Annotated in this window: 60 protein-coding genes (2 of these 60 running past the window's edge); 40 read left to right on the forward strand and 20 right to left on the reverse strand. The window is 38.2% G+C overall.

Annotated features, from left to right (window positions below):
- The 4 genes from ACE1TG_RS08870 to treR form a co-directional block, all read left to right on the forward strand.
- A protein-coding gene (locus tag ACE1TG_RS08870; RefSeq protein ID WP_375052018.1) for a PQQ-dependent sugar dehydrogenase crosses the window boundary here: on the forward strand, positions 1-709 show its 3' portion. 353 nt of this gene lie to the left of the window's left edge; the window shows 709 of its 1062 coding nt (coding positions 354-1062); its start codon lies off the left edge, out of view; the stop codon is at positions 707-709.
- Between the two features lie 193 nt (positions 710-902).
- Positions 903-2810: a PTS system trehalose-specific EIIBC component gene (gene treP / locus ACE1TG_RS08875; protein ID WP_375052019.1), complete on the forward strand. Its 1908-nt coding sequence runs from the start codon at positions 903-905 to the stop codon at positions 2808-2810.
- A gap of 27 nt (positions 2811-2837) precedes the next feature.
- Entirely contained in the window at positions 2838-4496 is a 1659-nt protein-coding gene (treC, locus tag ACE1TG_RS08880; protein ID WP_375052020.1) for an alpha,alpha-phosphotrehalase, read from the forward strand.
- A 12-nt stretch (positions 4497-4508) separates the two neighbouring features.
- On the forward strand, positions 4509-5219 hold the full coding sequence (gene treR / locus ACE1TG_RS08885; RefSeq protein ID WP_375052021.1) for a trehalose operon repressor: 711 nt from the start codon (positions 4509-4511) through the stop codon (positions 5217-5219).
- Positions 5220-5244: 25 nt separating this feature from the next.
- Here treR and ACE1TG_RS08890 read toward each other — a convergent pair whose 3' ends face one another.
- Positions 5245-6108, reverse strand: coding sequence for a manganese catalase (locus ACE1TG_RS08890; protein WP_375052022.1), 864 nt, complete (start codon positions 6106-6108; stop codon positions 5245-5247).
- 83 nt (positions 6109-6191) lie between these two features.
- On the opposite strand from ACE1TG_RS08890, the gene ACE1TG_RS08895 reads away from it, so the two are divergent.
- Positions 6192-6470, forward strand: a complete 279-nt coding sequence (locus ACE1TG_RS08895; RefSeq protein WP_375052023.1) for a YkvA family protein — start codon at positions 6192-6194, stop codon at positions 6468-6470.
- Positions 6471-6720: 250 nt separating this feature from the next.
- On the opposite strand, the gene ACE1TG_RS08900 is transcribed toward ACE1TG_RS08895, so the two are convergent.
- From ACE1TG_RS08900 to ACE1TG_RS08915, 4 genes are all read right to left on the reverse strand, one after another.
- Positions 6721-6903: a hypothetical protein gene (locus ACE1TG_RS08900; protein WP_375052024.1), complete on the reverse strand. Its 183-nt coding sequence runs from the start codon at positions 6901-6903 to the stop codon at positions 6721-6723.
- Positions 6904-7023: 120 nt separating this feature from the next.
- Positions 7024-7989: an ABC transporter permease gene (locus ACE1TG_RS08905; RefSeq protein WP_375052025.1), complete on the reverse strand. Its 966-nt coding sequence runs from the start codon at positions 7987-7989 to the stop codon at positions 7024-7026.
- Positions 7982-8902: an ABC transporter ATP-binding protein gene (locus ACE1TG_RS08910; RefSeq protein WP_375052026.1), complete on the reverse strand. Its 921-nt coding sequence runs from the start codon at positions 8900-8902 to the stop codon at positions 7982-7984. The genes ACE1TG_RS08905 and ACE1TG_RS08910 overlap by 8 nt, the downstream gene beginning before the upstream one ends.
- A gap of 154 nt (positions 8903-9056) precedes the next feature.
- Entirely contained in the window at positions 9057-9215 is a 159-nt protein-coding gene (locus ACE1TG_RS08915) for a YfhE family protein (protein WP_375052027.1), read from the reverse strand.
- Between the two features lie 252 nt (positions 9216-9467).
- Here ACE1TG_RS08915 and ACE1TG_RS08920 point away from each other — a divergent pair, with 252 nt between their 5' ends.
- Together ACE1TG_RS08920 and ACE1TG_RS08925 are read left to right on the forward strand one after the other, a co-directional pair.
- Entirely contained in the window at positions 9468-10616 is a 1149-nt protein-coding gene (locus ACE1TG_RS08920; RefSeq protein WP_375052029.1) for a thiolase family protein, read from the forward strand.
- A gap of 111 nt (positions 10617-10727) precedes the next feature.
- The gene (locus ACE1TG_RS08925) at positions 10728-11906 is read left to right on the forward strand and encodes a CapA family protein (RefSeq protein WP_375052030.1); all 1179 of its coding nucleotides are present in this window, start codon (positions 10728-10730) and stop codon (positions 11904-11906) included.
- Positions 11907-11927: 21 nt separating this feature from the next.
- On the opposite strand, the gene ACE1TG_RS08930 is transcribed toward ACE1TG_RS08925, so the two are convergent.
- Positions 11928-12629 (reverse strand): DUF1129 family protein, encoded by a 702-nt coding sequence (locus ACE1TG_RS08930; protein WP_375052031.1) that lies wholly within the window; start codon positions 12627-12629, stop codon positions 11928-11930.
- A 1-nt stretch (position 12630) separates the two neighbouring features.
- The gene (locus ACE1TG_RS08935; RefSeq protein ID WP_375052032.1) at positions 12631-12960 is read right to left on the reverse strand and encodes a PadR family transcriptional regulator; all 330 of its coding nucleotides are present in this window, start codon (positions 12958-12960) and stop codon (positions 12631-12633) included.
- 171 nt (positions 12961-13131) lie between these two features.
- Between ACE1TG_RS08935 and ACE1TG_RS08940 the strand changes: the two genes are divergently transcribed.
- The 3 genes from ACE1TG_RS08940 (at position 13132) to ACE1TG_RS08950 (ending at position 14969) form a co-directional block, all read left to right on the forward strand.
- Positions 13132-13947: a DUF368 domain-containing protein gene (locus ACE1TG_RS08940; protein ID WP_375052033.1), complete on the forward strand. Its 816-nt coding sequence runs from the start codon at positions 13132-13134 to the stop codon at positions 13945-13947.
- 71 nt (positions 13948-14018) lie between these two features.
- Positions 14019-14339 (forward strand): thioredoxin family protein, encoded by a 321-nt coding sequence (locus ACE1TG_RS08945; protein WP_209482136.1) that lies wholly within the window; start codon positions 14019-14021, stop codon positions 14337-14339.
- A 381-nt stretch (positions 14340-14720) separates the two neighbouring features.
- A complete protein-coding gene (locus tag ACE1TG_RS08950) occupies positions 14721-14969 on the forward strand; it encodes a hypothetical protein (protein ID WP_375052034.1) in 249 nt (82 codons plus the stop codon).
- Positions 14970-14992: 23 nt separating this feature from the next.
- On the opposite strand, the gene ACE1TG_RS08955 is transcribed toward ACE1TG_RS08950, so the two are convergent.
- From ACE1TG_RS08955 to ACE1TG_RS08965, 3 genes are all read right to left on the reverse strand, one after another.
- Positions 14993-17074, reverse strand: coding sequence for a heavy metal translocating P-type ATPase (locus ACE1TG_RS08955; RefSeq protein WP_375052035.1), 2082 nt, complete (start codon positions 17072-17074; stop codon positions 14993-14995).
- Entirely contained in the window at positions 17064-17432 is a 369-nt protein-coding gene (locus tag ACE1TG_RS08960; RefSeq protein WP_375052036.1) for an ArsR/SmtB family transcription factor, read from the reverse strand. The genes ACE1TG_RS08955 and ACE1TG_RS08960 overlap by 11 nt, the downstream gene beginning before the upstream one ends.
- 76 nt (positions 17433-17508) lie before the next feature.
- Entirely contained in the window at positions 17509-18120 is a 612-nt protein-coding gene (locus tag ACE1TG_RS08965) for a VOC family protein (protein ID WP_375052037.1), read from the reverse strand.
- 91 nt (positions 18121-18211) lie between these two features.
- Between ACE1TG_RS08965 and ACE1TG_RS08970 the strand changes: the two genes are divergently transcribed.
- The 5 genes from ACE1TG_RS08970 to ACE1TG_RS08990 all read left to right on the forward strand — a co-directional run bounded on the left by ACE1TG_RS08970 (position 18212) and on the right by ACE1TG_RS08990 (position 23123).
- Entirely contained in the window at positions 18212-18775 is a 564-nt protein-coding gene (locus tag ACE1TG_RS08970) for a GNAT family N-acetyltransferase (RefSeq protein ID WP_375052038.1), read from the forward strand.
- A gap of 122 nt (positions 18776-18897) precedes the next feature.
- Positions 18898-19590: a response regulator transcription factor gene (locus ACE1TG_RS08975; RefSeq protein WP_375052039.1), complete on the forward strand. Its 693-nt coding sequence runs from the start codon at positions 18898-18900 to the stop codon at positions 19588-19590.
- 38 nt (positions 19591-19628) lie between these two features.
- Entirely contained in the window at positions 19629-20933 is a 1305-nt protein-coding gene (locus ACE1TG_RS08980) for a HAMP domain-containing sensor histidine kinase (RefSeq protein ID WP_375052040.1), read from the forward strand.
- A 97-nt stretch (positions 20934-21030) separates the two neighbouring features.
- A complete protein-coding gene (locus ACE1TG_RS08985) occupies positions 21031-21822 on the forward strand; it encodes a PepSY domain-containing protein (protein ID WP_375052041.1) in 792 nt (263 codons plus the stop codon).
- A 323-nt stretch (positions 21823-22145) separates the two neighbouring features.
- Entirely contained in the window at positions 22146-23123 is a 978-nt protein-coding gene (locus ACE1TG_RS08990) for a nuclease-related domain-containing protein (protein ID WP_375052042.1), read from the forward strand.
- A gap of 160 nt (positions 23124-23283) precedes the next feature.
- Here the strand turns inward: ACE1TG_RS08990 and ACE1TG_RS08995 are convergent, their stop codons facing one another.
- The 6 genes from ACE1TG_RS08995 to ACE1TG_RS09020 all read right to left on the reverse strand — a co-directional run bounded on the left by ACE1TG_RS08995 (position 23284) and on the right by ACE1TG_RS09020 (position 30615).
- Positions 23284-24858, reverse strand: coding sequence for a bifunctional metallophosphatase/5'-nucleotidase (locus ACE1TG_RS08995; protein ID WP_375052043.1), 1575 nt, complete (start codon positions 24856-24858; stop codon positions 23284-23286).
- A gap of 715 nt (positions 24859-25573) precedes the next feature.
- Positions 25574-26851, reverse strand: a complete 1278-nt coding sequence (locus ACE1TG_RS09000) for an IS110 family RNA-guided transposase (protein ID WP_375052044.1) — start codon at positions 26849-26851, stop codon at positions 25574-25576.
- A gap of 351 nt (positions 26852-27202) precedes the next feature.
- A complete protein-coding gene (gene phnE, locus ACE1TG_RS09005) occupies positions 27203-28003 on the reverse strand; it encodes a phosphonate ABC transporter, permease protein PhnE (protein ID WP_375052045.1) in 801 nt (266 codons plus the stop codon).
- On the reverse strand, positions 28003-28785 hold the full coding sequence (gene phnE, locus ACE1TG_RS09010; RefSeq protein ID WP_375052076.1) for a phosphonate ABC transporter, permease protein PhnE: 783 nt from the start codon (positions 28783-28785) through the stop codon (positions 28003-28005). The genes phnE (ACE1TG_RS09005) and phnE (ACE1TG_RS09010) overlap by 1 nt, the downstream gene beginning before the upstream one ends.
- 29 nt (positions 28786-28814) lie before the next feature.
- Complete coding sequence (gene phnC / locus ACE1TG_RS09015; RefSeq protein WP_375052046.1) at positions 28815-29591, reverse strand: phosphonate ABC transporter ATP-binding protein; 777 nt, start codon at positions 29589-29591, stop codon at positions 28815-28817.
- Between the two features lie 103 nt (positions 29592-29694).
- Positions 29695-30615 (reverse strand): phosphate/phosphite/phosphonate ABC transporter substrate-binding protein, encoded by a 921-nt coding sequence (locus ACE1TG_RS09020; protein WP_375052047.1) that lies wholly within the window; start codon positions 30613-30615, stop codon positions 29695-29697.
- Between the two features lie 225 nt (positions 30616-30840).
- On the opposite strand from ACE1TG_RS09020, the gene ACE1TG_RS09025 reads away from it, so the two are divergent.
- The 6 genes from ACE1TG_RS09025 to ACE1TG_RS09050 all read left to right on the forward strand — a co-directional run bounded on the left by ACE1TG_RS09025 (position 30841) and on the right by ACE1TG_RS09050 (position 35438).
- Positions 30841-31737 (forward strand): YegS/Rv2252/BmrU family lipid kinase, encoded by an 897-nt coding sequence (locus tag ACE1TG_RS09025; protein ID WP_375052048.1) that lies wholly within the window; start codon positions 30841-30843, stop codon positions 31735-31737.
- A 68-nt stretch (positions 31738-31805) separates the two neighbouring features.
- Positions 31806-32396, forward strand: coding sequence for a DedA family protein (locus ACE1TG_RS09030; protein ID WP_375052049.1), 591 nt, complete (start codon positions 31806-31808; stop codon positions 32394-32396).
- A gap of 438 nt (positions 32397-32834) precedes the next feature.
- Positions 32835-33464, forward strand: a complete 630-nt coding sequence (locus ACE1TG_RS09035) for an SDR family oxidoreductase (RefSeq protein WP_375052050.1) — start codon at positions 32835-32837, stop codon at positions 33462-33464.
- A gap of 323 nt (positions 33465-33787) precedes the next feature.
- The gene (locus ACE1TG_RS09040; RefSeq protein ID WP_375052051.1) at positions 33788-34048 is read left to right on the forward strand and encodes a glutaredoxin family protein; all 261 of its coding nucleotides are present in this window, start codon (positions 33788-33790) and stop codon (positions 34046-34048) included.
- Between the two features lie 89 nt (positions 34049-34137).
- A complete protein-coding gene (locus ACE1TG_RS09045; RefSeq protein ID WP_375052052.1) occupies positions 34138-34503 on the forward strand; it encodes a YppG family protein in 366 nt (121 codons plus the stop codon).
- A gap of 233 nt (positions 34504-34736) precedes the next feature.
- Complete coding sequence (locus ACE1TG_RS09050) at positions 34737-35438, forward strand: alpha/beta hydrolase (RefSeq protein WP_375052077.1); 702 nt, start codon at positions 34737-34739, stop codon at positions 35436-35438.
- 41 nt (positions 35439-35479) lie between these two features.
- On the opposite strand, the gene ACE1TG_RS09055 is transcribed toward ACE1TG_RS09050, so the two are convergent.
- The gene (locus tag ACE1TG_RS09055; protein WP_375052053.1) at positions 35480-36343 is read right to left on the reverse strand and encodes a DegV family protein; all 864 of its coding nucleotides are present in this window, start codon (positions 36341-36343) and stop codon (positions 35480-35482) included.
- A gap of 69 nt (positions 36344-36412) precedes the next feature.
- Positions 36413-37318 carry a DMT family transporter gene (locus ACE1TG_RS09060; protein ID WP_375052054.1) on the reverse strand — a complete coding sequence of 302 codons (906 nt, stop codon included), beginning with the start codon at positions 37316-37318 and terminating at the stop codon, positions 36413-36415.
- 411 nt (positions 37319-37729) lie between these two features.
- Here ACE1TG_RS09060 and cshA point away from each other — a divergent pair, with 411 nt between their 5' ends.
- From cshA to ACE1TG_RS09075, 3 genes are all read left to right on the forward strand, one after another.
- Positions 37730-39196, forward strand: a complete 1467-nt coding sequence (gene cshA / locus ACE1TG_RS09065) for a degradosome RNA helicase CshA (protein ID WP_375052055.1) — start codon at positions 37730-37732, stop codon at positions 39194-39196.
- A 337-nt stretch (positions 39197-39533) separates the two neighbouring features.
- Positions 39534-40013: a PH domain-containing protein gene (locus ACE1TG_RS09070; RefSeq protein ID WP_375052056.1), complete on the forward strand. Its 480-nt coding sequence runs from the start codon at positions 39534-39536 to the stop codon at positions 40011-40013.
- On the forward strand, positions 40003-41430 hold the full coding sequence (locus ACE1TG_RS09075) for a PH domain-containing protein (RefSeq protein ID WP_375052057.1): 1428 nt from the start codon (positions 40003-40005) through the stop codon (positions 41428-41430). Before ACE1TG_RS09070 ends, ACE1TG_RS09075 begins: the two co-directional genes overlap by 11 nt.
- Before the next feature lie 626 nt (positions 41431-42056).
- On the opposite strand, the gene ACE1TG_RS09080 is transcribed toward ACE1TG_RS09075, so the two are convergent.
- Positions 42057-42818 carry a rhomboid family intramembrane serine protease gene (locus tag ACE1TG_RS09080; RefSeq protein ID WP_375052058.1) on the reverse strand — a complete coding sequence of 254 codons (762 nt, stop codon included), beginning with the start codon at positions 42816-42818 and terminating at the stop codon, positions 42057-42059.
- A gap of 157 nt (positions 42819-42975) precedes the next feature.
- Here ACE1TG_RS09080 and acpS point away from each other — a divergent pair, with 157 nt between their 5' ends.
- The 15 genes from acpS (at position 42976) to ACE1TG_RS09155 (ending at position 55636) form a co-directional block, all read left to right on the forward strand.
- Positions 42976-43338 (forward strand): holo-ACP synthase, encoded by a 363-nt coding sequence (gene acpS / locus ACE1TG_RS09085; protein ID WP_375052078.1) that lies wholly within the window; start codon positions 42976-42978, stop codon positions 43336-43338.
- 64 nt (positions 43339-43402) lie between these two features.
- Positions 43403-44923 carry an NAD(P)H-hydrate dehydratase gene (locus ACE1TG_RS09090; RefSeq protein ID WP_375052059.1) on the forward strand — a complete coding sequence of 507 codons (1521 nt, stop codon included), beginning with the start codon at positions 43403-43405 and terminating at the stop codon, positions 44921-44923.
- Between the two features lie 75 nt (positions 44924-44998).
- Complete coding sequence (locus tag ACE1TG_RS09095; RefSeq protein ID WP_375052060.1) at positions 44999-46015, forward strand: LolA family protein; 1017 nt, start codon at positions 44999-45001, stop codon at positions 46013-46015.
- A 108-nt stretch (positions 46016-46123) separates the two neighbouring features.
- A complete protein-coding gene (gene alr, locus ACE1TG_RS09100; protein ID WP_375052061.1) occupies positions 46124-47245 on the forward strand; it encodes an alanine racemase in 1122 nt (373 codons plus the stop codon).
- 289 nt (positions 47246-47534) lie between these two features.
- Entirely contained in the window at positions 47535-47822 is a 288-nt protein-coding gene (locus ACE1TG_RS09105) for a CopG family ribbon-helix-helix protein (RefSeq protein WP_092494227.1), read from the forward strand.
- Between the two features lie 4 nt (positions 47823-47826).
- Positions 47827-48189: a type II toxin-antitoxin system PemK/MazF family toxin gene (locus ACE1TG_RS09110; RefSeq protein ID WP_092494228.1), complete on the forward strand. Its 363-nt coding sequence runs from the start codon at positions 47827-47829 to the stop codon at positions 48187-48189.
- 232 nt (positions 48190-48421) lie between these two features.
- Entirely contained in the window at positions 48422-49291 is an 870-nt protein-coding gene (locus ACE1TG_RS09115) for an RsbT co-antagonist protein RsbRA (protein ID WP_375052062.1), read from the forward strand.
- Positions 49292-49295: 4 nt separating this feature from the next.
- Positions 49296-49652 carry an STAS domain-containing protein gene (locus ACE1TG_RS09120; RefSeq protein ID WP_375052063.1) on the forward strand — a complete coding sequence of 119 codons (357 nt, stop codon included), beginning with the start codon at positions 49296-49298 and terminating at the stop codon, positions 49650-49652.
- A 2-nt stretch (positions 49653-49654) separates the two neighbouring features.
- A complete protein-coding gene (locus tag ACE1TG_RS09125) occupies positions 49655-50056 on the forward strand; it encodes an anti-sigma regulatory factor (RefSeq protein WP_375052079.1) in 402 nt (133 codons plus the stop codon).
- Positions 50057-50134: 78 nt separating this feature from the next.
- Complete coding sequence (locus ACE1TG_RS09130) at positions 50135-51145, forward strand: PP2C family protein-serine/threonine phosphatase (protein WP_375052064.1); 1011 nt, start codon at positions 50135-50137, stop codon at positions 51143-51145.
- 81 nt (positions 51146-51226) lie between these two features.
- Positions 51227-51571, forward strand: coding sequence for an STAS domain-containing protein (locus ACE1TG_RS09135; protein WP_375052065.1), 345 nt, complete (start codon positions 51227-51229; stop codon positions 51569-51571).
- Positions 51558-52034 carry an anti-sigma B factor RsbW gene (gene rsbW / locus ACE1TG_RS09140; RefSeq protein WP_375052066.1) on the forward strand — a complete coding sequence of 159 codons (477 nt, stop codon included), beginning with the start codon at positions 51558-51560 and terminating at the stop codon, positions 52032-52034. The genes ACE1TG_RS09135 and rsbW overlap by 14 nt, the downstream gene beginning before the upstream one ends.
- Entirely contained in the window at positions 52006-52797 is a 792-nt protein-coding gene (sigB, locus tag ACE1TG_RS09145; RefSeq protein WP_375052067.1) for an RNA polymerase sigma factor SigB, read from the forward strand. Before rsbW ends, sigB begins: the two co-directional genes overlap by 29 nt.
- 2 nt (positions 52798-52799) lie before the next feature.
- On the forward strand, positions 52800-53396 hold the full coding sequence (locus ACE1TG_RS09150; protein ID WP_375052081.1) for a SpoIIE family protein phosphatase: 597 nt from the start codon (positions 52800-52802) through the stop codon (positions 53394-53396).
- Between the two features lie 50 nt (positions 53397-53446).
- The gene (locus ACE1TG_RS09155) at positions 53447-55636 is read left to right on the forward strand and encodes a Tex family protein (protein ID WP_375052068.1); all 2190 of its coding nucleotides are present in this window, start codon (positions 53447-53449) and stop codon (positions 55634-55636) included.
- A 51-nt stretch (positions 55637-55687) separates the two neighbouring features.
- Here ACE1TG_RS09155 and ACE1TG_RS09160 read toward each other — a convergent pair whose 3' ends face one another.
- Positions 55688-57127: a catalase gene (locus ACE1TG_RS09160; RefSeq protein WP_375052082.1), complete on the reverse strand. Its 1440-nt coding sequence runs from the start codon at positions 57125-57127 to the stop codon at positions 55688-55690.
- Positions 57128-57302: 175 nt separating this feature from the next.
- Here ACE1TG_RS09160 and ACE1TG_RS09165 point away from each other — a divergent pair, with 175 nt between their 5' ends.
- On the forward strand, positions 57303-57671 hold the 5' portion of the coding sequence (locus tag ACE1TG_RS09165; protein WP_375052069.1) for a SprT family protein. 102 nt of this gene lie beyond the right edge of the window; 369 of the gene's 471 nt are visible here — the first part of the coding sequence; its start codon is at positions 57303-57305; its stop codon lies off the right edge, out of view.

The raw sequence follows: 57671 nt of genomic DNA on the forward strand, positions 1-57671 counted from the left end.
GTATTATCAAAGAGTAGTCACAATAGAAGAGTCAAAAGAGCAATGGACAGAAACTGCTGTATTAATAGATGAAATTCCAGGAGGACAGTTCCATCAAGGTGGCCGAATTGAAATTGGCCCGGATAATAAACTGTATATTACAACCGGTGATGCAACACAACCCAAGTTAGCACAAGACGTAGACAGTTTAGCCGGAAAAATTTTACGGATGAACCTTGACGGGTCTATTCCTGCTGATAATCCATTTGAAGATTCCTATGTATTTACGTATGGACATCGTAATCCTCAGGGAATGGCGTGGAATGAAGCAAATGAAATGTTTGCAACGGAACATGGCTCAAGTGCACATGATGAAATTAACCGAATTATTAAAGGGCGTAATTATGGCTGGCCGGAGATTCAGGGTGATGAAACAGCTGCTAATATGGAGAGTCCGATTATTCATTCTGGTGAAAATACCTGGGCACCTTCTGGAATGACGTATCATAATGGTTTCTTCTACTTTGCTTCATTAAGAGGTGAGGGGCTACGCCGGTTTGATCCAGCAAACAAGACCCAGGAACTAATCGTTTCGAATGTAGGGCGAGTTCGTGATGCTTTCGCCACTAACGAAGGAATCTATTTCCTGACAAATAATACGGATGGTCGTGGAGATCCGGCAGCAAATGATGACAGGTTGCTATTTTTACCATATAACGATTTAGACTAGAATAAACTACCTTGCACATACTATGCAAGGTAGTTTTTATATAGATATTCGGTAAGTCCATCAAATTTCAGAAGAAAATATCTTCTTTATTAATGAAAGCCCTTGCAAAACATGTATATACAAGTTAAACTAGAATAAGTTAACTTGTATATACATGTTCAGTGGGATTTTCTAAAATTAGGGAGGTATTCCTGTGGTAAATAAACAAGAAGTGATTTATGCACCACTTAGTGGTCAGATAAGAAAGCTAGAAGATGTTCCCGATCCAACTTTTTCTGAGAAGATGATGGGTGATGGACTGGCAATTGACCCTAGTGATGGTAAAGTTGTAGCACCATTGGATGGGGAAGTTGTTCAGATTTTTCCTACAAAGCATGCTGTAGGGATTCGAGGAAACTCTGGTGTAGAGGTATTAATTCATATCGGTCTTGATACGGTGTCTTTAGACGGTGAGGGATTTGAAGCACATGTGAAACAAGGGGGTCAAGTCAAAATCGGCGATCCTCTAATTACCTTTGACGTAGAGTTTATCCGAGAAAAAGCAACCGATGTAATTACGCCGATAATTATTACAAATGGAAATGAACTGGAATCTATCGAAAAAACAACTGATTCAACAGTTGTCGGTGGACAATCAACACTATTTAATGTGAAGACAAAGAATGAAACGGAAGAGAAAGCTACAGCAAAAGGAACGGTTAAATATAGCCAAGAAGCGAGTGAAATTGTTGAAGCACTAGGTGGCGAGGAAAATATCAATGTTGCTACCCATTGTGTGACACGTCTACGTTTTGCATTATCGGATGAAGATCAAGTTAATAAAGATGCTCTTGAAAACATGGATATCGTAAAAGGATCTTTTTCTGCTAACGGTCAGTTTCAAGTAGTAATCGGTCAAGGCACTGTTGACAAGGTATATGCTGCAATGGTTAATCAAACAAATATTGGTGAAGCCTCAAAGGAAGATGTTAAAGCAGCTACCGCGCAAAAACAAAACCCATTACAGCGGGCTATCAAGGTATTGGCTGATGTTTTCATTCCTATTCTACCTGCAATCGTAACTGCCGGTTTACTTATGGGTATCAACAACATACTGGTAAATCCGGTCTTCGGTGATCAGCCGATTGTGGAAATGTATCCGCAATGGGCCGGATTGGCGGATATGATTAATATTATAGCTAATACGGCATTTACCTTTTTACCGGCATTAATTGGCTGGTCCGCTGTGAAGCGGTTTGGAGGTAATGAATTGCTTGGTGTTGTTCTCGGACTGATAATGGTTCACCCAGCACTCCTCAATGCATGGTCCTACGGTGATGCATTGGAAGCAGGCGAAATTCCAAAGTGGAACCTGTTTGGGTTTGAAGTGGATAAAATCGGTTACCAAGGCCAGGTCCTTCCTGTGCTGTTTGCATCTTGGGTTCTTGCGAAAATTGAAATCTTTATGAAAAAACGTGTTATTGACTCATTACAATTACTTGTGGTAGCACCTGTTGCACTACTGGTTACTGGATTCCTGACATTTATTATTATAGGGCCAATTACGTTTGCTATCGGAAACGGAATCACTGATGGACTTGTAGCATTATTTGATCAGTTTGCATTGATTGGTGGACTTGTTTATGGAGCAATTTATGCACCAATGGTTATTACAGGTATGCACCATACTTTCCTTGCAGTTGATTTACAGTTAATAGGAAGTACGGGGTCAACATTTTTATGGCCAATTCTAGCGCTTTCTAATATAGCTCAGGGAGCAGCAGCATTTGCAATGATGCTTGTTGCAAGAGAAGAAAAATTGAAAGGTCTTGCTGGGACATCTGGTCTTTCTGCGTGGCTAGGAATTACTGAACCGGCGATGTTTGGTGTGAATTTGCGTTTTAAATATCCGTTTATTGCTGCGGTATTCGGGTCTTCAATAGCCGGTGCCTTTATCACAATGCAGCATGTAACTGCAGAGTCTGTCGGTATAGGCGGAGTTCCAGGATTCCTATCTATTGCGAATGGAATGCTTTCATTCTTTATCGGAATGGCGATTGTTATCGTTGTGCCATTTCTTATTACGTATCTCATTGCAAAGAGAAAGCTTAATACACATTAATACAACTAGAATTACGAGGTGTTAGCAATGAATGAAGCATGGTGGCAAAAAGCTGTTGTTTATCAGATATATCCTAAGAGTTTCCATGATACAACAGGCAATGGTGTAGGTGATATTCAAGGGATTATCAAGAAGCTTGATTATATTAAAAAAATAGGTGTCGACGTTATTTGGTTGACACCTGTTTATCAATCACCGCAAAAAGATAATGGATATGATATTAGTGATTATTATTCCATTGAACCAACGTATGGTACGATGGAAGACTTTGAAGAATTACTGACTGAAACACATAAGCGGGATATGAAGCTTATTATGGATCTCGTTATCAATCATACCTCAACTGAACACGAATGGTTTGAAAAGGCATCGGAATCCAAAGAAAATGAGTTTCGTGATTTTTACATTTGGAAGGATGCCGAAGATGGTGATGTACCAAATAATTGGCAATCAAAATTCGGTGGTTCAGCATGGGAATTCGATGAAAATACAAACCAATATTACTTGCATTTATTTGATAAAACACAAGCAGACCTAAACTGGGAAAATGACCAACTCAGAGAAGAGTTATATGAAATGATGCGATTCTGGGCTAGAAAAGGAATTGATGGATTTCGCCTGGATGTTATTAATCTAATTTCGAAGGATCAGCATTTTCCAAACGATAATTCAGGAGATGGGAGAAGATTCTATACAGATGGACCTCGGATTCATGAATACTTACACGAGATGAATCAGGCTGTTTTTTCACCACATAGCATGATGACTGTGGGCGAAATGTCCTCTACAACACTGGACAACTGTGTGCTCTATACACGCCCTGAACGGCATGAACTTGATATGACATTCCAATTTCATCATTTAAAGGTCGATTATCCTGGTGGTGAAAAATGGACAAAAGCACCATTTGATTTCCAAGAATTAAAGGAAATTTTATCAAAATGGCAAGTCGGTATGCATGAAGGTGGTGGCTGGAATGCATTGTTCTGGTGCAACCATGACCAGCCACGCGTTGTTTCGCGCTTCGGTAATGACGGAAAATACCACAACGAATCAGCCAAAATGCTTGCAACAACTTTGCATATGATGAAAGGAACTCCCTATATTTATCAGGGTGAAGAAATCGGGATGACTAATCCTAACTTTACACAAATTGGTGACTATCGTGATGTGGAATCACTAAACGCTTATGAATCATTACTTCGTTCGGGGAAAACTGAGGATGAAGTGTTGGCTATTCTTCAGCAAAAGTCACGTGATAACGCCAGAACACCAATGCAATGGTCTGCAGGCGATCATGCTGGTTTCTCTTCCACTACCCCGTGGATTCCAGTTGCAGACAACTATAAAGAAGTAAATGCGGAAAAGGCTTTAAGTAATCCCAGTTCAATCTTTTCACACTATCAGCAGTTGGTAGATTTACGTAAAAAATATGATATCATAACATATGGTGACTACCAGTTATTACTTAAAGATGATGATCGTGTATTTGCGTATAAACGCAATTGGAACAATGAAACATTGCTGGTTGTTAGCAATTTTTATGAAAAAGAAGTAATTGCACATATAGACTTAGAAGAATATACGGATATAAATATGTTACTCTCGAATTATCCGGACACTGATCAAACGTTTGATCAATTTATATTAAGACCATATGAGTCAGTTGTGTATTATTTGAAATAATGGGGTAGATCAATGCAAAAGTATTTAACGATATATCATGAACTCGTGAAAAAAATCCAGTCAAATCAATGGCCAGAATCAACAAAGCTACCATCTGAAAACGAACTTACAGAGATATACTCCACCTCTCGGGAAACAATCCGAAAGGCACTGAACCAATTGGCTCAAGATGGGTATATTCAAAAGATTCGTGGTAAAGGATCTGTGGTAATTGATACAAATAAGTTTGACTTTCCAGTCTCAGGGATTGTTAGTTTTAAAGAACTGGTAACAAATTTGCAATTGCCAGCCAATACGAATGTTAATGAACTTTCAATCATCGAAGCTGACCAGGAATTACAATCAAAGCTTAATATAAATCTTCGTGATTCTGTATGGAAGGTAGTTAGAGCAAGAGAGATTTCAGGTGAAAAGGTAATTTTAGATAAAGATTATTTTAATAAGGATTATGTTTCTGAATTAACAAGGGAAATATGTGAGGATTCAATTTATGATTACTTGGAGAATCAGCTTGAATTGAAAATAAGCTTTGCCAGAAAGGAAATTGTTGTAGAAGAGCCTTCTTTAGAAGACCGAGCTCTACTGGATCTTAAAGGTTATTCTAATGTTGTGGTAATTAAAAGTATGGTATATCTGGAGGATACCAGTTTATTTCAATATACCGAATCACGACACCGTCCGGATAAATTCCGATTTGTTGATTTTGCCAGACGTATAAAATAATAAAGCTAACTCCTTTCCTCAGGAGTTAGCTTTTTTCAAATGTTGAACTATTGGTATTTGGTGGAAGGTTCCCTGTTGGAGGTGTACCGTGAATGTATGCTGGTGATGGTTTAAGAAATGGCACTTGACCCATAGCCTCAGGGTTCGCTACATATTCAAAGGTGCCCTGTCCATCATAGGAAGGTCCGTTTGCCCATCTCCCCTGTGCACTCTCTTCTCCCTTGGAAAAATTCATGAATGAATAGGAAACTTGTTGTTTTTCGTTTTCCTGTGGAAATGTGCTAGGAACAATTGCCTTTTGATTTTGTTCCAGTTCTTCAATGGCCGCCATCCACTGATTTTGGTGCATGGTGTCTCGTGCAATCAGGAATGAAAGCATGTCTCTGACACCTGGGTCTGTTGTTGACTCATATAGACGTACAACCTGTAATCTTCCTTGTGATTCAGCATTTAAATTGGCTCGAAAATCAGCCAATAAATTACCGCTTGAAATTGTATAGCGGGAATTCCAAGGATAACCGGCACTGTCAGTTGGCGTAGCGCCTAATCCAGAAACAATAATATGCTGAGGATTCATTCCTCCTAGTGCTGCTTCTACAACTGGATCTTTTGCTGCTTCATCTTGATCCTTCGCTGGAGCACCGTCAAGTAATTGCGCAATCATTGTTGTTAACATTTCCACGTGAGCAATTTCTTCGGTACCAATATCCAGCAGCATGTCACGATATTTTTGGTCCCCTCGGCAATTCCAGCCTTGGAATAGGTATTGCATCATTACTGTAATTTCCCCGTATTGACCACCTAATACTTCTTGCAGCTTCTTGGCATATACGGGATCTGGCTTTGAAGGTCTTGCGTTATATTGCAATTCTTTAATATGATGAAACACACAGATTCCTCCTTTTTATGATAAGCTACTTTTATAGCTTGTCTAATTGTCCTGTAACTATGCGGAGAAAGCAGGTGCATTAAATGAAAATATTCTTGAAGCGAATTCGTTTCTTATTTAAGTTTCATAAATCTATTCCATTTTTAAAGGATTTCTTTATATCGAAGGAAATTAAATCCGTTACTAAATTGATCTATGCTCTATTAATCTTTGGTTATATTGCTATTCCATTTGATATTATTCCGGATTTTTTATTTATATTTGGGATTGTTGATGATGTAACAATTGCAATATTCCTTCTAGAGCGAATGGTTAAGTCTGCTCCTCAATCATTAAAAGAAAAACATGAATTAATTGATTAAAATAAGGTTGTTTTTAGTACTATGACACCGCTGTGATAATACACTACGCGCACCTAGGGCAACGCTTCAGATTCCTCGAAAGCAAAAGCCGCTTCATGCGGGTCAGAGAGCCTCACTGAATACAACGGCTTTAGTTTATGTCACAGTGTATATCAACTAAGACCCATTGCTTGGGAAAGGCGACAAAATTTTGGATAGCGCAGTAAAAATAAGAAGCCGGAATGCAATTATGCATTTGCATTCCGGCTTCTTATGATCGTTTTTCGTCTTTTTCATCATTAGGAATATACTTTGTGTAGTATGCTGCAAATATCAAACTGATGAACGATAATCCCCAGGCAGCGATTCCACTCCACTGCAAGTTTATTCGCAAACCTACAAATAGTATGATAGCACTCAGGATGAGAAAAAAGGTTGATAAATAACGCTTCACTAATAACACCCCAATTAGTAAGATACCTGATAATTTACTATATGAAAATTTTTAATCGCTAGTTAATAATATGCCTTTCATACTATTTATAACATAAATTCAGGCAACTTTTGAAGAATTCTACTGTCCAGCTACATCCCTTTTTGTAAAAAATACCCATGATAATACGAGGAAGATCACATAATATACTACCAATACGGTTATGGAGAATCCTAGACTCATCCCTTCAAGTGCCGTTGCACCATTAGCATATTGACTCAAGTCCGTATTCGCGAACAGGATAAATTTAGCCCAACTATAGTCTGCAAAAAAGCCGACAATCGCATTACCAGCAAGCATGAGAAATATAGCTATTCCGATTGCGAGTGAACTTTGACGGAAAATCGCCGAAATCATGAATGCGAATGTTGCCATCATTACAAGCATTACGAGCTGGAATCCATACCCTTCAAGAATTTGCTGAATAACAGATACGTAAGCATAGCCTTCACTTTGGTTAATCACAATATGCGGATCCATTCCGTTTATTCCAAAAAATAGAATGCCAACCACCCAAGAGAATACTAAAACATACAAAAGTGTAAATAAGGCAAATAACAGTACGGAAACATATTTTGATAATAAAATCTTTGTTCGTGTAATCGGTCTTATTAGCAACAGTTTAATGGTTCCCCATTTGAATTCATTAGCGATTATTCCTGCTGCAACTATTATGGTAAAAAGACTTACTAGGTATAGTAAAAATTCATTTTCCATCACAAATTGCCATGCATCATAGCTACTGGGCTGGATGTCGTTTTCAAGATAGTAATTATTCTTTTCAATTTGACGTGTATTGAATCCTTGCATCATCTCTTCTTTTTCCATTTCTTTCTTCAAGTCTTCATTTTCCTGCTGTAGTGTTTGCTTCCAGTTATTATCCTGATACTTCTCATTTGACCCCGGAGCGTCGATACTTTGTGTGAAATTAACAAGAAAAGCTAATCCAAGTATAATGACAGATACGAGTATGTACATTACCCACGTTGACTTGCGTATGTATAACTTAAGCTGTTCATTAATTAAAAGCTGAAAAAAATTACTCAATTGTATTCTCTCCAATCAAATCAAAGAATTTATCCTCTAATGTTGTTTTCGTTAAAGCTACCTGGTATATGAGTACGTCATTATTTACCAGTGTTTCAATAATTGCTGGTATCGTATCACGCTCACTCTGTAAAGTTATAGTGCCGTTTTCTGCCGTTGCACCGATATCATGTTTGGATTTTAAGAGTTGAATTGCATCCTCCACAGGTGTTACTTCCATTTGGACTTGTGTGGCACTATCCTGGTCAGTTGCTGCGTTAACATCCTGTGTCGCTACAAGTTCACCATTTTTGATAAGTCCTATGCGATCACACATTAGCTCGATTTCCGATAATAAGTGACTTGAAATAATCACAGCAACATCTTCTTCACTAGCTAATGCTCTTATATATTTACGAATTTCGCGAATACCTGCAGGATCCAATCCATTGGTAGGCTCGTCCAGAATGAGGACTGACGGTTTATGTAAGAGGGCTTGAGCTATGCCCAATCGCTGCCGCATCCCCAGTGAGTATTTTTTTACCTTTTCATTAATTGGTTTTTCTAAGCCAACCAGTTTAATAACTTCATGAATGCGTTCCTTTGTAACCCCTGGAATCATGCGGGAAAAATGCATCAGATTCTGCCATCCGCTCATGAATGGGTACATTTCAGGATTTTCGACAATCGCACCAACTTCACGTACGGCTTCCTTATAATCCGTCTTGATGCTATTACCCAGTATACGGACATCACCTTCCGTAATTTGCATTAGACCAACCATCATTCGAATTGTGGTTGTTTTACCGGCACCATTAGGACCGATGAATCCAAACACTTCTCCTTTATTTATGGAAAAGGAAAGTCCTTTAATAATTTCTTTATTGCCTAGCGATTTCTTAACATTAATTAATTCCATGGCTGCTTCTGACATGTATAAATCCTCCTATTTCCTAATGCTATACGTAAGTACGGAATTAACCTTTAAAATGTTTCATTAAAGATACAAATTTTAGGGCAAAAAGTTTTATAAATAAAAAAGGTACTCCATACGAGATATTGCGTACAGAGTACCTGGGATAGTGTGGTTATTTAATTAATTCAGGATTTTCTCCTTTTGCCTCTTTAACCCGGGAACGCCGATATCCAGCAGCGATGTCTGCTTTTTTAAATTCTTTCGAATAATGGACTTCCTGAGCATCGGGCAACTGCTTGTTTTTAGTTGGCTGATATTGAGATTTTCTCATAATAGACTTCCTTTCTAAAAATAGATTATCAGTCTATTATTTATGTTCCCGTCTTATATAGATTTAAACATAGAATTATATTCTTCACTTAAATAATCGTTTCCCAATGATAAAAAGTGGCAACTTTTAAAAATAAATTTTGTTCTGCCACCTTTTCGGTGTGATGTTCGATTGTATTAGTAGAAACTACCTTTTATTTTCAAAAAAATCAGATATAATGGAAGTAACTATTTAAGTAAGAGGGGTATCGTTATGCGAGATGTTGTTATTGTGGAAGGTTGCCGTACAGCAATAGGCAGAAGAAAAGGTATGTATGCCAATTATCGATCAGATGAATTGGCCGCAGTTGTATTGGAAGAATTGGTTCAACGCTCGAATATTAATAAGGCTGACGTTGAGGATGTTATCTTAGGTTGCGTAACACAAGTCAATGAGCAAGGTGGAAATATTGCAAGGACTGCAGCTTTAATTGCTGGTTTTCCATCGCATGTACCTGGCGTAACAATAGATCGGCAGTGTGGTTCAAGTCAGCAAGCCGTACACTTTGGTGCGCAGGCTATTGCATCTGGAGACATGGATATTATGATTGCGGGTGGCGTTGAAAGCATGACGCGCGCACCAATGTTTTCCAATATGCAGGGTACAAAGCCAAGTGAAAAATTAACAGCACAATATGAAATTGTTAATCAAGGAATTTCGGCAGAAAAAATTGCTGATAAGTGGAAGTTTACGAGAGAACAATTAGATCAATACTCTTTGCAAAGTCACAAGCGTGCATTAGCAGTGATTGAAAAGGGTAATTTTGATCAGGAAATTGTACCGGTTGAAACAGAAAATGAGAGTGGACAGCCGGAACTAGTAAAAACCGATGAGGGACCAAGAGCTAATACAACTTTAGAGGCATTAGCTGAGCTTGAGACAGTCTTTAAAGAGGACGGTAAAATAACAGCTGGGAATGCAAGTCAAATGAGTGATGGGGCAAGTGCCGTACTATTAATGTCCAGCGAAAAGGCAGAGGAACTTGGTTTAAAACCAAAGGCAAGAATAGTAGCTCGAACTGTTGTTGGTTCAGATCCTACTCTTATGCTGACAGGACCAATTGAAGCAACTAGAAGGGCACTGAAAAAGGCTAACCTTACAATTGAACAAATTGATCGTTATGAAGTTAATGAAGCATTTGCTCCTGTACCGTTAGCTTGGCTGAATGATATTAAGGGAGATCCAGATAAACTGAATGTGAATGGCGGCGCAATTGCACTTGGTCATCCGCTGGGAGCTACAGGGACAAAGCTGCTTGTTTCACTGGTTAATGAACTGGAACGTACGGAAGGAAAGTATGGTTTACTGGCGATTTGTGAAGGTATGGGGATGGCGAATGCGACGATCATTGAACGACTTTAATGTTTGTATCTTATGAGGAAGTTGCTACAGGTACGTGTAAATATGGGAAGAGATTCGTTTAATATAGGAAATATGTTATATTAGGGTAAAAGTGCTAAGGAGTAAGAGTCTATGAAATGGGGTAAATTAGTTTGGGTTCTGTTGGCATTATTATTAGCTGTTATAATTACAGCTTGCTCAGACAAGGAACCTGAGAAAACCGCTGAACTAGAAAATGAAGAAACCACAGAACCCAAGGAACCAGCAGAACCAAAAGAACCGAAAGAACCAGAGGTAGTCCATCAGGAAATTACTCTTTCTGCAATTGGCGATATGTTAATACATAGTTCTGTATATAAGGATGCCCAAACGGCCAATGGTTACGATTTTATGCCAATGCTTGAGCGAGTTAAACCATTCTTAAATGACACAACTATTACATTCGCCAACCAGGAGACGATGATCGGTGGTAAGCAATTAGGTTTATCTACTTACCCGAGATTTAACAGCCCTTATGCAGTAGGTGATGCACTGAAGAATTTGGGTGTGGATGTCGTTTCGTTAGCAAATAATCATACGTTGGATGGCGGGGAAGAAGCAATTCAAAGTGCTATCGAACATTGGGAAAACATTGATATGATGTATACTGGCGCCTATAAAAGTGAAGCAGATAGTGATAAACTCCGGGTATATGAAACGGATGAAGGTATCTCTGTTGCATTTTTAGCTTACACATATGGCACAAATGGGCTTCCGGTGCCAGAAGGTAAGGATTATTTAGTTAATTTAATTGATAAAGAACTAATGGCGAGCAGGATCCAGGAGGCAAAGAAACAAGCAGATGCTGTGGTGTTGAGTATGCATTTTGGTAATCAATATGAGCGGTTACCGAGTGATAGACAAAAAGAACTCGTCCAATTTGCTGCAGATAGTGGCGTAGATGTTGTTCTTGGCCACCATCCACATGTGCTACAGCCGATTGATTGGGTAGAGGGTTCAAACGGAAACAAAACACTAGTCGCATACTCGTTAGGAAATTTTTTATCAGGTCAGGATGAATTCTACCGACGAATTGGCGGTATTTTTAAATTTACTATTCATAAAACAATTAAAGGTGAAACAGAAACAGTTGAGGTAAAATCACCTAAATTGATGCCGACCTTTGTAAAGTATAGCAACTGGGCGAATTATCAGGTTGCCCCGATGTACCAGCTAACAAATGAAGAGCTTGCAAATGCTGAAAAACACTACCAGGAAATAAAAGACCATATGTCTCAGTGGGTCCCAGAGCTTGAGTTTATTGAGGAATAGCAACAACTTTACTGCTATTCCTTATTTCAATTGGATGGAATGTTTTTTTCGTTCAATTAAGAAAGATACAAGATAAAGAAAAACGCCTAGACCAGCAAGGTATATCGTTGGAATACTAACCGTAGTTCCAAAGTCAGGCATCAAATATATAACAAGGACAAATAGTCCAATTGAAAAGGTGCTAAATGCCCAAACCTGTAAGAATTCTACCCACTTTTTCTGCTTTTTGTCCTTTTTAAATACAGTAGTTTTTAACCACTTAAAAATTATTATAATGAATAAAAAAGCGATTAGTACATCGATAATGAGAATTGCAATACCAGATCCTATCGAAAAGGTTATATTGGCAGAACCGAGATCAAAGAAATAATGAAGCCCAAATCCAATTATTCCGTGCGTAAGGCTAATAATTGCCAGAAACTGCAGTATAATTGAACTTATAAATAAAATTTGACGCTTACGATTTTCAACAGGAATTTCCCCAATAATTTCTTTACAATATGCTTTTGGATCCTTGCCAAAAACTTCTTCAGCAGTTCGTCCTTCTTCCTGGGCCCCCAGAATGTGCTCCAGCAATTCAAGTAAAACCTCTTCTGTTTGCTGTTCAGATTTATTTGTGTTTAAGCGTATGTACACGAGCATATCTTCATAATACTTTAAATTTCCTTCATTTAATTGTTCCCGTTTTTCATTGTTCAACTCAATAATAGCCTTTGCATTCATACTAGATTTCTCCTTTCTCAATAATTTTATCTACTGGCTGTTTGATATTTTCCCAATGATGAACAAACTGTTTTAATGCTTCGTGTCCTTCTGTCGTTAAGTAATAATATTTACGCTTAGGTCCAGATTCAGATTTTTTCATTTCTCCCCTAACTAATTTTTCTTTTTGCAGACGTAACAAAATCGGATAGATGGAACCCTCGCTAACATCGGATAAACCAAATTCCTGTAATCTTATCGAGAGTTCATAGCCATATGTTGGCTGCCGATAAATAATAGAAAGGATGCAGCCTTCTAAAATACCTTTTAATAACTGGCTTCTTAAAGTCATGTTTTAACCCTACCTTGTAATGCAAGATACTAGTTCTTGAAAGAGCTACCTTGTATTACAAAGTAGCTATGAGGATAGTATATAAAATTTTTATGTGAATTGCAAACATAATTTGATATGATAACGGTATGCTTTTAGAAATGGAATTGTTACAAAGGGAGATCGTTACATATGGAATGGAAAAATATTTATCGAGGTATAATTATGGGGGCAAGTGATGTAATCCCAGGTGTAAGTGGGGGGACGATTGCTGTTTTACTTGGAATTTATGACCGGTTAATCGCCGCTATAAATGGATTCATCAGTAAGGATTGGAAAAAACAATTAGGCTTTCTGATACCACTTGGTATTGGAATAGTGGCAGCAGTTTTTTTATTAAGCCACCTTCTTGAGTGGTTATTTGAACATTACCCAGAACCAACGCAATTTCTTTTTTTAGGGCTAATTTTGGGAGTACTCCCATATTTATTCCATAAAGCAGATGCGAAAAATAAGTTTAAACCGAATCATCTGGTTTTACTTATTATCGGCGCTATTGTTGTTGGTTCGATGATTTTTCTGAATGCTGGAGAAAGTGCTGTAATTGAAGATAAGTCAATGTCAACATATGTGTTATTATTTTTCTCTGGCTTTATTGCAAGCAGTGCCATGGTCCTTCCAGGCATAAGTGGTTCATTTATGTTACTGATCATCGGTGTGTATCAGACAGTAATGACAGGGATAAGTAACTTCCAGCTTGATGTTATTGCTGTGACTGGTGTAGGAATCGTAATCGGTATTGTGGTAATGAGTAAGGTTGTTAACTTCTTTTTAAATAATTACTATACAGGAACATTTGCTATTATCATTGGTATGGTAATTGGTTCGATTTTTGTTGTCTTTCCAGGGTGGCCGGCAAGTAATATACTCATTCTATTAAGTGTAGCTACATTTGCATTAGGTCTCGCTATAGCTTATCTTCTTGGAAGAGTCGAATACAAGTCGTAAACAGATTAAGAGACATGCTATTACAAAATAGGTACAATAGAGATTAGAAAATCACAAAGGGGTGCTTATGAATGAAACATATAGATACAGAAGAAAAATTCAATGAGATAATTCAATCAGATAAGCCAGTTATTATAAAGTTTTTCGCTGATTGGTGTCCGGACTGTAAACGGATGGATATGTTTATTGGTGACGTTATGGAAGAATTCAATAATCATGAATGGTATCAAATCAATAGTGATGAAGTTGAGGGAATTGCACAAAAATACGAGGTTATGGGAATTCCGAGCATGTTAATTTTCCAAAATGGTGAAAAATTGGCGCATCAGCATAGTGCTGACACGAAATCACCCGAATCCGTAAGTTCATTTCTGCATCAGCAATTAGTATAAAATCTAAGTATAATCACTCTCTATTTGAGGGTGGTTATTTTTTTGCAATTAGGTAGATATAAATACATCGCTCCGAAAATACACTTCGCGTACCAAGGGCGGCTGGTGAGCCCCCTCGTACTATCGCACTGCGGGGTCTCTCCGATGCCTTTCCTCCCACAGGAGTCTCCGTGTATTTCCTTCGCTGGATCATGCTCACTTTATCCTGAAAATTAGCAGATATACATTCAACAAGCAGTTGGAGTATGCGAGTTTCCTTTGGGGCAGTAATACTAGGAGGAGACCACTGTGACGGGTTTATTCCAGCTGCGTCATCAGAGAGCCAGACTAAATACTACAAATCAGTTACCTTAGCTTGTGTCACCGGTGGATAAAGTTTTAGTGATAAATAATATCACATTTTGGTGTGAACCAGTAACTACATTAAAAAACATTCGCAGCCAAATGAATGATGGAGGAAAAATCGCCTTAACGATCCAGCCCCACGAGAAAGGTGCAACAGATGAAACAAGTGAAATAATTGGTGGTCAGTTATCGGCATTGCTGGATCAATCGGGGTTTACTTCCATCGAGATTTTTATCAAACCAACAAAGCCAAATGACACTGTGTGTGCATTAGGAATTAAATAAGATGATCATTCGCTGTGGAATGATCATCTTATTTTTAGTAATCGCAATGCATTCAGTGTTACAAGCAGGGTTGCCCCCATGTCGGCAAAAATTGCAATCCAAAGTGTCAGCCATCCAGGGATGACGAGTAGTAAAGCAAGCACTTTGATGCCGATAGCAAAGGAAACATTTTGTTTAATAATTGACAATGTTCTCCGGCTTAATTTCACTGTAAAAGGGAGTTTTTCCAGATCATCGCCCATTAAAGCAATGTCAGCTGTTTCGAGTGCACTATCTGTTCCGGCAGAACCCATTGCTATTCCAACTGTTGATGCAGCAAGTGCTGGTGTATCGTTAATTCCGTCACCTATCATCGCGATATTGCCGTTGTTATTTTGATGTTTTTTTATAAAGTCTAATTTGTCTTTGGGCAATAAACCTGCTTTAACATCGGTGATTTCAAGGTCTTCTTTTAACGCAGCAGCTGTTTGAGCATGATCACCGGTAAGCATGTACGTATGGTTGATTCCTAATTTGTGTAGCTGTTTAATAATTTGTTTACTTTCTTTCCTTGGTTCGTCGCGAAGTGCAATAGCTATTAATATTTCCTCATTAGTTCCACATAACATTACGGTTTTTCCGGATTCCTGGTAGTTTTTCATTTCTTCTTTTGGTAATTGATCAAAGAGGTTGGGTGATCCTGCATAAATTATTTCACCATTGATTTCTCCTTGTATCCCTTTACCTTGTATTGTTGTGAAATGCTGTACGTCAACTTTTGAAATGTTAACTTTTTCGTCAGTGATATAGTCCACAATTGCTTTTGCTAATGGGTGGTTTGATTTGGTTTCCAATGCATTCAGGTAGTTTATTGCTTTTTCACGGTCATCCGTAAAATAGTGAACATCGGTAACTTTTGGGGTTCCGTTTGTTAAAGTACCTGTTTTATCAAAGGCAATTGATTTAAGTCGCCCCATTTCTTCAAGGTAGATTCCACCTTTGATAAGAACTCCATTTCGTGCAGCATTTCCGATTGCTGTAACGATTGCGACCGGAGTGGAGATAACCAATGCACACGGGCAGCCTACAACTAATACGGCAAGACCTTGATAGATCCATATGCTCCATGCACCTCCAAAAAGAGGAGGGATAACTGCTACCAGAATAGCAATCGCAATAATGGCAGGTGTGTAATATGCAGCGAACCGATCAACAAATGCTTGTGACGGTGCGCGTTCACCTTGTGCTTCTTCTACCAGATGAACAATTTTTGCAATGGTTGTATCTTCTGCTTTTTTCGTGACTTCAATTTCCAGATAACCATCCTGATTAATCGTACCAGCAAATACCTCGTCATTCTGGGCTTTTTCAACTGGAATGGATTCACCGGTAATTGACGCCTGATTAATGGCAGAAAATCCGTCAATAACTCTTCCATCCATGGCTATTCGTTCTCCAGGTTTAACGACCATAAGATCGCCAATTACGATATCTTCAATCGCTATTGTCTGTTCCGTCCCATTTCGCCTGATCAGTGCTTTTTTAGGGGAAATCTTCATCAGTGAATGAATAGAGGCACGTGCCTTATCCATCGAATAGGATTCAAGTGCTTCACTGATAGCAAATAAAATAACTACAATTGCTGCTTCCCGCCATTCACCAATAAGGATTGCACCAATCACGGCAATGGTCATAAGTGTCTTCATATCAAAGCGAAGTCTTGTCAGGTTTAGTATTCCAGCTTTAAAAAGCGTTAATCCCCCGACGAGAGCTGCTAATCCAAAAAGGATGGTAGACAGGTAATGTGAACTTCCAAAAGTGAAAGTTACTGCAAATCCCAGGACGACTAACAAGGCTGAAAATATAATTCTATCGTAACGGACCCAGAATGGCTCTTCAGGTTGTTTGGCACTTTCATTGTCCGTTACAACCTTTATATTCTCGAAAGAACCGGCCTTTTCAATTTCTGATATAGAAGCCGTTCCGTCAATGTCAACTTTTGATGCAGCAAAATTAACATCGGCATTTTCGACACCGTTTATTCGTTTGATATTATTTTCAAATGTCTTGGCACAATTAGCACAGGACATTCCTTGTACTCGATAAGTTTGTTGATTAGACGGCATGATAGGAATCCTCCTTCATGTGGCTGAAGGCTTGTGAGATTAATTGTTTGATATGACTGTCATATAATGAATAATATACAAGCTTTCCATCTTTTCGGAAAGTCGCGATACCAGCTTTGTGCAGCTGGCGTACGTGGTGTGAAGTTGTTGCAGTTGTTGCACCAATAATATTGGCAATATCACAGACACATAATTCTTCTTCAATTAACAATGCATACGCTATTTGTAACCTGTTTTGATCTGCAAGCAGCTTGTAGATAGTTGTTACCTTTTCAAAGGGCTGTTGCTTTATTTGCTGTTTTACACGGTCAACTTTGTCTTCATGTATACAAGTCACTTCACATGTATCTTTTGGCATTTACTACACCTCATTCAAATGAGTATTTGATTATAGTATAGTCAAATAGTGGTTTGAATGTCAATGGGCATCGTCATTAATTAATGGAAAATGCTAATTTATCTGAAATGCTTAATTTGGCATTAGCCAGTTGCAGGTCTGTTTGGTAAATATCCTTAAACTTCGTGAGATTATTAATATCAGCAAAAATGGTGTGAATCTGCTGTTCGTTTATTAAGCGGTTATCCTCTGGAACATTCTTAACATTACCCCACTCAATTAAAAAGGGGAGCTGTTCTGATACATCTTCAGGAAAAAGCATCCGCCATTCAAGCATCGAACCATTTGGTTTTTTTCTGTTTCCAGGGATGGGACCGGTAAATGGAATAGTAGACTTATAAAAATGATCAATATATTTATCCATGTTAACTGTCCGTAATGCATACTGGATAGGACCTTCCATATTATCATCTAGTGCATTGACAACTTGTTTAATAAGGGGATTCTCTGATTGGACCGCTATTTTTTTATCAAAAATACCAATCCATTCGATATAACTGTCATTACTGAAATAAGCCAAATAATTGTATGTTCCCCAGTTGGAGTGTTTACCCCCTTGTATAACAGTTACATTATGCTCTTTTCCAAATTTCGCCGCTGCTTGTGCAGGGTTGTCGGATACAATTACGATGTGGTCAATCGCTAACATTCTGTCGCCTCCCTAAAATAAATTGTTATCGCAATCTTAAAGCTAAAGCGCTATAATGAAAAGAAATTTATACGGAAAAGGAGAATACAGAATGCAGAAACCGATACTCAAAGATTTTCCAAATGAATTCTATACTAAGCGACTCTATGTGCGCCTGCCTAAACCGGGAGATGGCGAGTCAGTATATTTTGCTATTGAAGCAAGCAAGGAGGAGTTGAAAAAATGGCTCCCCTTTGCGCAAAAGAACCAAAGTCTGGAGGATGTGGAAGCAAACGTAAGGGAGTCATATATCAAGTTTCTAAAAAGAGAAGATATGAGAATGCATATTTTTGACCGAGAAACGGGAAACCTTATTGGCTGCACAGGATTGCACAGAATTGATTGGGAGGTACCAAAGTTTGAAATAGGCTATTGGATTGATTCGCGCAACAGCGGACATGGTTATATTACAGAAGCTGTCCAAGGAATAACAGATTACGCCTTTAGAGAACTCGAAGCTAATAGGGTCGAAATCCGGTGTGATGTGGAAAATAGCAGAAGTAAAGCAATACCTGAACGGCTTGGATATAAACTGGAAGGTATTTTGCAGAATGATGATGTTGCCGTTGATGGGGAAGGACTAAGGGACACCTGTATCTTTGCAAAGGTAAAATAAATATATTACTGAATTTCATGATTTAAAATGACGAATTCGTGTAAACACCGGTTCAACATCAATACTTTTTATACATATTTTGATATAGTACATAAAAAGGCACATATAAAGTAGGTGTATTTATGGGAAATCCAAACGTATTAATTGTTGAAGATGAACAGAAGTTGAGCAGGGTTTTGCAGCTTGAGCTCAATTATGAAAATTATACGACTGAGGTTGCCAATAATGGGAAACAGGCACTTGAATTATTGGAAAGTAAAAAATGGGACTTGGTGCTGCTTGATATCATGCTTCCGGAATTAAGTGGGATGGAAGTTTTAAGACGGTTCAGACGTAAGGATACCAATACTCCAATTATCCTGCTGACTGCCAGAGACCAGGTACACGATAAAGTAAGTGGACTGGACCTTGGAGCAAATGATTATGTAACAAAGCCGTTTCAGATTGAAGAACTGCTTGCTCGTATTCGCGTACATTTACGCACGCAAACAGCTGTGGTGAATAACGGTGATTATTTGACTGTCGGTGACTTGCAAGTAGATATAAACACACGTGAAGTTAAGCGGGAGTCACAGCAAATTGAACTTACGCCCAGAGAATTTGATTTGCTTATTTACCTGATGAAAAACAAAAATATTGTACTCACAAGAGACCAATTAATTGAGCATGTATGGGGATATGATTATTTTGGGGATACAAACGTTGTTGATGTTTATATTAGGTATTTGCGCCAAAAAATCGACAAAGGATTTGAGAAAACCTATATTAATACAGTCCGTGGTGTTGGATATACGATAAAGGAACATGTTCAATGAAACTATCCGCGAAGATTCGCTTGTTTTCAAGTCTATTTATGCTCGTACTAATATTGCTTGTTAACACATCAATTTACTTTTTGTTTAAGAATATATCGATCAATAGTGAAGTAAATGAACTTACCAGCCAAACGAACGAGATTGTAAAGACACTTAACTCAAATCCGGAGATTGCCAGAAGTGACTTATTAAGAGCCTATTTGCCAACAGATGGCATGATTCGTGTGATTGAAGAAGAAAATGATCGTCTTCTGCTGACGTTAACTAAAAAAGATAGCTTTACTGAATTGCCTGCATCGTTTGTTAAGACCGAGACAAATTCAATTATTCATTTAGATAATCAAGCCAATTTTGTAACCATTTCTAAACCAATTATATGGGAGAATGGTGAAATTGTAACGCTGCAGGTATATAAACAGCTTGTTGCACATACCGAAACAATGCAAACCTTATTTTACGTATTAATTGTAGCGTCAGCCATAATGCTTATTCCAACCATAATAGCTGGCGTGTTTTTAAGCAGGTTTATTTTAAATCCGATAAAGGCATTAACTGCTGCGATGAAAGAGAATATAACCAATACGAAATGGAAAAAAATCTATGTGGAAAACAGATCACGTGATGAACTTTATGAAATGGAAAATACCTTTAATACGATGATTGAGTATTTAAAGGATAATTTTGAAAAACAAGAGACATTTGTATCAGATGCTTCTCATGAGTTGAAAACACCGATATCAATCGTGAAGAGTTATGCAGAATTATTGGAAAGACGTGGACAGGGTAACCCAGAGCTTTTCAATGAGTCAATCCAGGCAATTGAATCTGAAGCGGATCGTATGCAAAAGCTGGTAGAACAAATGCTGTTGCTTGCAAGAAATCAGGAAAAAGACGCGCATGAACAAATAAACATAGTTGATATTTGTATGGAAACAGTAGATAAATTTACAGGTGCATATAACCGCGAAATTACTTTAGAAACAGCAAAAAATGTGCTTTATGTGAATGGAAGTCAAGACCAATTACAACAGGTTATTTATATATTAATTGATAATGCCTTAAAATATAGTGATGGGGCCGTTAAGTTAACAATACGGAAACAGAATACCCATGTTATGGTTAATGTCCAGGATTCTGGTCAAGGGATTCCAAACCAAGAGAAGGAAAAAATATTTGATCGATTTTACCGAATGGAAAAATCAAGAAACAGGGATTTAGGTGGTACTGGTCTTGGATTGTCCATTGCAAAAACCATTGTTGCGGCTCATGATGGAAGTTTACGTGTTACGAGTGAAGTTGGAGAAGGCTCTACCTTTACGATAAAGTTGCCAATTGTTAATTAAGATTAATGTTATTCTCATCAAATTCTAATCTTTTGCACAGTGTCCTTTCACTTGAAGTGGATATGATGTAATTAAGAATAAAGAGGAGGAGAATAAATTGAAAAAGAAAATTGGTATAGCATTAGCAGTTTTTATTGGTGCAACTGCGATGGGATTGGGTATCTATCATTCAGATGCCGCACAGGCTGAACCCAAATTATCAACAGATGAAATAAAACAATTGGTAAAGGACCAATATCCAGGAGAAATTACGGAGATGGAACTTGAAAAAAGCCGAAATCGGGCTGTATATGAAATAGAAATTCATGATGGCCAAAAAGAATATGAAATTAAAATGGACGGAAATACCGGTGAAGTTCTGAAACTAGAAAAGAAAATGGTTGCGAGTAATGGTAAACAATCGAATGAAGTAAAAAATAAAGATAATACAGATGATGACACTAATAAGGCTGCTAACAATAGCACTGATGATAAAAAAGCTGAAAAAGATGATAACAGCGATGATGAAAATAAAGATATAGCCATTAAGGAAAAAGATAATTCCATGAAAGATGATAAGAATAAAAGCAGTAAGACGGATGACGATAAATCAAAAGTCAATAAAGCTGTAATCGACATCGGTAAGGCAAGGGAAATCGCATCGAATGCATTTTCAGGAACCATTGTAAGTATCGAATTAGATGAAGATGATGGACGCCTGCTTTATGAATTGGAAATGGATACTAATAAAAGAGAAGCAGAAATTGAAATCGATGCCTATACTGGAGAGGTTCTGGTATTGGATATCGAAAGTAAAGATAACGATGATGACGCTAATGAGTCTAACGATGATGGTAGTGACGATGATAACGACACGGATGATAAAGATGATGATAAAGATGAGAACTAATCGCAAATTTGAAAGCTACCAGATTAGCATTTAATCTGGTAGCTTTTCTTTCTTAGTGCTTAGCGATGGGAAAAGAGGCTACCGAGTCAACCACGTCTAGCTTCAACGTGGAAGTAATTGACTCAAATATGTTGAAAAGCTAAAGATCTGGGTGAAGTGGCTAAAGTTTCCTCATTTTTGGCTAAAGATTTTATGAAAGTAGCTAAAGATTACTATAAAGTGGCTAAAGTCACAAATTCGCCACATATGATCAGTAATTTATGAAGGAAATAGGAGGCAAAGCATGAATATATTATAAAAACTATATAAAAGGAAGTGCTCCATTGATTCTTAAACCTCGAGATATCCCTATTGTTATACTAAAAACAGAAGCTCTTAGCAGGCGTTTGGCAGAGCATCATTTCAAAAAAAAGGAGGTAGAGAACCATGCAAAAAATCTCCGGGCAGGCTACAACGGCGAAAAAGCACTTGATTTCACGTTAAGTTTTCTACCAGAAGCACCTTATATAATCCTCCATAATCTACGTATCCATGACGGAAGTGGATTTTTCCAAATTGATACATTGATACTTTCACTACAATTCATCCTGATTACAGAAGTTAAAAATATATCTGGCACAGTTACGTATGATGAGTTTGGGCAAGCCATTCGTATCTCGAAGAAGGGTGAAGAGGAAAACCTTGGTAACCATATCGAACAAGTAAACCTTCAGCATTTCCGGCTTTTGCGTTGGATTAGAGAAAGTGGTTTTCCAGCTATTCCATTTGAGAAGCTCATCGCATACAGTAACCCCAGTACTATCATCAAAAATGTCACCAATAACAAAGCTGTTTCAGATACTGTCATTCACAAAGAAGAACTTCTCACAAAAATAGATGGTTATAGCACGAGTTATCAAACAGCGTGCTTAACTCATGGGCAGTTGAAAGAATTGTCTACTTTATTAATTGAAGCACATACACCAAATGAGAGTGATATTCTGAAAAAGTATCATGTTGAGAGAAATGATATTTTGCGGGGCGTTTTTTGTCCGGGGTGTAGGGCATTGCCAATGGTACGAATTTATGGAAAATGGAAATGTCCTCACTGTGGTGAAGTGTCTAAGTATGCACATATTGAAGCACTGAAGGATTATAATTTATTGATTAGTGATACGTTGAATAATTGGCAGGTAAGAGACTTTTTGCGGTTGGACTCCATACATATTGCTAAAAAGCTGTTACAAAAAGAACATCTGGAACAGGTTGGAAATACAAGCGCAAGAAAGTATAAACTACCATATATAATGGTGAAAAGCTAAAGAACTTGGTGAATTGGCTAAAGTTAACCTCATTCTAGCTGAAGATCTTGTGAAAATAGCTAATGATTACTCCAAAGTGGCTATAATTCAAAAAAATTGTGTTCCACATGTTTTAAATAAGTTTTAGTAGGCACCAGGAGTTTTCCTGGTACCTATCTTTTTATGTTTTGACGGTGAAATTATTTGTTATTTTCGCATGTACAGTTTCGTACTTTTCAAAATAGGAGCGAATTAGTTCAACAGCATCTTTCTGAATTTCTTTTACAACTGGTTTCCCTTTAAACATATCGTAATCACCACCACCGTTAGCACGATAATTATTTAAAACAACCTGGTATTTCTCATGTTTATCAAGGGGGATACCATGGTACCTAACGTTTTCAACCCTGGAACCTAAAGGTTGTTGCACATTTATTGTGTACTCTATCCCTTCCCACATATCATAGTTGTAATGTTGTGGTTTTGGATCAATATAGGCTGGATTAACTGTTATTTCCCCATTTTGTAGAATAAAATATCCAGCACTTTTTTCAAGCGCATCTATTATATCTTGTCCAGTCAATTCAAGTACCACTAGGGTATTTGGGTACATATAGTTTGAAACAATATCACGCATTGTAACGGTCGAGCCAAATCCTTTGGAGTCATTATTTAACAGAGAAGTAACAGAAATATCTATGCCACTTGCCTCCATTTGTACTTGCTGGATAAGTTCAATAAATGGATGTTTCCTAATTCTTGCCTTTAACGGATCATTGATTGTCATGTCACCATCTATATATCCAATTGGCTGATCAAGCCATTGTTGAGTAGAATCTTCGAGATCTTTCATATAAGAAAGAATATCTTCATCAGGCTGCACACCTTCTAATGTGTTAACTGACGCATGCTTATCAATTAATCTCCAGCCATTATAATAATGCTCCATTGTGATATCAATTTCACCATACATTTTGCCGTTGTTACCTGGCTGAATAACCAGAACATCATTAATCGTTCCGGTTAAGTTACGGTGCTGGTGACCGGTTAATAAAATGTCAATTCCTTCTATTTGCTCACACATCGCATAACCTTGGTTCTCACCGGTTGGTCGTTCTGTATTTTCGCCAGTCTCAATATCACGTTCAAAACCCCCATGATAGGAGGCAACCAGAACATCAGGTTCTTCAACTTCATTAATATGTTTAACCCATTTTTGAAGTGTAGAAAGTGCGTCAGCAAATTTGATACCTTGAATATGCTCAGGTGATTCCCAGTTAGGGATATAATGAGTCGTTACACCAACAATTGCTACTTTAATTCCATTGTTCAATGTCTTTATAATATAAGGTGGTCCAAAATAGGCTTCACCACTATTGGCATCGATACTGTTTGCTGAAATCCAAGGGAAATCAGACTCTTTAACAGCATCAGTTAAGATTTTTTTACCAAAATTAAATTCATGATTGCCAATCACACTTGCTTCGATTCCTATCTGATTCATGACGCCAATCATAGGGTTTTCTTTATTAGCATGTTCTTTTACATAATGAGTCATTAATGGAGTTCCCTGAATTAAATCGCCATTGTCCAATACGATTACATGCTTATTTTCCTGTCTTGCTTTTTGAACAGCTGTAGCGTATTTAGCTAGGCCTAAGTCGGCATGTTCATTTGTTCCATATAAAACGGGTAATACGTTGCCATGAACATCACTCGTATATACTAGCTTGATAGTTGCTGTATTGTTATGCACTATGTTACATCCTTTCTAAAAAATCCGCTGAAACAGATGATTGTACTTTGCTTTTAGATTGGTTTTTAAGAGTTTGTTTTAGTTCGCAGTTTGATATATACTGCGAACTAACTGCTGGAATAATCTCTATAACTTGTCCCGTCGTCTGGGGTCGCTACGGGCGGATGCTTTCCGCGGGCACGACCTCAGCCTCCTCGAGAAGACCACTCTGCGGGGTCTTCGGAACGTACTATTCCCGCTGGAGTCACCGCCCTCCGCTCACCCGTACTAGTGTAGTGATATCAGACATTTCTTCTATGAGAATTTCTACTCTAGTCAACAGCGAAGGAAATACACGGAGACTCCCTCCGGAAAGGTTGATATACCAGTGATTAGAATGTGATAATTCTTTTATAAAATCTTTTTGTAGTTAAAGAACGACAGAAATCCTTCTTAAAGGAAAAAAATGGTAATAATACTGACACGTTGCGGTCGCTAACAATTTATTGTTAACGGAAAAGCGTATTCCGATGCCCTTTGGATCTCCGCATATCTTAGAAGGACGTACCCTCCCAGGTCTCTTGGCGTCGTGCGCATGCTTTCCTTCATTGGGTCTCTTTCTAAGGCGGAGGCCGCATGATGCTCCTGTTTGGACTCGAAGTCGTATGTCTCAGTTTGGCGGCTTCTCCGGATCATCTTTATTGTCATGCCCAGGGACGCGAGAACGCTACGCCACTTACTTCGCTGGAAGATGACTCGAAAGGTCTCGTCTCATCTGTTCGGCGTCAAAAGGAGATTGGTATTTACTCATCCCGTAAATGACTTGCAGGAGTTTCCGGCATAATACCACCATCGCTTCCTTCTTCTTGAGCGGATTTTCGGGCCGGTTCACATAATACTGATAGATATCCTTGAACGCTTCATTATTTGGAAGAATGGTGGTCACCATCCTGAACAGAAGCGCTCGGAGGGCTTTTCGCCCTCGCTTCGACAGCCGTTTTTCGCCTTCTCGGTCACCGGAAGAGTTATCCCGCAGCGTCAATCCCGCTAATTTGATGAGTTGGCGTGGATGACCATATTGCGGAAGTGGTCCGGTTTCGGCAAGAAGCTCGGCTGCCTGATTCTCACTTACCCCTCGGATAGATGTAATCCATTCGAAATCAGAAAGCTGACGGGCATAGAAGCTGAGCTTTTCCTCGATCTCCTGGATCTGCTTATCCAACAGGGCGTATTGATCTAAAAGGGTGACCAATTTGAAATAGGCCATATCTTGCCCTTGCGTGCGGCCAATGGAGAATGGGGCCAGTTTCTTCAACTCAGCGATTTTGTTTCGGGATAAAAATCGGGCGCCCTTGTCTTCGCGATATAAAGCCATGCATTCCTCAAGTGACCGTGTCTGAACGTCTTGGGGAAATGGGGTATATCGGAGGACCGTACGTGCCTGAATACCCCAGTCTTTAAAGATTTTCAGGAATTCCGGAAAATATTGATCGGTCCAGTTAACCAGCTTGTTTTTTAAGCTCGCCCGTTCATCGATAAGAGCTCGCCGCCATGTGGCGCACTCACGGAGTTCTGCTTCGATGTCTTTCAGAAAGCGATGAAAGGTGAAGTAGCCGTTTTCGACGAGACGGGCAATCAACCGAGCGTCTTTTTTATCATTTTTGGACTGGTTGTTATCCTCGAACTCTTTGGAACGTTTAACATGCATCGGATTGACGATGACGTACAAAAGTTGTTCGTCCCATAAGCGTTCAGCGAGATTCTTCCAGTAATGGCCGGTGGCTTCAAAGCCAATGACCACATTCGCTTTTTGATGTTTGGTTTTCAAGTCCTTGACGGTCTGAATGAAGCTTTCGAAACCTTGATAAGACTGTTTGAACGAAAAGGCGCGTTGAAGTTCTCTCCCACGGTCATCAACCGCACAAGCATAGTGTTTTTTCTTTGCGATATCAACTCCGATGATTAACGTGTCCTCTGTCACTTGATTAATTTTGTCATTCACATTATCATGCATTTGTAAGGTCCTCCTTAGATGTTTGGTTTTGTGTATATCTGCATCTTAACGGAGGACCTTTTTATGTTTCAAGAGGGGGGACGTCTCCCCAATAGGAATGCTCCTGTGGGAGCTGAGGCCTAGATGAGACTACGAAGCGACGTAGGAGCAAGGAGACTCATCAGCCGCCCTAGGTGCGCGTAGTGTATTTCCGGAGCGGCATAATAGCACTCAACTTTTTTAAAAAGTACTTCGCATTTTATATCAACTGCGAAAATTAAAAGCCAACAGAACTATAAAGGGTCTTAGGGTCATAATGAAAGAAACGAAACCAGAGTATGCTCCTGGATTTCGTTTCTATTATAACTTATATTATACAATTTTCCGTCTGATTCTTGCAGAAATAAAGTCAATTACTGTTACCACAATTATGATTGCAAGCAAGATTAATCCCATTTCATTCCAGTTACGGTTATTTGCTGCAAAGATAATCATAGTACCAATACCACCTGCGCCAACGATACCCAAAATGGATGATGCACGGATATCAATTTCAAAGCGGTAGATTGCGTACGATAAGAATTCAGGAATAATCTGTGGCATAACACCATAGAATAGCATTTGAACTTTATTAGCACCATTGGCTTCCATTGCTTCGACAATTCTCATATCAATTGATTCAACAACCTCAGAGTAGAGCTTTCCAAGCATTCCGGTTGAGCCAATGGCAATTGCAAGTACACCAGCAAATGCGTTTGGTCCTACGGCAACAACAAACAGAATAGCCAAAATAATATCGGGAAATGCGCGAATAGCGGATAGAATCCACTTTCCAGTTGCAGTTAATAGTCTGTTTCGGGACATATTTTGAGCTGCTAAGAATCCCAATGGAATAGCTAGAATAGCTGCCATAAAAGAACCTGCAAACGCAATTGTAATCGTCTCAAACATCTTTCCAGCAACTTCACCGGTTGCCTCCCAATTTGGGTGGAATAATTTAGGAATGACGCGGTGGAAATTATTTATGGCTCGTTCAGCTGCGCGTCCCCAATCCACGTCAATACCTAAAAAGGTCCAAGTATAAACTGCAATTACTGCTAATAGAATAGTTATCCTTTTGATTCGCTTAAAAAGAGAACGTTCTGGTTTTGGAGGGAGAGAGTATGCTGCCATTATATCAATGCCTCCCTTAATTTGTTGCTTATATATTCAATAACAAGTACAACGATAAATATTAATATGATAATTGCCATAACGTTAGGATAATTATAAAAACCCAGCTGCTGATCCAGTACAAGACCAATACCACCTGCTCCAACTAATCCCAGTACAACAGAAGCACGAATGTTTATTTCAAATACATACAGTACAAATGATGCAAACTGTGGAAGGACCTGTGGTACAAGACCATAGTAGATTACCTGAAATACATTGCCTCCAGAAGCACGCATTGCCTCAAGTGGATTCATATCAACAGATTCAATTGTTTCGCTGATCAATTTTGCCAGAATCCCCAGTGAGAATATAATAAGTGCGATAATACCTGGAAACAGTCCGATACCAAATAATCCTACGAAGACAACAGCTAAAACTAAGTCCGGAATTGTTCGGAGGATATTCAGAAAAGTTCTTGTCGTAATATATATTGGTTTAAAGGTTGCAATGTTTTGTGCTGACAATAATGCCAGTGGAACCGTCAATATAGCTGCGACAGTTGTCGCGATGATAGCCATCTGAATTGTTTGTGCCATTGGATCCCAAACTGCAGGGATAACACTTAGGTTAGGAGGAAAAAATTTATTGACCACCACTCCCATATTACCTAGCGCATCGGCAAATCCTCCTACCATCTGACGCTGTGTCCATATCATGCTAAACAGATAAAAGCCTATTACGATGAAAAATATAAGTGTAACCTGGGCTTTTGTCTTTGCAGGATAAAGTGGCGGTGTCATTTGGGAGGGTGTGGAATTAGTTTGATTAGTCACGATTCCTGTGCCCCCCCACGTAAGTCATCCTCACGTATAGTACGGCCATAAATTTCTTCAAATGTTTTCTCGGATACCTCTGATACTGGTCCATCAAACACAACTTCACCAGCACGCATACCAATAATTCGGTCAGCATACTCCATAGCCATATCAATAAAGTGCAGATTTACAATCGTTGTTATATTATCTTCTTTATTTATCTTTTTTAGATAAGTCATTACCTGATGTGATGTTGGTGGGTCAAGTGATGCCACTGGTTCATCGGCAAGTATATAGTTAGGCTTTTGTGTTAAAACACGGGCAATACTGACACGCTGCTGCTGACCTCCACTAAGTTCATCAGCTCGACTATGAATTTTATCATCAATATTTACACGTTGCAGGCTTTCGTAGGCTAGTCCGATATCTTCTTTTTTGTATAGATTAAGAATGGAGCGTAGTGTACCTGTATGACCTAAACGACCGGCAATAACATTTTTCAGTACATTAGAGCGATTTACCAGGTTATAACTTTGGAATATCATACCAATCTTTGTGCGAAGCTTACGCAGGTCGGAGCCGCGATATCTAAGTATATCCTCGTCATCAATTAATAGGGAACCTGAAGTGGGTGTGACCAGACGATTCACACTACGAATAAAAGTTGATTTTCCCGCTCCGGAAAGACCTACAATAACTACAAATTCACCATCATTTATTGTTACATTTATATTTTTTAATCCTTCTGTTCCATTCGGGTAGACTAGGCTTACGTCTTTAAATTCAATCATAATATGTATTTCCTCCGTTACAGTTGTTTGAGAAAGTTGCCTGTGTCTAACATAAACGTTAGAAAAAGGAGGAGATAATTACCTCCCCCTTTTTAAGTTGATATTACAGTTCTATGTTATCCTTGAATTTCTTGTAGGTATCTTTAACTACTTTATATTCCTCATCAGATGCTTCAATAATGGCATCCCAATTGTATACTTCATTCATAATCTTGATCATTTCCTCATTTTCATTAAATGATAGGAATACATCCTTGATTTTCTGTACCAATTCGTCATCTAATTCTTTAGTAACGGAGATCGTGTCATTTGGAATATCTTGTGTATATTCAATAACTTTTAATTTTTCCATTACATCAGGATATTCTCCTTCAAGTTCTGTACGCACATCATCAAACGTTGTTGCAACATCAGCATCCCCTTGGTAAACCGCCAAAGCAGCTGTGTCATGTCCTCCTGCAGCAGTAGTGCCTGAGAAGAATTCTGTTTCCAATTGTGGTGCGGAGTCATAGTCAAATTCCATCATCAATTGGTTTGCTGGGAATAGATAGCCAGAAGTGGATCCTTTATCTGGGTAAGCCCAGATTTTTCCTTCTAAGTCTGCTAGTTCTTCAATTCCTGAATCAGCTTTTACTAAGTATTGTGCTTTGTATGTACCGGATCCATAACGCTCTGATTTCAGGATTACTTCAGCCCCATATTGCTCGTTTGCTAGGACATAGCCAAATGCCGGGATAAATCCAACGTGTACCTGGTTAGCACCCATAGCTTCAACTAATGCATTGTAGCTGGTCATAACTTTACCTTCAACCTTGATACCCAATTCTTCACCTAGCTGGTCCGCTAATGGTTTAATTGTATCAGCGATTGTATCGGAATCCTGAGATGGTACGAATCCCATTACAATTGTGTCTGGTGTTATGCTTTCTTCACCACTACTGCCGTCTGCATTCTCTGAACTACCGCAAGCTGCCAACACTAAGGTTAAACCTAACAAAAGCAATAGACTAAAAATTCTCTTCATTTTGACCCTCCTGTGATTTTAAAAAATTATAATTCCTCCTCTTTATTAAATAACATTTTGATGAAAATTACTAGACTAAATTGAAAAATTTTACACTAGATTAATAAACTTAGAGCAAAAATGTGTAACATAATTCGTGGAATGTGTTATCTTACACCTAATGTTTCTATATTGATTATTTAGGAAAAAATTATAGGAAGCGACTCGTTAAAGGGAGAGGATAAATTGGGTTATGAAAGAGGCATATTTTTATATAATGGTCATGCAGGAAGCGATAACATGGAGCAAAAACTTTCCCAAACGATACCTGTTATTTCCAAAGCTATCAAGAAATTAACTGTTATTCAGACGGAAACGATTGAAGAGGCCAAGGATTCTTGTGCTGAATTTGCTGATAAAGTTGATATTATAGTTATTCTTGGCGGGGACGGCACGTTGTTCGAATGTATAAATAGTTTGGCTCCTTTAAAAAGAAGACCAATTATTGCTATTTTACCTGGGGGAACATGTAATGATTTCAGCAGAATACTAAATATACCTCAAAACTTATATCAGGCCGCAGAGGCAATTGTCTCTGGTGAAGTGATCAATATAGACATTGGCAAAACAGCTGATAATTATTTCGTTAACTTTTGGGGTATTGGGCTTGTTTCAGAAACATCTTTAAATATTGATGAAGAACGAAAGAAGAATTTCGGAGTATTAAGCTATTTTATGAGTACACTCAAGACTGTTAACCAGGCTGAACCTTTCACTTATAAAATAATTGCCGATGACGAAGTTTACGAAGGGGAATCGGTAATGATTCTTGTGCTAAATGGAAAATTCATTGGTACAAGGGAATTTCCGATACCTACAATAAACGTTAATGATGGAAAATTCGATGTGTTAGTTATAAAAAATTCAACATTGGCCACTCTGCGGGAACTATTATCAATGAATAAGCCCAATATAAATACTGAACAATTAACAGAGCTAAGATATTTTCAAGCATCAACGTTAACAATTAGGACGAATCAGCAGAAAGCAATCGACATGGATGGCGAGATACATGGAGTAACACCAGCTGATATTGAAGTTTTGCCAAGTCACATTCAAATGATTGGAAACTATAGCTTATAATATCTGGTTTTCATCGATGCTTTTAGGGTATTGAGTACTCAATGCAGTAAACAAAGGAGACTGGGCAAATGTTGCAATATATTATAGAAGTTATTAATGAATTAGGGTTTTGGGGACTATTTATCAGCTTAGCGACTGAGGCGTCATCCGTTCCTTTTCCTGGTGGCCTGGTCACGTTAACATTTGGTTACCTTCTTAAGCTGACTTTCCTTGAAGTGTTACTTTACGGGTTCATTGGGAGTGCGATTTATTCTGTATTCAGCTTAATTCCTTATAGCATAGGTTACAAACTGGAAGATAAATTAAAACAAAAGATGAATAAGAAAAAGATAGAAAAGGTACAAATATGGTTCAAAAAATTTGGTGTATGGACAATCGCATTCGCGAGACCACTTGGAATAGGTAATTATATCTCATATATAGCTGGTATTAGTAAAGTAGGTGTATGGAAATTTCAAAGTTTGACGTTGTTAGGAATACTTCCATGGACAATTGGAATGCTTTGGCTTGGTAGTGTTGGGAATCTGAAATCGGTGAAAAAATTTATGGAGGAATTCCAGCTGTATATATTTTTGATATTAATAATAGCTGGAGTTGTCTATTTGTTTTATAGAAGACATAAAAAACGAGCATCGTATTATCGTACAGAGCCAACTTGATTTTATAAAAAGTTTAGTAATAGTGATATATATCATAGCATGGCTGTCACAAACGCGATATGCTCGATGTGGGATTTGGGATGTCCTCAACTCTTTATATCGTGCGGGTTTGTCGGCAAACCTGCACTAGCATTGGGATTAATTATTCCTAAAATGCAAAAGCAAAACACCTTTATTCAAGAAGATTGGTGTTTTGTTTTTTTAATTAAAGGTAATATTATAATTATGGAGCTTATAAATAGTCTCTTTTGCTAATTAATCTTACTGGGACATAATTATGTGAGCCTGATTGGTATTATTTATTGAGGCCCTCTGACGACACAACTGCGTAATGTAATTCTTTAGCTGTGTCATAGCACTTAAGTATTTTTTGCATTACATCGAAATATATAGCGGCAATATTCCGTTAAACAGCCAAAAGTTATTAGGAGGAAAACAATGCGTGTATTAGTAGTTGGAGCGAACGGTGGTATCGGTAAGCAGGCGGTTGAGAAGTTATTGGAATCTGACCACGAACCTGTTGCAATGGTAAGAAAAACGGACCAAATTCCACAATTTGAAGAATTAGGTGCCGAGACAGTTTTAGCGGACTTGGAAGAAGACTTTGAGAAGGCTTTTCATAATATAGATGCAGTTATATTTGCTGCTGGATCAGGGCCGCATACAGGTGCAGATAAAACAATTGTCATTGATCAGGAAGGTGCAATTGAATCTGTTGATTTAGCGAGGAAGTATGGGATAAAAAGATTTATAATGTTAAGTTCAATTGGAGCAGACCATCCCAAAGGAACAGGTCAAATGAAGCATTATCTTTATGCAAAGCATCGCGCCGACGAATATCTTAAAAAAGCAGGATTAAATTATACAATCGTTAGGCCAGGAAGATTAACAGATGATCCTGGTACAGGTAAAGTAAACCTGCAGGAAAAATTATCAGATATAGGAAATATACCTCGTGAAGATGTTGCAGCAGTTCTTGTCTATTTATTAAGTGTTCCAAGAGCAGAAAATCAGACTTTTGAGCTTATCGAAGGAAATACAGAGCTGTCTGAAGTGCTGGCGTATTAACTTTAGTAGTTAATAAACCAACATGGCTGCCGAATGCGCAGTAATTATCCATCATGCAAATTAATTTGTTATCAAGCAAGTGAGGTATTTAATAAACCCTTTCTTACCGCAAAAAGGTAGCTAGGGCCTTGCAAGTAGCCAAAAATTTTCTGAAGTTTAAATATTAGGAAATCACTAAAAACATTCTGCATTTGTGATTGTGACACAATGCAGAATGTTTTCGTGTAATAACTTTGTAATAATTGTGTTTAATTTGTTATATTCACGGGTAATTACGAATTAAAGCAAAGAAACTATACAACTTCAAGGAGGAGCATAATAAAATGAACGATAAGGAAGTAATTGTTTATATCAGCGATAATTGTCCGATTTGCGAAAAGCTGTTAACCCAATTAGATGAATTGGATGTTCACTATACAACTAGAAATATAACGAAGGATCGAGAATATATAAAACATATACATGAGTGTGATGTATTTGGTACTCCAGCTACTTTCGTAGGTGACGAAGTGGTTTGTGGTTTCCAGATCAACAAAATAAAATATTTACTAGACATGTCTTGTAATTATCAGCCTCACTTATAGTAATTGAATACTGTGATGAACAGGTTTACACACATTTTTGGTTTTTGCATATAGTAGTAATACAAGAACATACAAAAGAGGTGTGTAACATGTTTGAGAGGCCTTATAATTATACGCCACCTTATAATGGAAATCCGTATAATTTTTATCAAAATAATACACAGCCGCTGCACAATTATAAACAGATGTACAACAATTACAATACAAATTTTCAAACCCCTTTTGAGATGTATGCAAAACCGAAACAACCAATGAATTGGCATCCATATGGGCAGTCTATAGGCGGTACTTTTAATACACCACCAAAAAATAACCTCCTCTATTATTTTCAGGATAATAATGGCGAAATGGACCTTGATAAGATGTTATCAACAGCTGGCCAAATAGCTAATACGTTTCAACAGGTTTCCCCAGTTGTGAAACAGGTAGGCTCAATCATGAAACAATTTCGATAATATTTTAGAAAGATGGACTTATCGCTAAGCCTTAGTTGCATTTATTCAGTGGGAAAGGATATACACTTTCTCAACTGCTAAGAGAGCTGATGAAGCATTGCATGCATGTCATCAGCTTTTTTTACTTTATATTATTGCGGAAATTATGGAAAACATTTAAAAGCTATTATAGGAAATAATAAGTAGAGGAATTGGTTAAATATAAAGTACATTGAAACATGAGGAGAATTAGTATGATTGGATGTCTGATAATACACGGATATACTGGAGGACCGTATGAAGTTGCCCCTTTAGTTGAGTATCTCAAGGAGCATACCAGCTGGCAGATTGAAGTACCAACATTGCCAGGACATGGAAGAAAGTTAGCATTGGAAAATATTTCACACAAAAAATGGATTAATGCAGCAGAAAGTTCCTTCAAGCGATTAAGTGAAAAGGTTGATGAAATATATATTATTGGATTTTCCATGGGGGGTATGATTGCTGCTTACTTAGCTGCAAAGTATAAAATCGATAAGTTGGTGCTGTTGGCTCCAGCTGGAAAGTATTTATCATTTAAACAGATAAGCAAGGATATCAGGGACGTTGCTGTAGATGGATTCAATGGGAAGCTCCGTCAAAATAAATTATATCTGCATTATAAAAGGAAGCTTGGAGCTGTTCCTTTTAAAGCTAATATTGAATTTCTGAAGGTGTTAAGGTTTACCCGACGTTACTTAAAAAAGATTGAATCACCTGTATTGATTGCCCAGGGACAACAGGACGGAATGGTTCCATACAAAACGGTTTATTATTTGGATAAGGAAATTACATCGAAGGAGAAGGAAGTTGTGTTTTTTGAACGATCAAGACATCTTATTTGCTTAGGAAATGATAAAGATGCACTTAATATTATGATTCATCAATTTCTGTTAAAAGAAAAATCCAGAGAATAAAGGGAGAAGACTAAAATTAATTCAGCCTTCTCCCTCGTTTATTATTGCTTATCTTTAAAAAATGAAATAACCAGACCCCCATCACCTGCATATGTGGAAATTAGCGGGCCCATTTCAGTTAAATAGGCGTCTTTAAACGGGTATTTCTGTCTGATTTCCGCAAGTACTTTAGTTGCTCGTTCCTCTGCGTTACAGTGGGTCATTGAAATAACTTTATCTTCAAAGTCTTTCGTATATTCACCAATTTGTTCGATAAATCGCCTTATCGACTTTTTATCTCCCCGAACTTTCTCGGTTACTTCAATACTTCCTTCGTCTTCACTAGCTTTCATTAACAGTTTTATATTTAATGTCTTGGCAATTGTACCCTTCACTTTATCTAAGCGTCCGCCACGTACTAAATTCTCCAGTGTCTTTAAAACAAATAGTGTTGTTGTATCCTCAATTAGTCCGTTCAAGTGATTAACGACCTGGTCATATGTACAGTTCTCTTCTATCTTTATTTTTGCTTCATGAAGTAAAAGCGCAATGCCACATGAAGCTGTTTTCGTATTAATCACTTCGATTCTACGATCTGGTTCCTCTTCAAGAAGCATCGTTTTAGCAAGTACCGCATTTTCGTACGTCACACTGAGCCCTTTTGTCAGACTTAACATAATAATAGGAGTGTTTGGGTCTACCTGCTTGTATGCCTCGTAAAAGTCATTAGGGCTTGGAGCTGATGAACGCGGTAATTCCTCTGACTCCTTCATTTTTTTATTAAATGTTTCCAAATCAATCGTTACACCTGTTTTGTATTGTTCATCTTTAAAGTGTAAGTAAAGAGGTACAACAATAATATCCAATGCTTCGTCTAAGCGCTTTGGTATGTCTGCTCCTCCATCAGTCATTAACTGAATATTCATGACATCACCCAATTCATATATATTGGCTTAATTATACCAGTTTTAAACACTGGTTGGTATGTACATTTGTCATTTCTTTTGTGATATTGTCACTTTTGATTTTCGAGCGGTACTCATAATGAATAAAAATAGCCCGAATAATACAATTGTTCCACCAAGCCATTGTGACCATGTCACCTTTTCACCTAAAATAAAATAGGCGAGTATTGAAGCCCCTATTGGTTCAAACACAATTCCCATTGAGATGGTGGAAGTACTTAACCATTTCAATGCCCAATTAAATAAAGTGTGTCCAAAGAATGTTGGGATAACTGCCAAAGCAAGAAAAACAAACCAGTGGTTAGCGGAATACCCGAAGAATGGATTTTGGACAATTAAGTTATATAAAATTAGTGTTACTGAACTTATTCCATAAACAACAAACGTATATGTCATTAGTGATAAACGTTTTCTTACCTGCTGTCCCACTAAAAAATATGCTGTTACAGTTATCGCTCCAAGTAAGGCAAGAATATCCCCGAATAGTGCTATGCCACTTATTTGAAAATCACCCCAGCTGATAATTACACTGCCTAATAAGGCAATTATCATACTGATTACAGCACCAGGTGAAAATCGTTCCTTGAAAAAAAAGTAAGTGCCCAAAAAAGCGAAGATTGGCTGTAATGTTACCAATACCACCGAGCTTGCTACAGATGTATAATTTAATGATTCAAACCAGAGGATAAAATGAAAAGCAAGAAAAATCCCTGCTAAGGCTGAGAGAATCCAATCCTTTTTTGAGATAATGCTAAACTCATTTCGATGTTTGAAAAGTACATATGGTGCCATAATAATAACTGCAAACAGCAACCGGTAATTTGCAATTATGGCTGCAGGAGCCTGATCAGCCAGTTTTACTAAGACTGCAGATGTTGACACAGCTATAACACCAATTACAACCGCTATATATGGATTGAACGGAGGTAGACGCATAAAAGTCCCCCTTTAAATTCGTAAAGTTAGTTAATTTAAATTTTATTTTATCATGCTATTGATGAAAAATCATAATAAGAAGTAGTGGATATCATCTTAATATATGTGTTATGATGAAAGAACTGTTATTTTCTGTATGATATTTCATGAATGAGGCCCTTTTCCATAAACTGGAGTAGCCTCTTTTTACACTTTCAGAGCCTATCCGGAATTTATTGTTGATTGGAAGTCTAAAATAAACTGAGTTCTCGCCAAACTTGGTTTTTCTAAAAATTATACATTAAAAAAACTTGGCTTTATGTCCAGTTTTTAATGGCGAAAGCCTTTAGTGGCAGTTATGCTGATTGGAAAGTAATAATACTCTCTAATCCGCCAAATAAATATGTAAGAAAAAAGGAGTAGAGTAACAAGGTGACAACATTTAATGAACTAAGTATATCACAGCCCATTATGACAGCACTTGAAAAAATGGGGTTTGAGGAAGCGACACCGATTCAGGCAGAGACAATACCTCTTGCCATGCAAGGAAACGACGTAATTGGACAAGCACAAACTGGGACAGGAAAAACAGCAGCATTTGGCATCCCTATGATTGAAAAAATAGACCCTAGTCAAAAGAAAATACAAGGACTAGTAGTAGCTCCTACACGAGAGTTAGCAAATCAGGTTGCAGAAGAAATCAACCGTTTAGGCAAAAACAAAGGTGTGCGCACAATGCCAGTATACGGCGGTCAGCACATGGAACGTCAAATAAGAGCGTTGAAGGATGGCCCTCATATTGTCGTTGCAACACCAGGAAGACTTCTTGATCATATGCGCAGGAAAACAATACGAACGAACAATGTGCAAACGGCAGTATTGGATGAAGCAGATGAAATGCTTAACATGGGATTCATCGAGGATATTCGTGATATCTTAAAAAATATCCCTGATGGAAGACAAACATTGTTATTTTCGGCAACAATGCCTAAAGAAATACGAGATATTGCAACAAACTTGATGAATAGCCCAAAAGAAGTAAAAGTAAAAAGCAAGGAAATGACAGTAACAAATATTGATCAGTACTTTATTGAGGTACCTGAAAAATATAAATTTGATACGTTAACAAACCATCTGGATATTAATGCACCAGCATTAGCAATAGTCTTTAGCCGTACGAAAAAGCGTGTTGATGAAATAGCAGAGGGGCTACAGGCAAGAGGTTTCCGTGCTGAAGGTATTCATGGTGATTTAACTCAAGGAAAAAGAATGTCCGTATTAAACAAATTTAAAAATAGTCGTGTAGAAGTATTAGTCGCGACAGATGTTGCTGCGCGTGGACTGGATATTTCTGGTGTAACCCACGTATATAACTTTGATATTCCGCAAGATCCTGAGAGCTACGTACACCGCATCGGCCGTACAGGAAGAGCAGGACGTACAGGAGAAGCGATATCTTTTATAACACCAAGAGAGATTGCACATCTGCACTCAATCGAAAAAGTTACCAAAAGTAAGATGAAGCGTATGATGCCTCCTACTAATCAGGAAGCACAGCGTGGTCAGCAGCAGGTTACAGTAGATAAGCTATTGCAGACTATTGAACAGAAAGATTTGAAATCCTATCATGAGACAGCAAATGAATTACTGCAGAATCATGACTCTATAACAGTTATTGCTGCAGCACTTAAGATGTTGACAAAAGAGCGTCGCGATACACCAGTACGAATATCATCAGCACAGCCGATCAGTGTGAAAAAAGCACCAAGAGGCAAAGACAATAACCGCAGACCAAATAATAAAAAGTTCTACGGAAAACGCAATCAGGGCGGACGTAACCAAGGCGGACGTAATCGCAAAGGAAATTTCCAGAAGCGCAGAAATAATAATAACAGCTAAGTAGAGGCTCCTTGCGTAAAGGAGCTTTTTTAAATCTATAGGAAATTATAAAATTTAAGTGCTGAGGATAATTGGACATCAGAATCAGCGACGTCCAGCTCCGACGTACAGGACGTACTAGTGCCGGTGACGCCACAGGACGTGGCGTTCTAACCGGCCAGCGCCTAGCGCCTAGTGGACTTCCCTCCCCGTGTCTACGATAAGTCAACATCGAATCGCTAACGCTCTTCGTGTATCCTTTATCTCACACGGGTCAGTCCAGTCCATACGGCGCTGAACAGGCGCTTGCGCTTTTGTTCTGTGTTAATTAACGAAACGAAAGTTGAGGTAAAGCTATATGAGGCAGCCACCAGTTAATACAATTGCAACTGATGCAATAAAAGCATGGAAAATAACCGCATGGATTTATGTTGGGTTTCTTTGGCTAGCGACCATTGGATTAACTGTTTTAACGTATTTGTTTGAGTTTTCATATTGGTTTACAGCCGTAGCAATAGTCATCAGTGGACTAAGTACGTACTTATTTGTTTTTCTACTCCCAAAGCTGCGCTGGAAAAGATGGCGTTACGAAGTGTTTGATCAGGAAATATATATTCAGCACGGGATACTGATTGTGTCACGGACATTAGTGCCAATGATACGCGTGCAGCATGTTGATACACAGCAAGGACCAATTTTAAAAAAATACCAACTGGCAAGTGTTACTATTTCAACTGCAGCTACAACACATGAAATACCCGCATTACTGGATGAAGATGCGTCAGAGTTAAGAGATCGTATTTCAGCACTTGCAAGGGTGGACGAAGATGATGTTTAATCAGAAAAGGCTACACCCGGCAGCTATATTCTTCAATTTTATTAGGGTGTTGCGTGAATCGCTTTTTGCAGTTGTTCTAGGGTTTATCACATTTAAAGATGATTCACTTTTTTATTTTATTTTAATTACATCAGGTATTTTTATTCTAATGCTAACATTTAGTATTCTGTCGTGGTATCGCTATACATACCGAATTGAAGATGAGGAACTTCGAATCGAATATGGTATATTTATTCGAAAAAAGCGTTATATCTCAAAAAACCGTATCCAGTCGATTGACCTGACTTCAGGAGTTATCCATCGAATATTTAAATTAACAAAGGTTCAAATTGAAACGGCAGGAAGCAGTAATGGTGCAGAAGCTTCTCTTAAAGCAGTCAAACGGACAGAAGGGGATGCGCTGCGTCAGGAATTAAAAACGGCCGTTACAAGACACGAGGATGTACATGATGATCTTGTGGAGCGGAAAAATCCTTCATTAAGGATAAGCTTTAAACGGTTGTTTTTAGCAGGATCCACTTCTGGAAGCATCGGTGTCATCTTTGCTTTAATGGCATTTGGTTTTTCAGAGTTGGAACAATTCATACCTGATCATTATTACGATAATACGGTGGAATGGGCAATTGGACTAAGTGTTATCTTTATAGTAGTGCTTGTTATCATTTTATTAGTTTTCCTTTGGCTATTAGGTATTGCTGGTACGATGATCAAGTATGGGAATTTTACTATCACTAAAAATGATAGTGAACTATTTATCACCCGCGGATTACTGGAAAAGAAACAAGTGACTATTCCATTAAAAAGAGTACAGGCAGTAGGCATTCAAGAAAGCATTATCAGGCAGCCACTCGGTTATGTAACGGTTTTTGCGGAAGTTGCTGGCGGGTCGATGGACAAAGGTGAAGATTTTTCATCGGTATTATTCCCAATCATGAAGGCTGATGAAGTGGGCGAATTTTTTAATACATTTTTACCGGAATATGCTGGAGAGACTCAGGAGCTGATACCACTTCCTAAGCGGGCTCGCAAATTTTACCTGCTGCGTTCTTCATTACCAGTGATCATAATTGGGGCTGGGGTTGGATACTTTTTCACACAATTTGTGTGGGTACCGATTCTTTTGCTGATAGGCAGCTTTTATCTGGGATTTTTGCGACATAAGGATGGCGGTTTTTATCAGGATGGCCAACGCTTAACTATTCGCTATCGAACTCTAAGTAAAAACACACTAGTTATGTACCATAAACGTTTACAAGCATTTGAGAAGAAGCAATATCTGGTGCAGGCTAAACAGAAGTTAGCCACGATGAGACTTTCAATAATAGGAAAGATGGGGATGGGCAAACATTTTATAATTAAAGAAATGGACGAATCCCATACCGACCAATTAGCCGATTGGTATTCTTATCGTAAATGAATATATATCATGAGACGAAATGTGGGTAAGTACTTGAGTGCTTTGGCGCCAACTACGGAAATACACTACGCGCACCTTAGGGCTTGCGCTGAGCCTCCTATTAAAAAACGCAGCGGTGTCTCAACGTCTTCGCTGTTCATGAGAAGTCTACGCGTATTTCCTGCGGTGGAATTTGCTCACTAAAACTTGGTAAAAAATTGATTCAGCTATAAAGAAAAAACACACTAATTATTGGTTAATTAGTGTGTTTTCTTATTTTTTAGCAGTTAAGAAATAACCATGGCTGCTAAAATGCGCAGCCACCACTTATCATGAAAATTATTTTGCATATAGCAGGTTTGAGGTATTGCGGACACCAGGGACCTTATTTGGCAGAAATTCACGAAAATGGTGGTGTTTGCGGACATCAGGGACCTTATTTCACACAAATACAGTTAAATAACCATGATATATTTAAAATAAGGGCTTCTGTGTCCGGATAATATCGAAAAGATTACTTTTTTATAGAAATAGCGTCTTCTGTGTCCGCTAAAATCAAGTTAGAGTTTTATTTTTATACAAGAGTATAAATACCTTCTTACTGCATAAGTGCAACTAAGGCTTGACGATAAGCCAAGTTTTCTAACCTAAAATATTCTGCCTATCAGGCCAAGTATTATCAAAACTCCAAGAAAGCCCCACAGGATTTTAGAGTATACTTGCTTTGGAATACGTCTTTTTTTCCAGCGGTTTGGGTTAAACTGTATTGAATCATCATCCCGGTAACGTCTGTTTCGCCAAGGAGAGAAGGGCTGGGCTTTAGTTAACACCAGTGGTGCTAATGCGAAGCCGCCGATAAACCCGAAAATATGTGCGTATATATTTATTCCTGGCTGGATAAATGTCATAACTAACCCAATAATAAAAATAGTTAGGATGATTTGTGAGCTTGCCTGGTCGATTAAATGCTTGCGGAATGCTACCATATAAATATAGATTCCAAATAATCCATAGACTGCACCGGATGCTCCAACATATTGATAATATACAGTAGGTGTCAGAAAGTATGTTGCGAGATTCCCTATCAGGCCTGCTCCGATGTATGCGAATATGAACTTGTATTTACCAAGCATTTGTTCCAGCGCTGGTCCAAATAGGACAAGTGCAAATGAATTAAAGACCGCATGCATAAGACCAGCATGAAGGAAGATTGATGTGAGTAAACGCCAGTATTCACCTTGACTGATATAAAAATTGTTACCTGTACCCCATCTATCTAATTGATCTCCAAAAGGGAAAGGCAAGAAATCTGTAACCAGCCATAGGACAAGGTGGATGATTATAAGTCCTGCGACTATTGGATAAAATTGAATAAATTCTTTAATACTTCTTTCTGTGCGGATGAACAACGGCATACCTCCTTACTAGAACAGTTTGATAGTTAATAAAGGCTTGTTAATTATTTTAGTGAATTATCCTGCATTGTATAACCATTTTAATTTTACTAAAATACATCTGATAAATATAACGATATGCATTATACATATGGAAGGGTCAGAATTAATTATGATAAAAGGTATTGGAATTGACATAATTGAATTGGATCGAATTAGAAAAAGCATGGAGAGAAGTGGGCGTCTTGAAGAGAGGATATTAACAGAAAATGAGAAGACATATTTTGACCAATTAACGAATAATAGAAGAAAAGTTGAGTATCTTGCTGGAAGATTTGCTGCCAAAGAAGCCTTCGCAAAAGCAACAGGTAAAGGAATTGGTGAATTAAGCTTTCAAGATATAGAAGTAGTTACTGATGAGAATGGTGCTCCAGGAATAAAAGTAAGGCAATTTCAGGACAGTACTAATTGGATTTCTATTACGCATAGTAGAGATTATGCAGTCGCACAAGTAGTAATTGAAGTAAACAACTAATAGGGGATTCTGCATAATTGTTAGGGTTGTCTCATATATTTTAGTGCGGGTAGGAGGGAACAAAGTGTTTATTGTCACCGCGAATGAAATGTACGATATCGATCGATATACCATGAACGAAATCGGGCTGGATGGTAAGTTATTAATGGAGAATGCCGGGAGGGCTATTTCAGGAAAAATAGAATCTATTATTGGAAAGCCAGATCACATTTGCATTCTAACAGGCAGTGGAAATAATGGTGGTGATGGATTTGTTATAGCAAGGACTCTGTTAAACAAAGGCTATCACATAACCGTTGTACAGGTTGTGCCAAATCAAAAAATCACAGGAGATGCGCATTTCCATAAAAACCTGCTTTTATCGCTTGGAGGATCTGTGATTATCAGCAAGGAGCCTTCAGAAATACATGAGCTGGTCCGGAACTCAGATATAATTGTTGATGCGATTTTAGGGATAGGCGTGAGCGGAATGCTTCGTCATCCAATAGCTGAAATTGTGTCCATTATAAATGAAACAGCTAATTTTGTGATTTCTGTTGATATCCCATCAGGGCTACCTGCTGATGAGGGGATACGTGATTTTCAATCAATACAAGCCAGCTATACTGTGATTGTAGAAGCTCCTAAAGTAAGTGCGTTTCTGCAGCATACTGCATCCTTCTATGGAGAATGGGATATTGTTTCAATTGGGCTGCCGTTAGACGTTTTAAAGAATAACGTAAAACGGGTTAGCTGGACGGAGGACCTGTTCAGACAAAGCATGCCTAAGCGGAAAACAGATGCCCATAAAGGAAATCATGGAAGAGGGCTGGTAATCGGTGGTAATGCAGAGATGCCGGGGTCAATTACAATGACTATAAAAGCGGCCTTGCGTACTGGTTCGGGGTTAATTACAGCAGGTACAACCGAAAAAGTCATACCAGTAGCAGCATCACACTGTATGGAGGCTACGTACCTTAAATTAGGCGAGACGAATGGTAATTTGAATAATGATATCTCTATACCGTTGAAAAGCTTTGATGCGGTAGCACTGGGTATGGGGATGGGTCGACAACAAGTAACTAGTAATCTAGTCAGACAAACGGTGGAAGAAGCAACGTGTCCGCTTATTGTGGATGCAGATGGTTTGTACCATATAAAGTCGATCCTTGATTTGGTCAGTAATAGAAGGGAACCAACGATTATAACGCCGCACCCGGGTGAAATGGCTATGCTTTTGAATGTTTCCGTGCGTGAGCTTTTGGTCAAGCCTTTCACATATTCAAAGATATTTGCAGAAAAATACCAGGTTTATGTCGTGTTAAAAGGGAGATTCACTATTATTACGGCACCGACAGGAGAACAATCTGTAAATAGTACTGGAAATGTAGGTCTAGCTAAAGGCGGAAGTGGTGATGTGTTATCCGGAATTATTCTGGCAATGGTCATGCAAAAACAAAGTGTATTTCAGGCACTTTGCAACGCATGCTTTCTTCATGGCTCATCTGCTGACATACTAGTAGCAAAAGAGCACTCTGTAAATGATTTAATGGCCTCCGATGTAATTGATGGTATCGCTGAAGTATATCGTACGTTTAGAGTTTGATTTGTGACAATAATTTTCCTCCTGACAAGTCCGTAGCTCGCTAAAAGAGTGAAATGAGACAAGGGAGATATGTCCATGAAAAAAAAGTTTGGGATTTGGATGGTAATTGTCTTCGGCTTAATCCTTGTACTTGCAGCCTGTGGTGAAAAATCTCAGGAAGATGTTGTTGAGAAATTAGAATCCAAGCTAGAGGCAATGAATGGATATAAGGCAAAGGCCGAAATGAAAATGAATACCGGACAGGAAGATCAGAAGTACAATATAAACATCTGGCATAAGAAAAAAGATTTTTATCGTGTCGAATTAACGAATGATCAGGATAAAAAAGGCAGCCAAATTATCCTGAAAAATGAAGACGGGGTTTTTGTCCTTTCCCCGGCCTTAAACAAAAGCTTTAAATTTCAAAAGGAGTGGCCTGAGAACGGTAGTCAGCCATATCTGTATCAATCACTAGTAAATGATGTTATGAAAGATAAAGAAGCTTCTTTTAAGGTAAGCGATAATTATTATATTTTCGAGACGAAGACAAATTATCAAAGCAACAATAATCTTCCATATCAAGAAATTTACTTTGATAAGAAAACATATACACCAGTCATGGTAAAAGTATTGGATAAGGATAAAAAAGCATTGGTTGAAGTTAACTTTTCTGAGTTTAATACAGAACCAACCTTCAACGATGATGATTTCACGATGGAGAAAAATATGACAACCGGACTGACGGATGCTCCAGTTACTGGTGATGGAGAAGCAGATGCATTTACCGTTGTTTATCCACTGAATATGGCCGGTTCTGAATTAGTTGAACAAAAAGAAGTTGAACTTGAAAACGGTCAACGTGTAATCATGACGTTTTCTGGCGAAAAGAACTTCACGCTAATTGAAGAGAAAATGGAAGTAATACCAACCATGTCTTCTCCGCAAGTAGTAGATGGTGAAATAGTGAATCTTGGACACTCAATTGGAGCCCTTTCCGGAAGTACCATAGAGTGGAGTAATAATGGGATGAACTTTATCCTGGCTAGTGATGAGTTGACTAAAGAAGAGTTAATTAATGTAGCAAAGTCCGTTCAAGGCAAAGAAGTGAAGTAAATGAATAGTAGTAAGCAGACTCATAAGGAGAGGGGGTCTGCTTTTTATTTTTAAAAGAATAAGATAAACTGTGGATAATACAAGTTAAGGAGAGGAGAGGTTTCCGCCGTGGCAGACGCAATATACCGAGATACATGGGCTGAGGTGAATCTAGATGCAATAGCTTATAATATTGAACAAATTAAGGAGAAGCTACCTCAACATAGCAATGTAATGGCAGTAGTGAAGGCTGATGCATACGGCCATGGTGGTGCAGATGTTGCCAGAAAAGCGCTTGAAGCAGGTGCTAATATGCTAGCGGTGGCATTGCTGGAGGAAGCCTTGGTATTACGTAATGCTAATATTAAAGCACCGATTTTAGTCTTTGGAAGAGTTTCCCCAAAAGACACGCCAATAGCTGCTGAACACGATATTACGCTGACTTTTTTTCAGAAAGATTGGCTCCGTGAAGTAAAAGCCCTACTTAGTCATCCATTAAAGCTGCATATGAAGTGGGATACCGGTATGGGAAGAGTTGGCATACGTACAGCTGATGAGCTGAGAGAGATCGTAGAGGAGTTGCAGGGTGAGCAGCAGATAAACCTGACCGGAGTATATACACACTTTGCCACTGCCGATGAACCTGATTTAACTTATTTTGAGACGCAAAAAGAGCGATTTGAACAATTGTTACATGTGTTTAATACTATCTGGACAGATCCTGTGATAATCCATGTTGGTAATAGTGCTGCATCTATCCGCTTTCCGGAAAATATGTATCACTACATCAGGTTTGGTATCGCTATGTATGGCCTGTATCCATCAGAAACAGTCAAAAGCGAACGTCATATTGATTTGAAACCTGCATTTTCGTTAAACAGCCGATTAATTCATGTGAAGAAAATTTCTCCAGGCGAATCGATTAGTTACGGTGCAACATATGTTGCCTCAAACGATGAATGGATTGGAACAATACCCATTGGCTATGCGGATGGGTGGATACGTAAATTACAAGGAATGGATGTATTAATAGATGGAAAGCGAATGCCGATTGTTGGAAGAATATGTATGGACCAAACGATGATAAAGATGAATGATGAATATCCGGTAGGTACAAAGGTAACGCTAGTAGGAAAGCAGGATAATGAAGAAATCGAAGTTGATGAAGTTGCGGCACATTTGGACACGATAAATTATGAGATACCTTGCATGATTACCAATCGCGTACCGAGAATACACAAAGGAAAGTAAGACAGCATCTTTTATTTTTTGCGAGAACTGGCATAATATAATTATCTCAAAATAAATATATACCATGAGGAATTAATGTTTTAGAAAACTTGGATTATCGTCGAAATTTAGCGGCGAAAGCCTCAAGGTGCGCTTATGCAGTATGAAAGTATAATTATTTATGCTTCCTTACTTGTTAAACTTTTTGTTAAAAATATTTTTATATACCTTTGCAAACCATGGGCTACAATGATATTATTAAAAAAGAGTTAAATAGTGGTCGTTCAACAGTTGGCGGAGGTGTATGGTTTTGTCAGAGAGCTTACAGGAGATCTTAGTACGATTACCAAAAAACCTATTAAACGAGGTGGATGGATTAATGAAATATGAAAATAGTGATTTCAGTGATTTCATATGTCAAGCTACAAGAAACTATCTGGAACATAAGAAAGATGAGCATATTCAACAATTTCGCGAATCTATGCAACAAGGATATGAAGAAATGGCCAGAATTAATCTAACAATTGCTTCCGAAGCTTTTCAAGCTGAAGAGGAGGCTGAAAAAAACACCCTAGAGCGCTCTGTGATCGGGGTGTAAGCATTTGATCGTTCAAAGAGGCGAAGTATATTTCGCTGACTTATCCCCTGTGGTTGGATCAGAACAGGGAGGCATACGCCCGGTATTGATCCTGCAAAATGATATCGGAAACAGATTTAGCCCAACGGTTATTGTGGCTGCCATTACTGCGCAGATTCAAAAGGCCAAGCTTCCTACACATGTGGAGATTAATGCAAAACGGTATGGGTTTGATCGTAATTCGGTCATCTTGCTAGAACAAATCAGAACGTTAGATAAGCAACGCTTAACTGATAAAATAACAAAATTGGATAATAAAATGATGGAAAAAATTGATAAGGCATTGGAAATAAGTCTAGGACTTAAGGAAATGTATGATCAATCGTGATACCCCCTTCCCGATGAGTGAAGCAGGGGTATTTTTTGTGGTGAAATTTATGAATTATGTTGAACATGTTTTATTCGATTTTATGTTACAATAAATAACATTAATATACATGCTTCTTGAAAAAAATAAAATTCCATGATAAAACCATATTGAAATGGTATTATTGATATATATTGAATTTTTTATAATTGACTAGTAAATATTGATTAATGTGTTAGTGGGAGGTAAGCTAATGGACCAAAAATTTAAGAAAATTGCTTTGGAAAATAGTGATTCAATAGTAAGTATGTGGATGGATGAGGTTGGTTCTTTAAAAAATGGAAATTATACATCAAATGTGTCAGATGAATTATTTGAAAGTACCAATAGAGAATTTGTAAATGTTATTTTTAAAAGTATCAAAGATCAAGGTTCCACAAAGCACCTGGAGGACTTCTCTGAAAAACTGATAAATTTAGGTTGGCCGTTAAGCTATATTACAGATGGTCTACAAGTTTTCAGGCGCGTTACAGTTGACTTCATTCTCAGTCAATCCGAACAAGTCGATTCAGAATATATTTCACAGGTCTTAAGGAGTGTAGATGCTTGGACAGAACCGATAATCCGACAATTGGTAAATGAGTATTCAGGTAGCTGGGAACACATTGTCTCGCTGCAGCGTGTCGCACTGCAGGAATTATCAGCACCACTAATTCCTGTTATGGATAATATTACGGTCATGCCCTTGATTGGGACGATCGATACCGAACGTGCAAAATTAATTATGGAAAACCTGCTGGAAGGTGTGATGAATCATAATTCAGAAGTTGTTCTAATGGATATTACAGGCGTTCCTGTTGTTGATACCATGGTTGCTCATCACATTATACAGGCAGCAGAAGCGGTACGATTAATAGGTTCAACTTGTATCCTTGTAGGTATTCGCCCTGAAATTGCACAAACAATTGTAAACCTTGGGATTGATTTAGGTAAATTCCCTACCAAAAGCACACTGAAAAAAGGTTTTACGACAGCACTTGAAATTACAAATAGAAAAGTAGTCGACTTGAATACCGAAGAACAGAAAATTGAAGACATGATTGAATCCATCGGTAAGGAGTGATAGTTTGCGAATACCTATTTTAAAATTACACAACTATTTATTGATCTCAATTCAAACAGAGATTGATGATAATACAGCAATTAAGTTCCAGGAGGATTTGTTGGACAAAATTCATAAAAGTGGTTCATCAGGAGTAGTCATTGATCTAACATCTGTAGAAGTAATTGACTCATTTATTGCCAAGGTATTAGGTGATGTCGTTACTATGTCAGATCTTATGGGGGCAAAGGTAGTATTGACAGGAATCCAGCCTGCAGTTGCTATGACATTAATTGATTTGGGAATTCATTTAAGGAATGTCCCAACTGCTTTAGATCTGGAACAGGGCTTGGTAAAACTGCATCAGGAATTGGGGGAATGAGTATGGATCTCCAATCCTGTGTTACTATTCAAAAAGAGTGGGATATTGTTGCTGCACGTCAGCTTGGTCGCGACATCGCAAGGAAAACCGGATTTGGAACAGTAGACCAGGCGCGAATTGCTACAGCGATTTCCGAGTTAGCTCGAAACATATATTTATATACTGAGGATGGCAAAATTTGCTTTGAAGTGATCGATAATTTTGATCAAAAGGGAATGTGCATAGTTTCATTAGACAGTGGTCCAGGGATTAAGGATATAAGCCAAGTAATGGAAGATGGTTATTCTACATCAGGTGGGCTTGGTGCTGGTTTGCCTGGAGTCAAAAGGCTAGTGGACGTGTTCGATATAAAATCAGAAGATGGGAAAGGGACCGAAATTAAAGCCATCAAATGGGTGCGATAATGATATTCAGTAAAAATGGGGAGAATAAAATCTCCCCTTTTAACATTATAGAGTTATAACAGGGGGAGGAAGGAATGCATGGATGCCCTAAAATTGGATGCAGTTAACTATAAAGAATTATTAAAACGTTATATTAATACCCAAGATGAACAATCACTTTATGGGGCTGAACAAATTAGTAAGACATTTATTAAAAATAGCATTCCGCCAGAAGAAATTGTGAATTTCCATATTCAGGCACTAACAGAACTTTATGAGGAAATTCCAGAACACATTCGGCATTCCATGGATTTTTTACTGGAAACAATGATTTCTTATGGATTGGCACATCAGGAATATCAGACATTGAGAGAGCAACAATCCGAACTGAAATCGGAAATTTCTGTTGCTGCGGGAATGCAGGAAACGTTACTGGCTACTACCAAACCAACTATAGATGATTTAGATGTGGGTGTCATCAGTGTTCCAGCACATCAAATGAATGGTGATTACCATCATTTTATTAAAGGCAAGGATGGTTCGCTCGGGATTGCTGTTGCAGATGTTATTGGTAAAGGAATACCAGCTGCATTATGTATGTCCATGATTAAATACTCGATGGATAGTTTTCCAGAAGCAACAATGAGTCCAAAGTCAATTTTGAAAAATTTAAATCGGGTAGTTGAACGAAATGTTGACCCAAGCATGTTTATTACGATGTTTTATGCACAATATATCCCAGATGAAAGCAAGCTTCGATACTCCTCAGCAGGCCATGAACCTGGATTTTATTATGATGCCCAAAGTGATACATTTGAAGAGATAGAAACGAAAGGTCTTGTACTCGGTGTTTCTGCAGATACCAAGTACAAACAATATGAGCGGATAATTAAAAAGGGCGATATGATTATACTGTTAACGGATGGGGTTACAGAGTGCCGGCAAGGAGATCGCTTTATTGAAAGCGAAGAAGTATTGGATGTTATTAAGCAATATGCTTATTTGCCAGCGCAGGAAATCGTTAATAGGGTGTATAAGCATTTTGAACGCCTGCAAAACTTTCAGTTACGTGACGATTTTACCTTAATTGTTTTGCGAAAAGAAGTTTAATCCTTTTCTGTTTCGGGTATAGTCCTTTGTTACTAAAAAAGCTTTTATATAAATAGATATATTGATTCAAGGAGGATGGCGATGAACTTAAAGGTTGAGCTTTCAGAAGGAAATGATAGGTCTATTGTTAGCCTGTCGGGTGAAATAGATGCGTACACTGCACCACAGTTAAAAGAGACTTTACTGCCACTTACCAGAATTGAAAGTCAACAAGTAGAGGTGGATCTTGAAGACGTTAATTATATGGATAGTACTGGTCTTGGTGTTTTTATAAGTGCTTTAAAGTCAACAAAAGAATGTAATAGTCATTTGAAATTGGTGAATTTGCAGGATCGAGTATTACGGTTATTCAAAATCACTGGTTTGGACGAGATTATTGACATTAGTACTGCAATCAGAGGTGGGGATCAAAATGGACAAATTTGATTTTATTGAAATGAAGGTTCCTGCAAAAGCTGAATATGTTGGTGTTGTCCGACTAAGCATGTCGGGAATAGCTAGCAGAATGGGTTTTAATTATGAGGATATAGAAGATTTGAAAGTAGCTGTTTCAGAAGCAATTACAAACGCTGTTGATCATGCTTATACGGACGATGACAGCGGGGAAGTAACTGTAGGATACGGAGTGTATGAGAATCGCTTGGAAGTTATGGTAGCCGACCACGGTGGCAGCTTTAATTTAAATCAAATTAAAGGGGGAATCGGCCCATACAAGAACTCAGAGCCTGTTGAGAATTTACGTGAAGGTGGTTTTGGACTTTTCTTAATTGATGCATTAATGGATAATGTTAAAATTAACAACAATGATGGTGTTATTGTGTTAATGACTAAGTACCTTCATAAAGCTGAGGTGGGTCTTGATGACGACCAGATCTCAACCAGACAATAAAGGTAAAGGCGAGGTATACCATTGGATTGAGCAACTACAACAGGAACCGGATGATAAAGGAACACAGGAGAAAATAGTGCTCGCCTATACCGATCTTGTTGAATCAATTGCCAGAAAGTATTCGAAAAACAGCAATATACACGAAGATCTTGTACAGGTTGGCATGATTGGATTACTTGCTGCTATCAGAAGATACGACGCTTCATATGGCAAATCATTTGAATCCTTTGCCATTCCAACTATCATCGGAGAAATCAAGCGTTTTATCCGGGACAAGACTTGGAGTGTTCATGTACCACGCCGTATTAAGGAATTAGGTCCGAAGATTAAGAAAGCTGTTGACGATCTTACTACCGAAAATCAGGAATCACCATCAGTGAAGGAGATAGCCGACTATTTAGAAGTCTCAGAAGAAGATATTCTGGAAACGATGGAGATGGGTAAAAGCTATAAGGCGCTTTCTGTTGACCGGAAAATTGAAGCTGACTCTGATGGAAGTACAGTAGCCATTCTTGATTTGGTGGGTAACAGTGAAAATGGTTATGAAAATGTAGACCAGCGTATGTTGCTCGAGAAGATTTTACCCGTTTTATCTGAGCGAGAACAACAAATATTACGATGCACCTATTTTGATAATTTGAGTCAAAAAGAAACCGGCGAGTTACTCGGTATTTCGCAAATGCACGTTTCAAGACTTCAACGCCGGTCACTAAGAAAACTGCGTGAGGCAATCAAAACTGAGAGCACGGAGGTTTTTGATTGAGTGTGAAACAGAATAATGTGGATGTAGCTATTTTCCAAAAAGCAAAAAAGGGACGATACTATTGTGGTGATAGCTATTTCTATACAGAAACTGAAGATGTATTTGTATGTGCACTGGCAGATGGATTAGGCAGTGGCGAATTTGCAAAAGAGTCTTCTCAAATCGTAATTGATATCATCAAAAACAACATTCATACAACTGTTGAACAGTTAATAAAGAAGAGTAACGAGCTATTAACTGGTAAGCGGGGTGCTGTTATAGGGATTCTTAAAATGGATTTCCATTCACGCCACTATTCGTTTTCATCTATTGGAAATATAGGAGTATTAACCATTACTGAGAATGGTAAGAAAAAGAGAAATATACCGAATACAGGTTATCTTGCTGGTTATCACAGACCTTTCAAAGTTGTGACAGACAGACTGGAGCCCGAAATGAATTTGATCATGTTCTCAGATGGGGTTTCAGATAATGATTTATCGCAACCTTTCTTATTGAATAAGGATGTAAACCAGGTTACAGATGCTTATGCAAACCACGTTAGTGGAAAAGTTAGAAATGATGATACAACGTTAATCGCTATAAGGTATGAGAATTAGACCGGTCTTAAAATGCCGGTCTTTTTCAATTTAGGCTATTTTTTGATAAAATGAGTTCGTACATAAAGGAGGAGCCGATTGTGTCAATTGAATTAGAGCAATGGGTGGCAAAGGAAGCTGAAGTAAACAATGCTACCGTAAAAAAAGTAATCGCATTAATGGATGAAGGTAACACAGTACCATTTATTGCACGTTATCGAAAAGAAGTAACAGGTGGACTTGATGAAGTCCAGATCAAATTGATTCATGACAAATATCAATATGCCGTTAATTTAGCTGAACGAAAACAGGAAGTAATTCGGCTGATTGATGAACAGGGGAAACTAACAGAAGAACTCGAACGTGATATTACACAAGCCACACAATTGCAACGCGTGGAGGATTTATACCGGCCATATAAACAAAAACGCCGAACAAAGGCAACAATTGCTAAAGAAAAAGGACTTGAACCACTGGCGGACGTAGTTTGGGAGCAAGAATTGAAAGGCATTTCTGCAGAAGCTGGGTCATATTTATCAGAAGAACATGAGCTAACTACTGTAGAGGAAGTACTAGCGGGTGTTAATGATATAATCGCTGAGTGGATATCAGATGACCCGGAATATCGCGATTTTATTCGTGAGGAAACCTTTAAACGTGGTACCATGCATGCAGAAGCAAAAAAAATGGAGAAGGACGAAAAAGGCGTCTACGAAATGTACTATGATTATGATGAAGCAATTCGCTCCATGGTGTCACATCGTATTTTAGCATTAAATCGCGGGGAAAAAGAAGATGTGCTAAAGGTGGCAGTTCAGCCCCCAACCGAGCGGGTGCTCGAGTATCTCCGAAAAAAAGTGATATCAGATCAAGGCAACTCGGAAGCTGCCCAAATTTTACAGGATGCTATCGGGGATAGCTATAAACGACTAATCCAGCCTTCGATAGAACGTGAAATCCGTAATAGTTTAACAGAAAAGGCTGAAGAACAGGCAATTTCTGTATTTGCCAAAAATCTTAAAAACCTTCTGCTGCAGCCACCATTAAAGGGGAAAACTGTTCTTGGGGTTGATCCAGCTTATCGAACAGGCTGTAAGCTCTCTGTTGTTGATGAAACAGGGAAAGTTCATGAAGTAAGTGTAATCTATCCAACAGCACCAAAAAATGATACAGCTGGTGCAGAGAAGATTGTGATGCAATTTATTAATAAGTTTGGTATCGAGCTGATTGCAATTGGAAATGGAACTGCGTCAAGAGAAACAGAGCAATTTATTGCTGATGTGATAGGAAAGCACGCACTGGATATACCATATATAATTGTCAATGAAGCTGGCGCAAGTGTGTATTCTGCCTCAAAACTGGCACGTGAAGAATTTCCGGATTTGAAGGTTGAAGAGCGCAGTGCAGCATCCATAGCGCGACGGGTGCAAGACCCCCTAGCTGAACTTGTTAAAATTGATCCAAAGTCAATCGGCGTTGGTCAGTATCAGCATGATGTCAGTCAAAAAGCACTTAATGAATCATTAACATTTGTCGTAGAAACAGCGGTTAACCAAGTTGGTGTTAATGTTAATACAGCTTCCACTTCACTTTTACAATATGTTGCAGGTCTAAGCAAAACAGTAGCAAATAATATTGTGAATCAGCGTAATGAGGAAGGAAAGTTCGTAAATCGCAAACAATTAAAAAAGATTCCTCGCTTAGGTGCTAAAACCTATGAGCAAGGGATAGGTTTTTTACGGATTTTGGATGGTGAAAATCCACTGGACAGGACACCGATACACCCTGAAAGCTATGCGCACACGAAACAACTTCTGCAAATGATAGGTTGTGAGCTTGAAGATATTGGTTCTGATAAATTACGCGATAAATTTAATGACTTGGACAAAAAAGAAATAGCTGATCAATTGGAGATTGGTGAACCGACATTAATGGATATTATGAATGCATTGGGGCGCCCAGAACGTGATCCACGTGATGATTTGCCTAAACCATTACTGAAACAGAATGTATTGAGTATGGAAGATTTAAAACCTGGGATGGAAATGCAGGGTACAGTAAGAAACGTAGTAGACTTCGGTGTTTTTGTAGATATTGGAGTAAAGCAGGATGGACTTGTTCATATCTCAAAAATGGCGAATAAATTCGTTAAACACCCGATGGATATCGCATCAGTAGGCGATGTCGTAACGGTATGGGTTGAGCAAATTGATGTTGAAAAAGGTCGAATCGCACTTTCAATGATTGAAAATAAAGGCTAAATAAAAACAGCTGATTATCAAAAAGATAATCAGCTGTTTTTTTAATTGTACCTATTTAACGCCTTCTGGAACAGATAATCCTAAACCATTTGCGATTCTTTCGCCCCACTCAGGATCTGCTTTGTAGAAGTGTTCAATTTGACGTAGTTTGATCTCATCTTTATCTACAGGCTTCATATGACCTACAAAAGCATCAATGAGACGGTCTTTCTCATCTGCACTCATTAATCGATATAAATCTCCTGCTTGTGTATAATGATCATCACTGTCATATGATACACTGTCAGCCTCTCCATAAACTTCAAACGGACTAATTTTTGAAGCTGGATCTTCTTTTGGCTCAGTATCATAACTGTTTGGTTCATAATTAACCGAACCACTGCCATTACTATAGCGCATTTGTCCATCATATTGATTGTTATTTACTTCGTTAACCGGACGATTAATTGGTAATTCCTGATGGTTGGCACCAATACGGTAACGGTGAGCATCAGAGTAACCGAAAAGTCGGCCTTGCAACATTTTATCTGGAGAAGCTTCAATTCCTGGTACAAAGTTACCTGGTGAAAACGCAGCTTGCTCTACTTCAGCAAAATAATTTTCAGGATTACGGTCAAGGACCATACGACCTACTTCGATACGTGGATAGTCTTTTTGAGACCATACCTTCGTAACATCGAATGGATCAAATCTATAAGTTTTTGCGTCTTCATATGGCATGATTTGTACATAAAGTTTCCATGCTGGGAAGTCACCCTTATCAATAGAGTTGTAAAGGTCTTCCACATGATAGTCTGGGTTATCTCCAGCAATTTCACCTGCTACATCTTCATCTAAACCTTTTACACCTTGTTCACTAATGAAGTGGTATTTTACCCAGAATGCTTCTCCTTTGTCATTTACCCATTTGAAAGTGTGGCTTCCATATCCATTCATATGACGGAAAGTTGCTGGAATGCCACGATCACCATGTAAGTATGTGATTTGATGCAGTGATTCTGGTGACAATGACCAGAAGTCCCAAACAGCATTTTTGTCTTTCAGGTGCGTCTTAGGGTTACGTTTTTGTGTGTGAATAAAGTCAGGGAACTTAATAGCATCACGGATAAAGAAAATTGGTGTATTGTTACCAACTAAATCGTAGTTACCTTCTTCTGTGTAAAACTTAACTGCGAAACCACGTGGATCACGTACTGTATCCGCTGAACCAAGTTCACCCGCAACAGTTGAAAAACGAATAAACATTGGTGTGCGTTTTCCTACTTCACTTAAGAATGCTGCCTTCGTGTATTTTGAAAGATCGTTTGTTACTTCAAAGTAACCGTGTGCCCCTGCGCCTTTTGCATGTACGACACGCTCAGGTACACGTTCTCTATTAAAGTGTGCTAATTTTTCTAAAAGGTGAACATCCTGAATTAATGTTGGACCTCGATTACCTGCAGTAATTGAATTCTGGTTATCCCCAACCGGAGCACCAGATGCTGTTGTCATTCTTTTCTTTTCATTACTCACTTACTGAACACCTCTCCTTTTACAATATTAATCTCATATTCAATTATAATATAATACTATCAAAAATCAATGTTTAATTACAATGATTTTAATTTAGCACCCTTATTAAATATATGATAAAATATTGCTGGGTTAATATGTAGGGAATGATTATATGAAGTTATTAAATGAAAAAGAACTATATGAATTGGTAAATGAACTATCATTGAAACATTTTCATAAACCTTTTAAAGATACCATTAGATATAATAATCGCCTTAGAACTACCGGCGGGAGGTATCTACCCTCTAAAAGAGTAATTGAGTTAAATCCAAAATACTCTATGGAAATGGGGGAAAAGGAAGTAATAGGTATCATTAAACATGAACTAGTGCATTACCATCTTCATATAGAAGGAAAAGGGTATAAGCATGGTGATAGAGACTTTAAAAAATTATTAAAAATTACGGGGTCACCAAGGCATTGCAATCCACTGCCTTCCTCTTTAAAACACAAGAAACACATTTATATATGCAGAAGCTGT

The sequence above is a fragment of the Virgibacillus sp. JSM 102003 genome, from assembly GCF_041949995.1.
Classification (GTDB): domain Bacteria; phylum Bacillota; class Bacilli; order Bacillales; family Amphibacillaceae; genus Lentibacillus.

What these genes read in the sequence shown, in the direction of transcription:
- ACE1TG_RS09125 (WP_375052079.1), top strand. Translation starts at nt 49,655, where the DNA reads ATGGATCTCCAATCCTGTGTTACTATTCAAAAAGAGTGGGATATTGTT.
- ACE1TG_RS08945 (WP_209482136.1), top strand. Translation starts at nt 14,019, where the DNA reads ATGAAACATATAGATACAGAAGAAAAATTCAATGAGATAATTCAATCA.
- ACE1TG_RS09130 (WP_375052064.1), top strand. Translation starts at nt 50,135, where the DNA reads ATGGATGCCCTAAAATTGGATGCAGTTAACTATAAAGAATTATTAAAA.
- treR (WP_375052021.1), top strand. Translation starts at nt 4,509, where the DNA reads ATGCAAAAGTATTTAACGATATATCATGAACTCGTGAAAAAAATCCAG.
- ACE1TG_RS09055 (WP_375052053.1), bottom strand. Translation starts at nt 36,343, where the DNA reads ATGAATATTCAGTTAATGACTGATGGAGGAGCAGACATACCAAAGCGC.
- ACE1TG_RS08910 (WP_375052026.1), bottom strand. Translation starts at nt 8,902, where the DNA reads ATGTCAGAAGCAGCCATGGAATTAATTAATGTTAAGAAATCGCTAGGC.
- ACE1TG_RS09160 (WP_375052082.1), bottom strand. Translation starts at nt 57,127, where the DNA reads ATGACAACAGCATCTGGTGCTCCGGTTGGGGATAACCAGAATTCAATT.
- ACE1TG_RS09075 (WP_375052057.1), top strand. Translation starts at nt 40,003, where the DNA reads ATGATGTTTAATCAGAAAAGGCTACACCCGGCAGCTATATTCTTCAAT.
- ACE1TG_RS09115 (WP_375052062.1), top strand. Translation starts at nt 48,422, where the DNA reads ATGGACCAAAAATTTAAGAAAATTGCTTTGGAAAATAGTGATTCAATA.
- ACE1TG_RS08930 (WP_375052031.1), bottom strand. Translation starts at nt 12,629, where the DNA reads ATGAATGCAAAGGCTATTATTGAGTTGAACAATGAAAAACGGGAACAA.
- sigB (WP_375052067.1), top strand. Translation starts at nt 52,006, where the DNA reads ATGACGACCAGATCTCAACCAGACAATAAAGGTAAAGGCGAGGTATAC.
- ACE1TG_RS08920 (WP_375052029.1), top strand. Translation starts at nt 9,468, where the DNA reads ATGCGAGATGTTGTTATTGTGGAAGGTTGCCGTACAGCAATAGGCAGA.
- rsbW (WP_375052066.1), top strand. Translation starts at nt 51,558, where the DNA reads ATGGACAAATTTGATTTTATTGAAATGAAGGTTCCTGCAAAAGCTGAA.
- ACE1TG_RS09000 (WP_375052044.1), bottom strand. Translation starts at nt 26,851, where the DNA reads ATGCATGATAATGTGAATGACAAAATTAATCAAGTGACAGAGGACACG.
- phnE (WP_375052045.1), bottom strand. Translation starts at nt 28,003, where the DNA reads ATGGCAGCATACTCTCTCCCTCCAAAACCAGAACGTTCTCTTTTTAAG.
- ACE1TG_RS08975 (WP_375052039.1), top strand. Translation starts at nt 18,898, where the DNA reads ATGGGAAATCCAAACGTATTAATTGTTGAAGATGAACAGAAGTTGAGC.
- ACE1TG_RS08955 (WP_375052035.1), bottom strand. Translation starts at nt 17,074, where the DNA reads ATGCCGTCTAATCAACAAACTTATCGAGTACAAGGAATGTCCTGTGCT.
- ACE1TG_RS08965 (WP_375052037.1), bottom strand. Translation starts at nt 18,120, where the DNA reads ATGTTAGCGATTGACCACATCGTAATTGTATCCGACAACCCTGCACAA.
- ACE1TG_RS09045 (WP_375052052.1), top strand. Translation starts at nt 34,138, where the DNA reads ATGTTTGAGAGGCCTTATAATTATACGCCACCTTATAATGGAAATCCG.
- phnE (WP_375052076.1), bottom strand. Translation starts at nt 28,785, where the DNA reads ATGACACCGCCACTTTATCCTGCAAAGACAAAAGCCCAGGTTACACTT.
- ACE1TG_RS09060 (WP_375052054.1), bottom strand. Translation starts at nt 37,318, where the DNA reads ATGCGTCTACCTCCGTTCAATCCATATATAGCGGTTGTAATTGGTGTT.
- treC (WP_375052020.1), top strand. Translation starts at nt 2,838, where the DNA reads ATGAATGAAGCATGGTGGCAAAAAGCTGTTGTTTATCAGATATATCCT.
- phnC (WP_375052046.1), bottom strand. Translation starts at nt 29,591, where the DNA reads ATGATTGAATTTAAAGACGTAAGCCTAGTCTACCCGAATGGAACAGAA.
- ACE1TG_RS08935 (WP_375052032.1), bottom strand. Translation starts at nt 12,960, where the DNA reads ATGACTTTAAGAAGCCAGTTATTAAAAGGTATTTTAGAAGGCTGCATC.
- acpS (WP_375052078.1), top strand. Translation starts at nt 42,976, where the DNA reads ATGATAAAAGGTATTGGAATTGACATAATTGAATTGGATCGAATTAGA.
- ACE1TG_RS08895 (WP_375052023.1), top strand. Translation starts at nt 6,192, where the DNA reads ATGAAAATATTCTTGAAGCGAATTCGTTTCTTATTTAAGTTTCATAAA.
- ACE1TG_RS08970 (WP_375052038.1), top strand. Translation starts at nt 18,212, where the DNA reads ATGCAGAAACCGATACTCAAAGATTTTCCAAATGAATTCTATACTAAG.
- ACE1TG_RS08925 (WP_375052030.1), top strand. Translation starts at nt 10,728, where the DNA reads ATGAAATGGGGTAAATTAGTTTGGGTTCTGTTGGCATTATTATTAGCT.
- ACE1TG_RS09030 (WP_375052049.1), top strand. Translation starts at nt 31,806, where the DNA reads ATGTTGCAATATATTATAGAAGTTATTAATGAATTAGGGTTTTGGGGA.
- ACE1TG_RS09135 (WP_375052065.1), top strand. Translation starts at nt 51,227, where the DNA reads ATGAACTTAAAGGTTGAGCTTTCAGAAGGAAATGATAGGTCTATTGTT.
- ACE1TG_RS09155 (WP_375052068.1), top strand. Translation starts at nt 53,447, where the DNA reads ATGAGTTCGTACATAAAGGAGGAGCCGATTGTGTCAATTGAATTAGAG.
- ACE1TG_RS08960 (WP_375052036.1), bottom strand. Translation starts at nt 17,432, where the DNA reads ATGCCAAAAGATACATGTGAAGTGACTTGTATACATGAAGACAAAGTT.
- ACE1TG_RS09035 (WP_375052050.1), top strand. Translation starts at nt 32,835, where the DNA reads ATGCGTGTATTAGTAGTTGGAGCGAACGGTGGTATCGGTAAGCAGGCG.
- ACE1TG_RS09040 (WP_375052051.1), top strand. Translation starts at nt 33,788, where the DNA reads ATGAACGATAAGGAAGTAATTGTTTATATCAGCGATAATTGTCCGATT.
- ACE1TG_RS09050 (WP_375052077.1), top strand. Translation starts at nt 34,737, where the DNA reads ATGATTGGATGTCTGATAATACACGGATATACTGGAGGACCGTATGAA.
- ACE1TG_RS08915 (WP_375052027.1), bottom strand. Translation starts at nt 9,215, where the DNA reads ATGAGAAAATCTCAATATCAGCCAACTAAAAACAAGCAGTTGCCCGAT.
- ACE1TG_RS09095 (WP_375052060.1), top strand. Translation starts at nt 44,999, where the DNA reads ATGAAAAAAAAGTTTGGGATTTGGATGGTAATTGTCTTCGGCTTAATC.
- ACE1TG_RS09070 (WP_375052056.1), top strand. Translation starts at nt 39,534, where the DNA reads ATGAGGCAGCCACCAGTTAATACAATTGCAACTGATGCAATAAAAGCA.
- ACE1TG_RS08940 (WP_375052033.1), top strand. Translation starts at nt 13,132, where the DNA reads ATGGAATGGAAAAATATTTATCGAGGTATAATTATGGGGGCAAGTGAT.
- ACE1TG_RS08980 (WP_375052040.1), top strand. Translation starts at nt 19,629, where the DNA reads ATGCTCGTACTAATATTGCTTGTTAACACATCAATTTACTTTTTGTTT.
- ACE1TG_RS09020 (WP_375052047.1), bottom strand. Translation starts at nt 30,615, where the DNA reads ATGAAGAGAATTTTTAGTCTATTGCTTTTGTTAGGTTTAACCTTAGTG.